Annotated in this window: 46 protein-coding genes and 7 pseudogenes; 19 read left to right on the forward strand and 34 right to left on the reverse strand. The window is 68.9% G+C overall.

The window, feature by feature from the left end:
• Window positions 1-106 precede the first annotated feature (106 nt).
• From AQJ54_RS41115 to AQJ54_RS41140, 6 genes are all read right to left on the reverse strand, one after another.
• A complete protein-coding gene (locus AQJ54_RS41115; RefSeq protein ID WP_159055651.1) occupies window positions 107-874 on the reverse strand; it encodes a fumarylacetoacetate hydrolase family protein in 768 nt (255 codons plus the stop codon).
• A 65-nt stretch (window positions 875-939) separates the two neighbouring features.
• Entirely contained in the window at window positions 940-2589 is a 1650-nt protein-coding gene (locus tag AQJ54_RS41120; protein WP_079070281.1) for a sensor histidine kinase, read from the reverse strand.
• Complete coding sequence (locus AQJ54_RS41125) at window positions 2589-3335, reverse strand: response regulator transcription factor (RefSeq protein WP_062246567.1); 747 nt, start codon at window positions 3333-3335, stop codon at window positions 2589-2591. The genes AQJ54_RS41120 and AQJ54_RS41125 overlap by 1 nt, the downstream gene beginning before the upstream one ends.
• 93 nt (window positions 3336-3428) lie before the next feature.
• Window positions 3429-5249 carry a CotH kinase family protein gene (locus AQJ54_RS41130; RefSeq protein ID WP_062246568.1) on the reverse strand — a complete coding sequence of 607 codons (1821 nt, stop codon included), beginning with the start codon at window positions 5247-5249 and terminating at the stop codon, window positions 3429-3431.
• A complete protein-coding gene (locus tag AQJ54_RS41135) occupies window positions 5249-5926 on the reverse strand; it encodes a DUF4956 domain-containing protein (RefSeq protein WP_062246569.1) in 678 nt (225 codons plus the stop codon). Before AQJ54_RS41135 ends, AQJ54_RS41130 begins: the two co-directional genes overlap by 1 nt.
• Window positions 5923-6762, reverse strand: a complete 840-nt coding sequence (locus AQJ54_RS41140; protein WP_062246570.1) for a polyphosphate polymerase domain-containing protein — start codon at window positions 6760-6762, stop codon at window positions 5923-5925. The genes AQJ54_RS41135 and AQJ54_RS41140 overlap by 4 nt, the downstream gene beginning before the upstream one ends.
• A 708-nt stretch (window positions 6763-7470) precedes the next feature.
• Here AQJ54_RS41140 and AQJ54_RS41145 point away from each other — a divergent pair.
• Window positions 7471-7686: a hypothetical protein gene (locus AQJ54_RS41145; RefSeq protein ID WP_062019092.1), complete on the forward strand. Its 216-nt coding sequence runs from the start codon at window positions 7471-7473 to the stop codon at window positions 7684-7686.
• Between the two features lie 20 nt (window positions 7687-7706).
• Here the strand turns inward: AQJ54_RS41145 and AQJ54_RS41150 are convergent, their stop codons facing one another.
• From AQJ54_RS41150 to AQJ54_RS47225, 5 genes and pseudogenes are all read right to left on the reverse strand, one after another.
• The gene (locus AQJ54_RS41150) at window positions 7707-9242 is read right to left on the reverse strand and encodes a sensor histidine kinase (RefSeq protein WP_062246571.1); all 1536 of its coding nucleotides are present in this window, start codon (window positions 9240-9242) and stop codon (window positions 7707-7709) included.
• Window positions 9239-9982 (reverse strand): response regulator transcription factor, encoded by a 744-nt coding sequence (locus AQJ54_RS41155; RefSeq protein ID WP_062019094.1) that lies wholly within the window; start codon window positions 9980-9982, stop codon window positions 9239-9241. The genes AQJ54_RS41150 and AQJ54_RS41155 overlap by 4 nt, the downstream gene beginning before the upstream one ends.
• Window positions 9983-10033: 51 nt before the next feature.
• A complete protein-coding gene (locus AQJ54_RS41160; RefSeq protein WP_062246572.1) occupies window positions 10034-12277 on the reverse strand; it encodes an ArnT family glycosyltransferase in 2244 nt (747 codons plus the stop codon).
• 17 nt (window positions 12278-12294) lie between these two features.
• Window positions 12295-13584, reverse strand: coding sequence for a bifunctional glycosyltransferase family 2/GtrA family protein (locus AQJ54_RS41165; protein ID WP_079070283.1), 1290 nt, complete (start codon window positions 13582-13584; stop codon window positions 12295-12297).
• Between the two features lie 214 nt (window positions 13585-13798).
• Window positions 13799-14371 (reverse strand): annotated as a pseudogene (locus AQJ54_RS47225) (NF041680 family putative transposase); the annotation flags it as partial.
• On the opposite strand from AQJ54_RS47225, the gene AQJ54_RS41175 reads away from it, so the two are divergent.
• Together AQJ54_RS41175 and AQJ54_RS45935 are read left to right on the forward strand one after the other, a co-directional pair.
• A complete protein-coding gene (locus AQJ54_RS41175; protein WP_062246573.1) occupies window positions 14369-14632 on the forward strand; it encodes a hypothetical protein in 264 nt (87 codons plus the stop codon). The pseudogene AQJ54_RS47225 and the gene AQJ54_RS41175 overlap by 3 nt on opposite strands.
• A complete protein-coding gene (locus AQJ54_RS45935) occupies window positions 14629-14769 on the forward strand; it encodes a hypothetical protein (protein WP_159055652.1) in 141 nt (46 codons plus the stop codon). Before AQJ54_RS41175 ends, AQJ54_RS45935 begins: the two co-directional genes overlap by 4 nt.
• A 431-nt stretch (window positions 14770-15200) precedes the next feature.
• On the opposite strand, the gene AQJ54_RS41180 is transcribed toward AQJ54_RS45935, so the two are convergent.
• The 4 genes from AQJ54_RS41180 to AQJ54_RS41195 all read right to left on the reverse strand — a co-directional run bounded on the left by AQJ54_RS41180 (window position 15201) and on the right by AQJ54_RS41195 (window position 20360).
• Window positions 15201-16259: a hypothetical protein gene (locus AQJ54_RS41180; protein WP_062246574.1), complete on the reverse strand. Its 1059-nt coding sequence runs from the start codon at window positions 16257-16259 to the stop codon at window positions 15201-15203.
• Between the two features lie 543 nt (window positions 16260-16802).
• Window positions 16803-17285 (reverse strand): hypothetical protein, encoded by a 483-nt coding sequence (locus AQJ54_RS41185; protein WP_243659352.1) that lies wholly within the window; start codon window positions 17283-17285, stop codon window positions 16803-16805.
• Window positions 17286-17477: 192 nt separating this feature from the next.
• Window positions 17478-18509: an ArsR/SmtB family transcription factor gene (locus tag AQJ54_RS41190; RefSeq protein WP_248845577.1), complete on the reverse strand. Its 1032-nt coding sequence runs from the start codon at window positions 18507-18509 to the stop codon at window positions 17478-17480.
• 714 nt (window positions 18510-19223) lie between these two features.
• Entirely contained in the window at window positions 19224-20360 is a 1137-nt protein-coding gene (locus AQJ54_RS41195) for an amidohydrolase family protein (RefSeq protein WP_062246576.1), read from the reverse strand.
• A 753-nt stretch (window positions 20361-21113) separates the two neighbouring features.
• On the opposite strand from AQJ54_RS41195, the pseudogene AQJ54_RS47230 reads away from it, so the two are divergent.
• Together AQJ54_RS47230 and AQJ54_RS46520 are read left to right on the forward strand one after the other, a co-directional pair.
• Window positions 21114-21548, forward strand: a pseudogene (locus AQJ54_RS47230) (transposase); the annotation flags it as partial.
• 144 nt (window positions 21549-21692) lie between these two features.
• Window positions 21693-22616 (forward strand): annotated as a pseudogene (locus AQJ54_RS46520) (IS5 family transposase).
• A gap of 1 nt (window position 22617) precedes the next feature.
• Here the strand turns inward: AQJ54_RS46520 and AQJ54_RS44595 are convergent.
• Window positions 22618-23019: a DUF6193 family natural product biosynthesis protein gene (locus AQJ54_RS44595; protein WP_079070286.1), complete on the reverse strand. Its 402-nt coding sequence runs from the start codon at window positions 23017-23019 to the stop codon at window positions 22618-22620.
• A gap of 278 nt (window positions 23020-23297) precedes the next feature.
• Between AQJ54_RS44595 and AQJ54_RS47235 the strand changes: the two genes are divergently transcribed.
• The 6 genes from AQJ54_RS47235 to AQJ54_RS41225 all read left to right on the forward strand — a co-directional run bounded on the left by AQJ54_RS47235 (window position 23298) and on the right by AQJ54_RS41225 (window position 27507).
• The gene (locus AQJ54_RS47235) at window positions 23298-23429 is read left to right on the forward strand and encodes a hypothetical protein (protein ID WP_243659441.1); all 132 of its coding nucleotides are present in this window, start codon (window positions 23298-23300) and stop codon (window positions 23427-23429) included.
• Window positions 23378-23590, forward strand: a complete 213-nt coding sequence (locus AQJ54_RS45940; RefSeq protein WP_162951918.1) for a hypothetical protein — start codon at window positions 23378-23380, stop codon at window positions 23588-23590. The genes AQJ54_RS47235 and AQJ54_RS45940 overlap by 52 nt, the downstream gene beginning before the upstream one ends.
• A 189-nt stretch (window positions 23591-23779) precedes the next feature.
• Window positions 23780-26152: a sensor histidine kinase gene (locus tag AQJ54_RS41210; RefSeq protein ID WP_062246577.1), complete on the forward strand. Its 2373-nt coding sequence runs from the start codon at window positions 23780-23782 to the stop codon at window positions 26150-26152.
• Window positions 26149-26577 carry a roadblock/LC7 domain-containing protein gene (locus AQJ54_RS41215; RefSeq protein WP_062019102.1) on the forward strand — a complete coding sequence of 143 codons (429 nt, stop codon included), beginning with the start codon at window positions 26149-26151 and terminating at the stop codon, window positions 26575-26577. The genes AQJ54_RS41210 and AQJ54_RS41215 overlap by 4 nt, the downstream gene beginning before the upstream one ends.
• A complete protein-coding gene (locus tag AQJ54_RS41220) occupies window positions 26574-26927 on the forward strand; it encodes a DUF742 domain-containing protein (protein WP_062246578.1) in 354 nt (117 codons plus the stop codon). The genes AQJ54_RS41215 and AQJ54_RS41220 overlap by 4 nt, the downstream gene beginning before the upstream one ends.
• The gene (locus AQJ54_RS41225; RefSeq protein ID WP_062246579.1) at window positions 26911-27507 is read left to right on the forward strand and encodes a GTP-binding protein; all 597 of its coding nucleotides are present in this window, start codon (window positions 26911-26913) and stop codon (window positions 27505-27507) included. The genes AQJ54_RS41220 and AQJ54_RS41225 overlap by 17 nt, the downstream gene beginning before the upstream one ends.
• A gap of 160 nt (window positions 27508-27667) precedes the next feature.
• On the opposite strand, the gene AQJ54_RS41230 is transcribed toward AQJ54_RS41225, so the two are convergent.
• The 3 genes and pseudogenes from AQJ54_RS41230 to AQJ54_RS47920 form a co-directional block, all read right to left on the reverse strand.
• Window positions 27668-27871 (reverse strand): hypothetical protein, encoded by a 204-nt coding sequence (locus AQJ54_RS41230; protein WP_062019105.1) that lies wholly within the window; start codon window positions 27869-27871, stop codon window positions 27668-27670.
• 188 nt (window positions 27872-28059) lie between these two features.
• Window positions 28060-28578 carry a hypothetical protein gene (locus AQJ54_RS41235; RefSeq protein WP_159055655.1) on the reverse strand — a complete coding sequence of 173 codons (519 nt, stop codon included), beginning with the start codon at window positions 28576-28578 and terminating at the stop codon, window positions 28060-28062.
• A gap of 28 nt (window positions 28579-28606) precedes the next feature.
• Window positions 28607-28853, reverse strand: a pseudogene (locus AQJ54_RS47920) (transposase); the annotation flags it as partial.
• Between the two features lie 669 nt (window positions 28854-29522).
• Between AQJ54_RS47920 and AQJ54_RS47240 the strand changes: the two are divergent.
• The gene (locus tag AQJ54_RS47240) at window positions 29523-30152 is read left to right on the forward strand and encodes an ArsR/SmtB family transcription factor (protein WP_248845578.1); all 630 of its coding nucleotides are present in this window, start codon (window positions 29523-29525) and stop codon (window positions 30150-30152) included.
• Window positions 30153-30504: 352 nt separating this feature from the next.
• Complete coding sequence (locus tag AQJ54_RS47245; protein ID WP_248845579.1) at window positions 30505-30744, forward strand: hypothetical protein; 240 nt, start codon at window positions 30505-30507, stop codon at window positions 30742-30744.
• A gap of 119 nt (window positions 30745-30863) precedes the next feature.
• Here the strand turns inward: AQJ54_RS47245 and AQJ54_RS41255 are convergent, their stop codons facing one another.
• The 7 genes and pseudogenes from AQJ54_RS41255 to AQJ54_RS41280 all read right to left on the reverse strand — a co-directional run bounded on the left by AQJ54_RS41255 (window position 30864) and on the right by AQJ54_RS41280 (window position 36895).
• The gene (locus tag AQJ54_RS41255; RefSeq protein WP_062246585.1) at window positions 30864-31748 is read right to left on the reverse strand and encodes a hypothetical protein; all 885 of its coding nucleotides are present in this window, start codon (window positions 31746-31748) and stop codon (window positions 30864-30866) included.
• Complete coding sequence (locus AQJ54_RS41260; protein WP_062246588.1) at window positions 31745-32383, reverse strand: hypothetical protein; 639 nt, start codon at window positions 32381-32383, stop codon at window positions 31745-31747. Before AQJ54_RS41260 ends, AQJ54_RS41255 begins: the two co-directional genes overlap by 4 nt.
• Window positions 32380-33543, reverse strand: coding sequence for a tryptophan dimethylallyltransferase family protein (locus tag AQJ54_RS41265; protein ID WP_062246590.1), 1164 nt, complete (start codon window positions 33541-33543; stop codon window positions 32380-32382). Before AQJ54_RS41265 ends, AQJ54_RS41260 begins: the two co-directional genes overlap by 4 nt.
• 785 nt (window positions 33544-34328) lie before the next feature.
• Window positions 34329-35057 (reverse strand): hypothetical protein, encoded by a 729-nt coding sequence (locus AQJ54_RS45945; protein ID WP_062246592.1) that lies wholly within the window; start codon window positions 35055-35057, stop codon window positions 34329-34331.
• Between the two features lie 164 nt (window positions 35058-35221).
• Window positions 35222-35368: pseudogene (locus tag AQJ54_RS47250) on the reverse strand (NF041680 family putative transposase); the annotation flags it as partial.
• Window positions 35369-35449: 81 nt separating this feature from the next.
• Complete coding sequence (locus AQJ54_RS47255; protein ID WP_248845580.1) at window positions 35450-35683, reverse strand: hypothetical protein; 234 nt, start codon at window positions 35681-35683, stop codon at window positions 35450-35452.
• A gap of 276 nt (window positions 35684-35959) precedes the next feature.
• The gene (locus AQJ54_RS41280) at window positions 35960-36895 is read right to left on the reverse strand and encodes a class I SAM-dependent methyltransferase (RefSeq protein ID WP_062246593.1); all 936 of its coding nucleotides are present in this window, start codon (window positions 36893-36895) and stop codon (window positions 35960-35962) included.
• A gap of 87 nt (window positions 36896-36982) precedes the next feature.
• Here AQJ54_RS41280 and AQJ54_RS47925 point away from each other — a divergent pair.
• Window positions 36983-37839, forward strand: a pseudogene (locus AQJ54_RS47925) (IS701 family transposase); the annotation flags it as partial.
• A gap of 142 nt (window positions 37840-37981) precedes the next feature.
• On the opposite strand, the gene AQJ54_RS41290 reads toward AQJ54_RS47925, so the two are convergent.
• Complete coding sequence (locus AQJ54_RS41290; RefSeq protein ID WP_079070288.1) at window positions 37982-39433, reverse strand: amino acid permease; 1452 nt, start codon at window positions 39431-39433, stop codon at window positions 37982-37984.
• 203 nt (window positions 39434-39636) lie between these two features.
• On the opposite strand from AQJ54_RS41290, the gene AQJ54_RS41295 reads away from it, so the two are divergent.
• Together AQJ54_RS41295 and AQJ54_RS41300 are read left to right on the forward strand one after the other, a co-directional pair.
• Window positions 39637-40347, forward strand: a complete 711-nt coding sequence (locus AQJ54_RS41295; RefSeq protein WP_062246598.1) for a FadR/GntR family transcriptional regulator — start codon at window positions 39637-39639, stop codon at window positions 40345-40347.
• 79 nt (window positions 40348-40426) lie between these two features.
• Window positions 40427-41899: an APC family permease gene (locus AQJ54_RS41300; protein WP_062246600.1), complete on the forward strand. Its 1473-nt coding sequence runs from the start codon at window positions 40427-40429 to the stop codon at window positions 41897-41899.
• Window positions 41900-42161: 262 nt separating this feature from the next.
• Here the strand turns inward: AQJ54_RS41300 and AQJ54_RS41305 are convergent, their stop codons facing one another.
• Both AQJ54_RS41305 and AQJ54_RS41310 read right to left on the reverse strand, forming a co-directional pair.
• Window positions 42162-43139, reverse strand: a complete 978-nt coding sequence (locus AQJ54_RS41305) for a CU044_5270 family protein (protein WP_062246601.1) — start codon at window positions 43137-43139, stop codon at window positions 42162-42164.
• On the reverse strand, window positions 43136-43732 hold the full coding sequence (locus AQJ54_RS41310; RefSeq protein WP_062246603.1) for an RNA polymerase sigma factor: 597 nt from the start codon (window positions 43730-43732) through the stop codon (window positions 43136-43138). The genes AQJ54_RS41305 and AQJ54_RS41310 overlap by 4 nt, the downstream gene beginning before the upstream one ends.
• Window positions 43733-44421: 689 nt before the next feature.
• Here AQJ54_RS41310 and AQJ54_RS41315 point away from each other — a divergent pair.
• Both AQJ54_RS41315 and AQJ54_RS41320 read left to right on the forward strand, forming a co-directional pair.
• Window positions 44422-45747, forward strand: a complete 1326-nt coding sequence (locus AQJ54_RS41315) for a M1 family metallopeptidase (protein ID WP_062246605.1) — start codon at window positions 44422-44424, stop codon at window positions 45745-45747.
• 422 nt (window positions 45748-46169) lie between these two features.
• A complete protein-coding gene (locus AQJ54_RS41320; RefSeq protein WP_248845582.1) occupies window positions 46170-46838 on the forward strand; it encodes a hypothetical protein in 669 nt (222 codons plus the stop codon).
• 367 nt (window positions 46839-47205) lie between these two features.
• Here the strand turns inward: AQJ54_RS41320 and AQJ54_RS41325 are convergent, their stop codons facing one another.
• Both AQJ54_RS41325 and mscL read right to left on the reverse strand, forming a co-directional pair.
• Window positions 47206-47922 carry a hypothetical protein gene (locus AQJ54_RS41325; RefSeq protein WP_062246609.1) on the reverse strand — a complete coding sequence of 239 codons (717 nt, stop codon included), beginning with the start codon at window positions 47920-47922 and terminating at the stop codon, window positions 47206-47208.
• Window positions 47923-48389: 467 nt separating this feature from the next.
• Window positions 48390-48833: a large conductance mechanosensitive channel protein MscL gene (gene mscL / locus AQJ54_RS41330; protein WP_062019122.1), complete on the reverse strand. Its 444-nt coding sequence runs from the start codon at window positions 48831-48833 to the stop codon at window positions 48390-48392.
• Between the two features lie 702 nt (window positions 48834-49535).
• Here mscL and AQJ54_RS41335 point away from each other — a divergent pair.
• Window positions 49536-51698 (forward strand): ATP-binding SpoIIE family protein phosphatase, encoded by a 2163-nt coding sequence (locus AQJ54_RS41335; protein WP_062246611.1) that lies wholly within the window; start codon window positions 49536-49538, stop codon window positions 51696-51698.
• A 164-nt stretch (window positions 51699-51862) separates the two neighbouring features.
• On the opposite strand, the gene AQJ54_RS41340 is transcribed toward AQJ54_RS41335, so the two are convergent.
• From AQJ54_RS41340 to AQJ54_RS41350, 3 genes and pseudogenes are all read right to left on the reverse strand, one after another.
• Complete coding sequence (locus AQJ54_RS41340; protein ID WP_062246614.1) at window positions 51863-53047, reverse strand: beta-ketoacyl-[acyl-carrier-protein] synthase family protein; 1185 nt, start codon at window positions 53045-53047, stop codon at window positions 51863-51865.
• Between the two features lie 67 nt (window positions 53048-53114).
• Window positions 53115-54118 (reverse strand): annotated as a pseudogene (locus AQJ54_RS45950) (MmyB family transcriptional regulator).
• Between the two features lie 277 nt (window positions 54119-54395).
• Window positions 54396-57272 carry an ATP-binding protein gene (locus tag AQJ54_RS41350; RefSeq protein WP_062246618.1) on the reverse strand — a complete coding sequence of 959 codons (2877 nt, stop codon included), beginning with the start codon at window positions 57270-57272 and terminating at the stop codon, window positions 54396-54398.
• Window positions 57273-57671: the final 399 nt, after the last annotated feature.

A 57671-nucleotide genomic window follows, 5' to 3' on the forward strand; every position in this document is an offset into this window, starting at 1 on the left:
CGACCGGACCGTGTTATGCGCGCAACGAGAGGACGAACTGGTGGGCATTTTAGCGCGAGACAGAACACTGGCCGCGATGCGCTGTTGGCCTCGTTGGGCAGCGGGTTCACAGGCACGGGGCCGAGCCCGACCGAATCACAGAGTTGCGGAGTTCGCCGACGCCTCTGATCTCACTGATCACCTGTATGGTCGGCCGCGGGGGCACCTCGCGTTCATGGCCGGTGCCCGTTTCGTTCGGCGTTCCGGTCGTGATCAGGTCCCCGGGCAGAAGGGTGACGACTCTACTGACGTGCGCGATGACGGTGGCGACGTCGAAATGCAGTTCCGAGGTGCTCGCCTTCTGCCGGACGCGCCCGTCGACGAAGCAGTTCATCGTCAGACCGCGGCCGCCGATCGGCACATCGTCGGTCGTGACCAGGGCAGGCCCCACCGCGGTGGCGACGGCAGTCGGCGCGGTGCCCTGCGGGCCGTTCCGCACGACGACGTCATTGACCACGGTGTAGCCCGCGACATGGCCCAGGGCTGTCCGGGCCGTCACCTCCCGGGCCCTTCGCCCGATCACCACACCGAGTTCCACACCCCAGGTCACGTCCTGCCCCTCGGTCGGCACACGGACGTCATCGTCGGCACCTACGACAACATGGCCGCCGCTCCGCACGGAGAACTCCGGTACGGCCGGGACGGGGCATCCCAACTCTCTTATTCGAAGCGGATAGTTGGGGTCAACGGCAATCACCTTGCCGGGGCGGACGATCAGCGGTGCGTGGGAGATGTCGTCCAGCCTGAGGCGCTCACCGGTGTCCGCGCCGGCTCGTTCCCACCAGTCGTCGCCGGACGAGATCAGCGCCCCGACATCCGGGTACGGCAGCAGCACACAGTGCTTCTTCTGCAGCCGCGCGGCGGCCGTACGGTGCTGTCCCAGGCGCACGGTGCTGAGCTTCACCGGTGGAACTCCTTCGGTAGTGCTGCGAACCTGTCGGGAAAAGGTCCTCCGCCGATGACGCCAGCGGGGACGGACAGCGGCGCAGGAGCCCGTTCTTCGAGGTGCTCCGCGGACCCCGTGGCGGGTCGGTACGGCAGGAGCAGGCGGAAAGTGCAGCCGTTCCCCGGCCGGATGTCCAGTTCCAGACGGCCGCCATTGGCCTCCGCGGCGCCGGCAGCGATCGCCAGTCCCAATCCCGATCCCGTCGCGGCCTGTTGGGCGGAAGGGGCGCGATAGAAACGCTCGAACACGCGCCGAGCGTCCGACGCGGCGAGGCCAGTACCGTCGTCGGCGACCTCGACGACACAGACACGCGTCCCGGGGATGAAGGGAGGGTTGCCACTGGCGCGGCCCTCCCCGTCCGTCCCCTGACCGCCCGGACGTACCCGGAAGGTGCCCACACGCACCCGGACATGCGTCCCGGGCGGGGTGTGGACGCAGGCGTTGGTGAGCAGGTTGAACAGGATCTGCGTCAGCTGAAGCGGGTCGCCGAGGGCGTCGACGACATCGAGCTCGGCTTCATGAGGATCGCCCTGCATGTCGGAGAGGGCGCCCAGGCCGATGCTGTGGTCGGGGTACTGCACAGCGACGGCGGCGATACTGTCCGCGGCCAGGGACAGCAGGTCGACCGGCTGCCACCGTGTCACGGGTACATCACCCACCTTGGCCAGCTGGGACAGACTCTCGACGAGGCGACTCATCCGCTCCGCGTTCCGCACGATCAGCTGCTGTGCCTCATGACGTCGTTCCGGGCTCATGTCCGTTTCCTGTACGAGGAGTTCGGCGAAGCCCTGCAAGGAGGTCAGAGGTGTGCGCAGTTCGTGACCGGCGTCCGCCAGGAAGTGGCGCAGTCGCTGTTCGGACGCCTCCGCGCGGTGCAGCGCGGTGCGCAACCGGTCGAGCATGGTGTTCAGAGCCCGGCTGAGGTGGCCGACCTCGGTGACCCCGTGCCGGTCCGGGACACACAGCTCCAACTCGCCGTCGGCGATGCGCCGGGCCGTGCGCTCGACCCCGGCCAGCGGCCGCAGCCCCATGCGCACGACGAGGCTGCCGAAGAGTATGACACCCACGGCGACGGCGACCCCCACGGCGAGGCTGAACCACAACATCCTGACCGTGGCCGCATCCACCTCTTCGAGAGGCAGCGCCACCACCACCCTGGTGCCGTCGGGCCACGACCGGGCAATCACCCGCCAGTCACTGCCACCGTCGACGGCGGCGAACGTGGCGGGCCGGCCGTCGCGCAGACCGAGTGCCGACTCCGACGAGGGCAGCCGCGGCCCGGCACCGCCGTCGCCACCGCCCAGCGATCCGGCCATCCGGTGTCCAGCGCTGTCGTAGAAGTACACCCGGTAGTCCGAGGGCAGGGCGTCGTGGTCCGTGCCGGCCGTCCCCTGCGCCGTCCGGCCGTCGGCGACGTCCCGGTCCAGCTCGGCCACCGGCTGGAAACGGCTGAGCCGTCCGTCGACCTGGTCCGTGAGCCAGGTGTGCAGCACGACGAGCCCCGTCGCCTGGCAGAGCAGCACCGCCGAGGTGGCCAGCAAAGTGGCGCCGAGGACCAACCGGGCCCGCAAGGAGCGCGGTTGCAGTCTCCTGAGCCGAAACATCACCGCACCGCCGCCCCCGGTCCGGGACGGGCGACGCGCAGACAGTAGCCGACACCGCGAATCGTGTGGATGAGCGGCGGTTCGAACCGGTCGATCTTGCGCCGCAGGTTGCGTACGTAGGTGTCGACGATGCGGGCGTCCCCGGCGAAGTCGTAGTGCCAGACCTCGGACAGGATCTCCCTCTTGCCCACCACCCGTTCCGGCTGCGCCAGCAGACAGACCAGCAGCCGGAACTCGGTGGGCGACAACTGGATCGGCAGGCCCGCCCGCGACACCTCGTGGCTCTGCTCGTCCACCACCAGATCGGCGTACCGCAGGGGCGGGCGTCTGTCCCCGCTCCCGGGCGGCATGTCGCTGCGCCGCAGGATGGCTCGGATGCGCAGCAGTACTTCCTGCACGTGGAAGGGCTTGGTGACGTAGTCGTCCCCGCCGGAGCTGAGGCCGATGATGCGGTCCTCGACATCCGTACGGGCCGTCAGGAACAGCACGGGGATGTACACACCCTCCGCGCGCAGGTGCCGGGTGACCGCGAAACCGTCGATGTCCGGGAGACCCACGTCCAGCAGGATGAGATCCGGACGGCTCCGGCCCGCCTCGAACATGGCCGTCTGTCCCGTGTCGGCGGTGTGCACCGCGTATCCCGCTGCGTGCAGGGCGGAGGTGAGCAGGGTCCGGATGCTGGGGTCGTCCTCGACCACGAGCACGTGGTGTCTGGGCGGCGCGAAAGCCGACGGCACGACGGACATGGAACTTCCTTCGCTGGTGCGGGGGTCGAAGGGCAGCGGACGCCCCGGACGGCGTCCCACAGGGGAAGGAACTGCCGTCCGGGGCGACGGAGATCAGCCGGTGACCTCCTTGTTCTTGCTCAGCGCCTTGATGCGCTGGGTGACCGTCGTGCGCAGCTTCTCGACAGCGGAGTCCAGCTCCTTCCCGTCGGCTCCGGCCTTCTCCGCCTGTTCGGCGATGTCGTTCAGCGCCTTCACAGCGGTCCCGGAGCCGTAGAACTTCTCGTACAGCTCCTTGTAGGCCTTCTTGTAGACGGGATCGAAGGCGTCCGAGTCCAGGAAGCGTTCCTTCACGGGGTGGCCCATCATGGCGCCGAACCCGCCACCGTCACCTTGGCCGTCCTGACCGCCTTGGCCGCCTTGACCGCCTTGGCCGCCTTGGCCGTTCTGGCCGCCTTGGCCGTTCTGGCCGCCTGGCATGCCTGACGGAATCCCCTCCGGCATCCCCGACGGCATCCCCGACGGCATCCCGGTGGGCATTCCCGACGGCAGCGCCTCCGGCATCCCGAACGGCGCGCCAGAGGGCGCATTCTGCGTCCCCTGGCCGGCTGCGCCTTGGCCGCCTTGGTCGCCCTGACCCGCTGCGCCCCCGCCTCCGAAGGCTCCGCCCATGCCCGTGTCGTCGTCCGGGCCCGACGTCGCGTCGCCGCTGAAGGTGAGGTTGTAGTCCCACCCGAGGACCGAGAACTTCTTGGTGTCCAGGTCGTACCAGAGCAGGTAGTTCTTGCCCGGTCCGGCCATGTCGTCGAAGTTCATCAACAGGTTCTGCGCCGCGAGGTACGTGGCCAGGGACTCGACGTCCACGTGCTGGTCGAGTTCTTTCTCGAACTCCTCGTCCGATGCCTTGTTCGCCCACTTGATGAGCTTCATGACGGGCTCCAGGTCCTGGCTGCCGACCTTGTTGAGCTGTTCGAACGAGTCCTCGTAGTCGGTCGGATCGTCACCCTTGTACTCGAAGCTGCCACCCGCCCGCGCCTTGTACAGGACTCCGTTGCCGTCGCCGATGGATTCGGCGTACTCGGTGTCCGGGCTCTCGACCATCAACCGGGTGGCGGCCGGACGGTTGTTGACCTTCACCGACGTGAAGGCGTACCGCTCGCTCTTCTGGCCGGTGGTCTCCGTCAGGTTCAGCGAGAGCGCCTCGTTCACCGGTACCTGGCCGTTGCTGCCGGGGCGCAGCGAGATCTCGCGCTCCCCCTGGTAGGCACGGCCCTCGACGAACTCGTCGATCTTGATGAGCCAGGGCAGCTCTTCCGGCTTCGTCTCGGAGAGGTTGTACTGCATGATCCCGCCCATGCCACCGGCCATGCCACCGCCGGCGCCACCACCTCCGGCTGCTCCGCCGGGACCGCCGCCGTTGTCCTGGCCGCGGTCCCGGCCCCCGGCCCCGTCGTCCTGCGACGGGGCCGGGGCGCCCTGTGCGGCTCCGCCGGGCCTGGTCCGGCCGCCACCGGGCCCGCCCTGGCTGTTTCCGCGCAGGGACATCAGGGTGGAATTCCCCTTCAGGCGGATCCCGACGTCCTCGAGATACACGCCGTCAATGGTGAGGTCGGCCTCGATGTACTCCTTGGTGCCGTCCTCCCGGAACTCCTTCATCATCTTGGTGAACTCTGTCTGGTCGTACTCGAGTTGGACGGAGTGGGCCACGGATGTGTCGTAGAGATCGACCGCGCCCCGCACGTCGTCCGTGATCGCGTCGGCCTCCACCACGGAGGACGAGGTGACATACGGCGATATGCGGGCGTCGCCGAAGACGTAGACCATCACCGCCAGCCCCGCGCACAGGGCCGCGGCCGGCTTCCAGTGGTGCCGCAACCGTACGGGGACACGGTCCCGCAGCCGCCGTGGCCTGCGTACCGGCGCGCTGCTGCTCATCACAGGTCGGTCGTGTCGTAACCGGTCAGGACCGTCACCCGCTGGCCCGAAGTGCGTTCCTGGAGCGCGGTCACCAGGTCGCTGGGTTCGGTGCCCTTCTTCATGCGCACCGTGTAGAACACTTCGGTCAGCGCCCCGCCACGGATGGTCTCCGTGCTCACCAGCTCGAACTCGGTGGTGTAGCGGATGAGGACGTCGCGTATGTCCGCCGAGTAGTCATCGCCGGCCGGAACCTGGACCTTCACGACCTGGCGCTGCACGTTCAGCGCGAACCAGTCGAACTTGTACATCACGACGATGACGACGCTGATCACGACCGCGGCGACCGCGGCGAGGGTGTAGAAGCGGGCGCCGGCGGCCATACCCACGGCCATCGCCAGGAAGATGAAGCCGACGTCTCGGGTTTCCTTGACCGCGTTCCGGAACCGAACCACGGACAGTGCGCCTACGAGCGAGAAGGCGCGGGCCAGGTTGGATCCCACGACCAGCATGATCAGCGCGACGATCATGCCGACGATGACGAGCGTCTGGACGTAGGACTGGCTGTAGGAGACGTTGCGGTGCGTGTACCGGTAGACGTAACCGATCATCGTGCTGAGGATGAACGACAGCGCCATGGCCGCGACCACGTCGGTGACGCTGAACGTACCGCTGAGTTCCTGCAGATCGAAGTTCACTGTGCTCCTGCTTTCAGGGGCGCCTCGGGCGCCGGCCGCTGCTGGGGCAGCGACTGCTCGGTGGGGGCGGGCGGCGGACAGTCCGCCTCGTTGACGTGGAAGACGGACCGGGGGGCCAGCCCGAACGCCTCGACGGACTGCACGTACTTGGAGACCCGGATCAGGTTGAGGTTCCGGCGTGCGGCGAGGTCCGTGATCCAGTGCGGGGTGCGCTCGTTGACCTTGATCTCCATCACCGACATATGGGGCGGGATGGTGAACCGGTTCTCGGGTGTGGCGATGCCGAAGTCGAAGTCCCGGTCGCGGCCGCGGATACGGCGGTCGAAGGTCACCCGCAGTCCGGTGTCCGCGTTCCGGCCGACCAGCGCCTCGCGCTGATAGCCGGTGATCGCGGTGGGCTGCAGGTTGAGCCGTATGACCAGGTCGAGGACCTCGTGGATGAAGGCCCGCTCCGCAGGCGAGTGCTCCACCAGCTCCCGCCCGTCGCACAGCTGCCGGGCGACACCGTAGGGAAGGGTGATCCGGCGCTTCTGCGTGACCCGGTTGACGCGTTGCTTGATCTCCACACAGACCGGCGACTCGTCCGTGACGCCGTCCAGGTCCCCGTAGTGGCGGACACGCAGCTTGCGCCGGAACTTCAGGCCCTCGATCTTCTCCCAGTAGAACCGCAGGTGCGGGGTGTCGTAGTACAGGCTCCAGACGCCGTAGCCGCCGACCGGGCTGTTCAGATCGCGGTCCATCCGCTCACTCAGTTCGTCGCGGATCTCGGCTGCCTGCTCGACCGGTACGAGGTACTTCAGCTCGAACCGGTTGAACGCGTGCAGCCTGCTGGCCACATGCAACGGCTGGTCCTGCGCCGGGTCCTGATCCTCCTCCCGGCCTTTCGACCTCCGCCATGTGGTCACCGGTAGTGCCACCATGCGCCTCCTTCGTCGTACGGCCCTGTCGGGCGACGAAGCAAACGAAACCGGGGTGATGTGAGAAGCCGCTGAGAATCGTGAGGTAATTCCAGGAGTACTTGAGATGGCCGGAAGGTGAACGGCACGCGTCAGGAGACGGCATATACAACGCGGGTCAGCGGGTCAGCGGGTCAGCGGGTCAGCGGGTCAGCGGGTCAGCGGGTCAGCGCACCCTGCCCCGCGGCTTCGACAGCGGCGGCAGCAGCTCCGGAGCAGGCAGCGGAGCACCGTCACACGCCTTCGCAGCACAAAACCGCACCCAACGCGTCTGCTCGATCTCCTCCTGGCGCCACCCCATCCAGTTTCAGAACATGGCGGACCCTGCCCACATCAGTGCCCCCATCCGTACGAGGTCCGGTACATCGGCGCCGTGACCATGACCAAGGTGATGCGGAACGGGCGGCCAGGCCGAAGCCAAGGCCGTAGTCTTCACCGGCAGGAGTGGGCAATGGGCGCTGTTGCGCTCCCTGGAGCTCCTTGATGCGGTGATCGCCGCCGAATCTACCTGGCCCCTACCTGGTTGGCCGGAACCTCGGACAGACGCTGGAGCTGGTCGCGCTGGTCGGCGTCGGCCGCACTCCAGTCGTGGCGCAGACCAGGGCTGAGCAGACCGGCGGTTACGACGCCTCCCTGTTCTTCCTGCTCGGCAGGGGCATGCTGGGTCTCCTGCCGATCCTCGTGCTGCCGCGCGGCCCGCGCGTCGATCAGGCCACCCAGGACAAGAGCCCCGGTCACAGGAGCACAACCCAGCGGCGGACCATCGGCACCCGTACCGGCGCGAGCACCGCGCATCACCTCTGATCCGCGTAGGCACCGACTCATCAACGGCCCTGCCCGAAGTCGGCTGCGGGGAGCACCAGGCGGAAGGTGCAGCCCTCGCCCAGGACGGTGTCGAGTTCGAGACGGCCGCCGTGGCCCTGGGCGATGGCCGCGGCGATGGCGAGGCCGAGACCGCTCCCGCCGTGGTTGCGGGAACGGGCGGGGTCGGCCCGGTAGAAGCGCTCGAAGACGTGCTCGGCGTCGACGGGGGCGAGGCCCGGTCCTTCGTCCGCCACCTCGATCACGCTGACCGGGAGGCGCTCCGGGAGCGGCGGCGAGGCCGAGGCGCGACCCGGCCGGTCGGTGCCGACGGTTCCAGGTCCGGTCTGTGTCGTGCCGACCCGTACGTGGACACGGGTGCCCGGCGGGGTGTGGATGCGGGCGTTGGACAGCAGGTTCTCCAGGATCTGGCCCAGGCGGTGCGGGTCACCGATCGTCTCGGCCATGTCGAGTTCGTCGGTGCCGCCCGGATCTGCCGGAGTGGGCAGCGGGCCGAGATCGACGGGATGGGACTGGCTGTGGACGGCGGCCGCACTCACCGCGTCCGCCCCGAGCGAGAGCAGGTCGACCCGTTCTTTGCGGTACGAGGGTTCACGGTCCAGGGTGGCAAGCAGTTGGAGGTCGTCGACGAGCAGGCTCATGCGCTCCGCGTTCTGCGCGATGAACCGGTTGGCCTCCCGCAGCTCACGCTCCGGGCGCCGCTCCGGACGCAGCGCGAGCTGGGCGTACCCCTGAATGGCCGTGAGCGGAGTGCGCAGTTCGTGCCCGGCGTCCGCGACGAACCGGCGCAGCCGCGCCTCGGAGGCCTCTCGGGCCAGCAGGGCGGACTGCAGCCGGTCGAGCATGGAGTTCAACACCCGGCCGAGCCGTCCGATTTCGGTGCGCGGGTCGGTGTCCGGCAGTCGCAGGTCGAGCCGGCCCGCGGTGATGTCCTGGGCAGTGCGCTCCGTCCTGGTCAGTGGCAGCAGTCCCAGCCTGACCACCCATCGGCCCAGGGCGAGCAGGCCGGCGATCGTGACGGCGAGCAGCACGGCGTTCAGCCACAGCAGCTTCGAGGTGGCGCCGTCGACGGTGTCGAGCGGCAGGGCGACCACCGCGCTCATGCCGTCCGGGCCAGGGTTGAGCAGTACCCGCCAGCGGCCGTCACCGCTGATGGCGGACACGGTTTCGGGGTGCCCGTCCCGCAAGCCGAGGTCCTGCGCCTGATCGGCCAGCCGAGGCCCCGGCTTTGCCTCCGTGCCGAGGGAGTTGTTCAGGCGATGCCCGGAGGAGTCGTAGAAGTAGACGTGGAAATCCGACGGCAGTACGTCCAGTCGCTCGGTCGGCGCGGGGAAAGCGCCACGGACGGCGTCGTAGAAGGCCGGGGTCGGGGGGTGGAACTCCACCAGCTGCTGGTCCACGCGATCGAGCAGCCAGGAGCGGAGCACCACGTAGCCGATGGCCTGGGAGGTCAGTACCGCCGCCGTGGCGAGGAGGGTGACGCCGAGGATCAGTCGTTGTCGGAGTGAGCCGGGCGGCCGGGGCAGGCGCGGGATCACGTCTCCGGCGTCCCCTCGTGGTCGCGGGGCAGCCGCAGGCAGTAGCCGACGCCGCGCACGGTCTGGATGAGCGGCGGCTCGAAGCAGTCGATCTTCCTGCGCAGGTAGCGGACGTACGTCTCGATGATCCTGGCGTCACCGGCGAAGTCGTAGCTCCAGACGTGGTCGAGGATCTGGACCTTGCTCACCACCTGGCCGGCGTTGGACAGGAGGTAGGCCAGGAGCTTGAACTCGGTCGGGGACAGGGCGATGTACTGTCCCGCGCGGTGCACCTCGTGAGCGCCCTCGTCGAGTTCGAGGTCGGCGTAGCGCAGGACGCTCGGTGGTGGCAGTGCCACGTCCACCGGTGCCGTGCGGCGCAGGATGGCCTCGATGCGAAGCAGCACCTCCTCGATGCTGAACGGTTTGGAGACGTAGTCGTCCCCGCCGACGCTCAGGCCCTGGATGCGGTCGTCGGTGCCGGTGCGGGCGGTCAGGAACAGGATCGGACACTCGTCCCCCGCCGCCCGCAGCCTGCGGGTCACCTCGAAGCCGTCCAGGTCGGGCAGCATCACGTCGAGCAGCACCAGGTGCGGTCGCAGGCGTTCGACCTCGACTAGGGCGGACCGTCCGGTGTCGGTGCTGCTCACCTCGTATCCGGTCAGGCGGAGCGTCGCCTCCAGCAGGGTGCGGATGCTGGGCTCGTCCTCGACCACGAGAAGCCGATGTCGCGGACGAGTCGTTGCGGACTGCTCGGTCATGACGTGATGCGGTTCCGTTCTCCCGGGTGGACCCCGTTGCTCCGGCGTCACCTACTTGGCGGCGCAGTCGTAGAGCACGTCGGCTCGTGCTCCGAAGCCCATCGCGCTGCCGCTGCTCGTGTTCGACGACGTGCCACCGTACGCCGATGCCGGAACCTTGGTGCAGTTGTCGGCGATCCAGTCGGAACGCTGCTTGCTGTAGTCAGCCGACCCGGTCATGCCCGGCCTGCCGCCGCTGTTCGTGTCGGATCCCAGGACGTAGCGTAGTTCCCCGCTCTTCGTCCACTCCTTCAACTGGTCCACCGACGGCGCGTTGTCGCTGCTGGTGAAACCGCCCATGCCGATGACGGTCTCGTCGGAGCCCAGGATGAAGGAGCTGGCGGCCATGGCACCGCCTTCGACGGCGAGCTTGATGCGGGCGTGGGGTGCGTGCTCCACGGCGTAGTCGAGGATCTTGCGCTGCTCGCTGGTGAGTTCGCCGCCGCCGAAGCCGCCGCGTCCGCTCGGGGCGTTCCGGGAACCGCTGCCGGGGAACGACGGCATGTTGCTGCCTCCCGAGGTCGAGCCTCCGGACATGCCGGGCATGCCGTTCGCTCCCCCTGTGGGCATAACGGACGGCATACCGGAGGGCATCCCCGAAGGAACATCGCCGGAGGAGGGCTGACCGGCCTGTCCCGAAGGCGCGTCACCCCCCGGGAAGCCCGACGGCATTCCCGACGGAAGGTCGCCGTCGTTCCCGCTCTGCCGGGGCATGCGGCCGCCCCCGCCGAAGCCCAACGTCGTCGGACCGGCCGTCGGGTTGGAGCCGCCCATCGCGGATGTCGAGCCCGGTACGCTGACCGCCCACGCTCCCGGGGCCACCAGGACCGACGCGACGGCGGCACCCACGGCGACCGTCAGCAGCCGCCCACGCCGCCGCGCGAGGAGCAGGAGGACGACCGCGGCGCAGCCGAGCAGCAGGACAGGCCACACCAGCCAGCCGTTCCAGTCGGAGTCACGGCGGATCAGTGCCACGGCCCAGACCGCGCTGACCACGACCGCGGCCACGCCCACCAGGGGCGCCCAGCGCACGCCGGCACGGTGGGCACGGACCAGGGCGGCGGTCAGTCCACCGCACAGGGCGGCGATCGCCGGAGCGAGCTGAGTCGTGTAGTAGGGGTGGAAGATGCCCTTCTGTGTCGAGTACACGGCCGCGCAGACCACCAGCCAGGTCCCCCACAGCAGCCAGCCGGAGGCCGGCAGCAGGGCGTCGGCGGACAGCATGCCGCGTCGGCGCATCACCACGCCGGCCAGGGCGACGGCCAGGGCGAGTGCGCTGAGCGGCAGCAGCCAGCTGATCTGGCCGCCCACCTGCGCGTTGAACAACCGGCCCAGGCCGGACGCGCCACCGAACCCGCCGCCGAAGCCGCCCATGCTCTGGGACATCCCGTCGCTCGAGCCGAAGACCCGGCCCAGCCCGTTGTAGCCGACCACGAGATCCCAGGCCGAACCGTCCTTGCTGCCGCCGATGTACGGGCGGTCGCCCGGCCAGAGGGCGACCATGGCGATCCACCACAAGGAGGACGCCGCCAGGATGGCCCCCGCGCCCAGCAGACGCCGCACTCGCGGTATCCAGGGGCCGCTTCCTCCCACGAGCCAGGCGAGAGTGAACGCGGGAATGACCATCCAGGCGGCGAGCATTTTGGTGAGGAATCCGCACCCGATGAGGAAGCCGCTCGCACACAGCCACCAGGTCGCGGTCCTGCCCTCGGCCTGCAATGCGCGGGTGAGCGCGTACGCCGCGGACACCAGCAGCAGGACGAGCAGTGTGTCGGGGTTGTTGTCCCGGTTGATGGCCACGGTGATGGGCGTGAGCGTGAGCACCAGTGCGGCGACCAGCGCCGCCCCCTCCCCCGCCCAGCGCCGCACGGTGCGGTGCAGGACGAGGACCGCGGCCACGCCCTCGATCATCTGCGGCAGCACCAGCGCCCAGCCGTGCAGCCCGAAGATCTTGCTGCTGACCACCTGCGGCCACAGCGCGGCCGGCGGCTTGTCGACCGTGACCACCCCAGCCGGGTCGAAGGAGCCGAAGAGGAAGTTGGTCCAGCTCTTCCCCATCGACTTCACGGCCGCCGAGTAGTAGCTGTTGGCCCACCCCAGAGAGCCCAGTGCCCAGCCGTACAGGACGGCCGCGAGCACGAGGATCGCTCCGAGTGCGGCCGGTGCCGCCCAGGCTGGCAGCGAGCGGACGAACGCAGGCGAGTCGTCGGGGGCCGAGGCGGCCGGTACGGGCTTGAGGTGCGTGGGATTGCTCATGTCGGAAGTCGCTCTCGTCAACGGGTACGGCGGGGGGCGCTGGTGAAGACGGCCAGCCGCAGCACGGTGAAGCGCACGCAGGTGACCACCACGGATGCCGTGGCGAGGATCGCGGTCTCCGCGGCTGTCGAGGCCCCGGGGTAGATCGACTTGAACCACAACACCGCGCCGGAGGTGACCAGGTACCCCAGGACGAACAGGCCCCCGGCGCCCAGGTGCGCCCGGGCGGGCGGAGCGGTGGAGTACCGGAAGGTGAGGCGCCGGTTCGCCTCCGTGTTGAGGACGGTGAGGACGAACAGCGAGACCAGGTTGGCGACAGCCGGGCTCCACCAACCGCGCAGCAGCCAGTACAGCAACGCCTGCCCGACCGTGGAGACGACACCGATCGCCAGGAAACAGCCGACCTCCCACGACAACGCGCCACGTCGGGTGGCGGGTGCGAGGACCGCGTCCGGGTGCTCGGCGGCCGGCGCGGGGCGAGACGGTACGTCGACCCGGGCGCCGCCGGATGCCTTGAGCCGCCCCATCCGCCAGAGCCCTCGCAGGTCGTCCGTGGCGGTGCCCACAACGTCCACCCGGGTGTCGACGTCCTCGACCCAGTCGACGGGGACCTCGTGGACGCGCAGCCCGTTGTGCTCGGCGAGCAGCAGCAGCTCGGTGTCGAAGAACCACGCGTTGTCGCGGGTCACCTGCAGCAACGGCCGCAGCACCTCGGTGCGGGCCGCCTTGAATCCGCACTGGGCGTCGGTGAACCGGGCGCCGTGCGTGAGCCGGATGATGCCGTTGTAGCAGCGGGAGATGAACTCGCGGCGCGGGCCGCGCACCGTGCGCGACCCAGGTGCCAGCCGGGACCCGATGGCGAGGTCCGAGTGACCGCTGGCCAGGGGCGCGACCAGCGGGAGCAGCCCGTCGAGGCCGGTGGACAGGTCCACGTCCATGTACGCGACGATGTCAGCGTCGCTGGCGCCCCAGACGGTGCGCAGGGCGAGCCCGCGGCCCTTGCGGTCGAGGTGGACGACTCCGACGCCCGGCAGTTCGTCGGCGAGGCGACGAGCGGTGGCAAGGGTGTCGTCGGTGCTGGCGTTGTCGGCGACCGTGATCCGCCATGGAAAGGGGAAGTCCGCCGCCAGTCGGGCGTGGAGTGTGCGCAGGCAGCCGGGCAAGGCGCGTTCCTCGTTGTAGACCGGCACGACGATGTCGACCGTCGCGGTACCGGCCTGTGCGTGAAAGGACCGCTCGACCTGCTGGAACGGGGCCAAGCGCTCCGGACGGGCGGTGGTCTCGGTGAGGTGGGGGGTGGGAGTCATGGCTTCCTCAGGCGTGAGGGGACGGCAGACTGCGGCTCTGAGGCCCTGGTCCGGGCCGCGGCCTCACTGTTGCCGCCCTGCCTGTGGAGGCGGGGAAAGAATGCTGGGAACTGACGGGGAGTCAGATCTATGGCCGAAAGCGCTCCCCCGGGTCACCGCGGCAAAGCCCCCACCTGGGTGTTACCTAGCTTGATCTATAACCTGTGCGGCGAGGTCACGGAGTGGCCGACTTCCTGTTCCGGGACGTGGCGTTGTCCGTCTTGTGGGGTGTGTGGACGTCGTGGCGTGGGGTGCGTCGGGAGTTCTTCCGGCCGGGCGGTCGTCCAGGTCCGGGGCGGGTGGGTTTCGGTGCTCCGGCCGGGCAGACGGCCATGGGGCGGATGTGCCGAAAGTCGCGGCGGACTCGTGCCGGGGTCAGCCTCTGTGAGGAGACGGGCCTCTCCCATGGGTGGCGCCGGTCGCCTGCGAGTGGCCGGGCCGGTCGCAGTTGGGTGCAGGCCGCGAGGATCAGCCACGTCCAGCGGTCCGCCGCCTCGAGGGTGCGGATCTTCGGACAGCTCCAGCCGAGGGTCTGCTTGAACAGGCGGAAGGTGTGCTCGATGTCGACAGGACGCAGGTATGCCTGCCAGAGCCGGTCTGCGTCCGTTGCGGTGGCGTCCGTGCCCGACCACCACAGCCAGACTGGCTTCGGGGTGGCTTAGCTGGGCAGATGGTCGATGTCCAGGCGGATCACGGTTCCCTCGACGATCGGGAGGGAGCCGTCGGCCGCAGCCCAGGAGGAAGGGTGCACGTTCGGTTCAACCGAGGCGGCAACCGCACCGTCAACCACGCTCTGCACCTGATCGCCGTGACCCAGGTGCGAGGCGACGGCGAAGGCGCCGCCTACTTCGCCAGGCAACTCACCGCCGGCAAGACCAAGACGGAGGCCCTGCGCCTGCTGCGGCGTCGCATCTCCGACCGCGTCCACCGGGACTTGCTCGCCGACCAAGCCGACCTCGACCAACCCCTCAACCCGCTACCCCCAACGCCAATGAGCCTGGCTGCTTGACAAAGGAGCATCGCCGAGCTCGACCGGCCGTCGGAGCGCTCGTAGCGTTCATCGACGAGTTCAAGCAGGTGTTCGGCGTCGACCCGGTCTGCCGTGTGCTCTCCGACCACGGACTGAAGATCGCAACCAGCACCTGATCATTCCAGTGTTGCGACGAGCTTAGCGAAGAGGTCTGCGAGGGTTGCACGATCGAGTATCCGGGACGCTCCTGCTCGCTGAGGGCACGGGACGTGGCCAACTGTGACACTCGAAGCCGCCAACTGAAGCGCTCAGTCACAGACATCGGAGTACCGCCTATTCACGGGAAGCGCCACACTTCTTCACGGAACGCCCACGGCCCGGAGATCGCATTTCAGCAGGTCAGCGAATTCCGTCGGTCAGCCGCCTCTCACGTCCGACGCTCAGCTCTACTTGTGACCGTCCCTGGCCGGGGCTCGGCGGGTCGTTGAACCGGTCGGACATCCCAGAGCACACCGAGGCCCAGAGCCGCAGATGCCTGGGGCTCGTACTGCCCACAGGTTCAGGCCGTACGTTTCGCGAAGACGCCTCACAGCGGTCGAGGGTGTCGTCAACCGTTGCTGCGTACCCACTGTGCGGCCTGAACCGTTTCCTCCTGGATGTCCTGCCGGGGCAGTTGAAGGCCGAGCGCGGTTTCCAGGGCATGGAAGTACAACTCGAACTCGTCGGTCAGCTCGGGGTGGTCCAGTTCGGCGCGGCGTATGGCCCGGTTGAGGAAGTCCAGCTGGCCGCCGCGGTAGTAAGGGGCGCGGCCCCGCTCGTACCAAATCAGTTCCAGGACACCCCAGTCGTCGTCGATACGGCGGCCGTCGCGCGTGTAGTCGAAGGTGTAGATGGCCTTGGCGGCGGTGGCGCTCAGCCGCACGGTCTCGGTGACTCCGAGTCGGGAGAGAGCCGCGCTGTCGGCCCGGATGCCGGGTGGCGTCTCGTGGTACATCACGAATGCCCAGTCGCCCGCCTGCCCGAAGCAGCAGCTCTCCCAGGCGATGTCCCAGGAATCGCGGCCGGTGCCGTCCATGCTGCGCAGGTCTGACAGACGTGTCCCGGCGGCGACCTGTTCGGGGTTCGCCCCGTGGAGCAGAGCGATCTGTTCGGCGCTGATGTCCTCACCCCGGAAGAAAGCGAGGTTGGTGTAGGGGTCCTGCTCACGCCATGTGCCGGCGATCCAAGCAAAGCGCTCCAGCGGGTCGCGTCCGCACGGCTGTGCCGTCTGGGCACCATCCATGCCGCCGCTGCGAAATCTGCTTCCCCAGGCAGGGTTGATCCGGTCCAGCATCTGGGCCTGCCCGGTGATGAGGTTGGTGACCGGGCCGTGGCCCGGAGTGTGAGCCACGATGTGCTCGGCGAGATGACGAACCGCGTCCTCAGCTACGAAGTACAGCACCTGATCAAGGTCCCCGGTGGCGAAGATCTCCTGGTAGGGGCTGCGGTAGCCACGCACCGTGCCGTCTTCGTCCAGGACGAGAAAGAGTCCACCGGGATCGCCCACACGCTGTGTGTACTGGTCGCGTGAGGTACCGGTAGGCGGGAACATGGCGTCATCGAGCAGGTCAGAGCCTGCGGTTGTCCGGCACCAGGCCTGTCTGAGTGCGTTCTCCGTCATCTGCATGGCCGCCAGTATGCGGCGAGGCACTGACAACCCACCGCCGCTACTCCCCGCCCTCGACGGCCTCACCCGCCAGCACCTGACCACCCCAACCCCGCGCTCGCTGCACCGCCGACACGTAGCAACGCGCAAGAACAACCGGCCCGTCAGGCCCGCGTCCTCGAACGCGTCAGGCTGGCGGGAGCCGGGCTGCGGGCGCGTCGGTGCAGGGGCGGGTACAGCAGGTGGCAGCCTGGAAAATCAGGCCGAACAGTTCGCAGATTATGCGGGCATCGACGAGTTCCTCCCAGTGCTCGGCGGTCCAGGCTAGACGTCCAGGAGCACGCCGAGGCCTTGCCCGAGCGGGGGTGAGGCTGCAGCCAGGGGATTCTGCGTCGGCGTCGCGGGTGATGAATCCGTCGCGGTCGAGTGAGCGCAGTGCTCGGGTGAGCTCTTTCGGGCTCGTCCTCGGCAGCCCTTGCGCCTGGGTTCCGTTCGGGTCTTGCGGACCACACGTACGCCCCGGCCGTCGTACGCGGCCGGAACGTAAGCGTGTTCGTCCGTGGGTCAGCAGTTGCGGATGGACCAGACCGGCGTCCAGTCGTAGCTGTACACAGTGTTGTCGGGCGTGAACCGCTTGAGCACGTTGCCGCTCTGACCGTAGAAGTACGAGGTGACCCCGCCGGTCTGCGAGTCGACGTAATAGCCGCCGCCGTTCCAGTACGACAGCGAGTACCGGGCGCAGTTGTAGAGGAAGAAGACCTTCCAGTCACCCGTCGTGGGGTCCCACACGGCGGTGCAGAGGCTACCGCTGGTGCAGTTGACCGTGCTGCCGCTGGCCACGTGGACGACCCTGCTGGCAGCCGGCGAGGTGGTCGGCGAGTTCGCTGCGGCGGACCGGGGCGTGACCCCGGCCGGTGCCGCAGGCAGTACCAGCACGTGACCGCCCTTGGCCGCGCCCTGCTGCGGAGCGGCCTGGGCCGGGCCCGCCACGAACAGGGCCGCCAGTGCCACTGCCAGCACACCGAAGAACCCGATGATGGATCGCATGTTGCGCATTCTGTCTTCAACCCCCTGCGATAAAAGGCCACTTGGACGCCACCACACTGACCGCGTCCGCCGTCGCCCCACCACACGTTTAAGCCGTGGCTTCAGGGTCGGCTCTCGCTCATCCTGCCGGTGATCCGCCACGTGAAGGACACCTGCCCTGCCCGCCGGAGGCGAGGATTCCGGCGGCCCACGTCAGACGGACGGCCCGGGCCGGGCTTCGAGCAGAGCGATGCCGACCTGGGTGATGGTGTGCAGGACGTACCTGCTGCGCCGGACGCTGAGCAGCAGGCCGGCCCGGCGCAGCACGGCGGTGTGCTGACTGGCGGCGGCGCCGGAGATACCGAACCGCGCCGCGAGCTCCCCGGTGGTCCGGCCGGTGACCACGTCCTCCAGGATCGCGGCCCGGGTTCGCCCGAGCAGCGCGCCCAGCTCCGTACCCTGCCGGCTGCCGCTGCTCACCCAGTGCGGGGTGTGCTCGACCGGGTAGACCAGCACCGGCGTCCAGTCAGCCGCAGGAAAGGCCAGGGTGATGGGTGTGCGGGTGCAGAAGAAAGAGGGCTGCAGCACCACGCCTCGCCCATGAAGGCGGACCTCGCGGTCGACGGGATAGTCGGCCTCCAGCACCGGCCAACGCCAGCGCAGAACAGGAGCGAAGCTCGCCAGCAGCCCGTCGGCGCCGCCCGCCAGAACGGCACGCGCACGGGCGGCCCGGTCAGCATCAACCTGGGCACAAATCTGCGGCCAGAACGGCGCGATGGCCCGCCCGTGGTAGCCGTGCAGGGCACTGCCCAGCCGGCGCAGCGCCTCCGATTCGCCGTCGGCCAGCGACCGCGCCCGATCCGGCAACGGCCGCCGCCGGTGCGGAGAAGCGGCGAGCAGCGCGAGGTCGCGGCGCAGGACGGCGGTCGACGTGCCCAGCACGGTGTCGAGGCCGGCGGCCAGTTCACGGCCGCCGCTCGGGGCGGGTGTGAGGAAATCCGGGAAGTAACCGCGCCCGGGAAGCAGCCCCGCCAACAACCGGTCGCCCGGACCGCCGAGGCACGGCCGCACCAACTGCCGCCACAGCCCGAACGACACGGCATCACCGCCCTGGAACAGGCCCTGGAAACTGTTGACGATCTCCCACAGAGGATCCGGCCCGGCAGCAACCCGCACCCGCGCGACGTCATCAGGCGTGAAGTGCACGCGCAACATAAGGAGTTCACTCCGATGCTGGTCGGCCATCGGGGGTGGTGCGGGCTTTGGAGGAGCGGTGTGCCCCCACCATCACTTCCGCACAGCATGCTCTGACAGGCGAACGCCTGGCCAGGTCCTTGCTTCCTGCTCTAAAAACGCAGGTCGGCAAAGCGCGAAGGTCCGTTCACTGCACACCCGGAAGCCGATCGGGCAACCAGGCCCCCAACAACCGATGCCGCAGAACGGGCCCCAGGGCTTCATAACCGCCCTGAAGCGACTGGCCCTCGCCGGCGCGGCTCCGGAACCGACATCGGCTCAAACGCCAGGCAGTGAACAGGCACCCGCCGTGCCGAGGGCGGGATACGCACCCCCACCGCACCAGGCGTGGAGGCCGACCGAGCTCATCAACCGGACACATCATCGGCCCCCGTCACCTCACGCACCCAAGAGCCGCCTGATCGCCGATCCCGCCGCCCGGAGGGTGGACCCGCCTCCTGCACGCATCCAGACCCACCTGCTGACCGGCAGCGGCGAGCCTCTACCGACCGGTCACCAGAGTCTCCGCCTGGCACCAGAACTGGGCGCGCATCCCCAGAACCTCACAGCCACCGCACGCGACAGCTCGGGCGCGCAGCTGTAGGGCTTCGAGGAGGTGGAACGGCGGAAAGGCCCACCTCACGCGCACAGAGGCGCCCTCGGAATCGAACAGTGCCTCTCAGGAACTCGTGGTAGCGATCTTTCACTCCAGCCGACGCTGACGTATCACGTCACGGGCACCTTCATCCCGAACAGCTTCTCCGCATTTCGGAATGCAATCTTCTCCTTGTCTTCGCGCGGCAAATCGACTCCGCGGAACCAGTCGGTCTGCTCCTTTATGTCCGCGAACGGGTAGTCGGTTGCGAACATCACTCGATCCACGCTTATGTACTTCAGCAGGAGATTGAGCAGTTCGGTCTGGGGGAATGCGCTGGTTGTGACCCAGAAGTTGTCCTGGAAGTATTTCCCGATGGGTTTCTCGAGCGAGTCTTTGGTCGGCTCGCCCATGTCATTGACGATCCGCTCGTAGTAGAAGGGAAGACCTTCTCCCATGTGACCGATGATGACTTTCAGTTTGGGGAATCTGTCGAAAACCCCGTACGTGATCATCCGAATGCATTGGATCAACACCTCCTGGTGCCAGCCATATCCAGACCCACTGAAAATGTAGTCTTGGTATTCTTCCGTGTATTTAGACCGCGTGGTGCTGTAGTAGATCTTGAAGATATCGTCAGCTGGATAGCCGGGATGCAGGTAGATCGGCACATCGAGAGCGACGGCACGTGCCAGCACAGGTTCGAAATCGGGATGATCGAGATACTTCTTCGCGATGTGTCCGTTGGTCAGCGCACCCAAGAAGCCATCTTCCCGAACCGAGCGTTCGAGCTCGTCCGCCGCCGCCTCCGGGCTCTGCAAGGGCAAGGTGGCGAAAGCCTTGAAGCGGTCCGGATATTTGGTGATCGGCCCGTCTACAAGTTGCCGGTTAAGACGATAGGCAAGGTCGATACCCCTCTGCCCGGGGACATTCTGCACAGAGGGTGTATGAGCAGAGAGGATTTGAACGTTGAGTCCCCCCGCATCCATATCCCCGATGCGGCGCTGACCCAGATCCGAAAGTCCAATTTCCTCAAGGAACGCTATGTGATCCTGATTGATGGAGTTCAGCTTCAACAGCGCGGGAGTCGAAAAGGTCTCCTCCGTGCCGATGAAGGGCAGGTCCTGGTCCCGCCGTGAAATGTCCGAAGTCTTGTCCGCAGTTTCGTTCTCGCTTGCTTCCGAGAGAATGGCGTGCGTGGACAAGCCGGCACCAATGCCAAGTGCCGTGCTGGCGGCGAGAAAGCCGCGGCGTCCCATGCGCTTCATGTCAGTCCTTCTCTTCAGGAGTTTGTGTGGTGAGGTATCCGTACGGCATCCGTCTGCCAGATGCTTCAGGGGGTCTTCGCGTCCTGCTCGCGCACCGCGGCAGGGCTCAGGGCGGGGAATCACTCGCCGGTGCGCAGCGGCTGTGGTGGAGCTGACGACCCCCGCGAGCGCGCTGCGCGGGGCGGCCGCTGCGAGCGGCCCCCGCACAGTTGTAGGCATGTGACCCCGCATGCGGCGACAGCGAACGCCGTCGCCAGCGCCCTGGCGGTCACCCCGAACCACCGCAGTTGACCATCAAGTTCCGGCATAGCCCCAACGCTAGGCCCGATTCCGTTCTGTTTCGTCATACTGCGGTCGTCATCCCTCGGGATACAGGCGGGACGACGTTACTCCGACGGGAGTACTCTCCGGAGCGCCGTTCGACACCCGAACGCGAATAAAGGCCTGCCGCAACTGGGCCCCCCGTCCAGGAGCCGCCGGAAGAGTGCCCTGCACTTTCCCCGAAGATGCTGCGTCGACTGCCATCACTAGCCGTCTAGATACGGACGGCATCGCTTATCCGCATGCCTACCTTCTACCGAGCAAACCTGAGACGAACGTTAAAGATCTGCTCACGGCCCTGACAGGCCATCAGTTGCGGTTGCTTCTCAAGCTGCTGCTTTTACCGTGGCCCAATCAAGGCGCCCAGTCCGCAACCGTTACCGAATCGGCAGTGAATGCAGGGCATCTGTATGTGCCGCATATCGGGATCGGCTGGGCGACGACCGTCCGTGGGGCGTCAACCGCCGCAAGAAAGGTGCCGCGAACACTCTGGCCGCGCTGAAGTCGATCCGCGCTGCCCGGCCCGACGGCGCACCAGGCCACGTGATCCTGGACAATCCGTCCGCCCACAAGGGCGTCGATATCCGCCGCTGGGCGCGGAAGCACAAGGTCGAGTTGGGCTTGACCCCGACCTACACCTCGCAGGCAAGCCGATCGATGCGCACTTCAGGCAGCTGCGATAATTCACCATTGCCAACTCCAACCACTCCAACCACCCCGTACCCGGCCCTGCACGCCTATCTGCCGTGACGCAACGCCAACGCCCGCCACCGCGACGTCCTGGCCGCTAAATACAAGGAATGCGCCCGTATCCGAAGCGAGAAGGGCATTCGCTGGGGCGAACGCCCGCTCACGACTGCGGCCTGACCAATATACTCAGGGGATCAGAGCACCAGCGCCGCGTGCAGCGCACTGAATGTCTCACGAAGCTCCGACGTGGCGATCAGATCAATCTCCATCTGCAAATGGCACACGTCGTCGGCGCCGTTCGGAGTCAAGGCCGCGTTTGAGATCTGCCGTAGCCGTGGGCTTACGCGCTCGTTGAAGTCCGTGAGCGGTTCTGGGGGCGGATATCCGTCGGACCTGACGGACGAGCAGTGGACGCTGGTGGAGCCATCGCTGCCGCCGGCGCGGGTGGGATCGAGGGGCGGGCGGCGGGCGGCGGGCGGCGGGAGCAACATCCGCGGCGTCGGATCGTGGACGCGATCTTCTACGTGGTTTTCGTACCGGGTGCGCCTGGGGGCAGCTGCCGAAGGACTTCCCACCATGGCCGACGGTGTACTGGTACTTCACCTGGTGGCACGACGACGGCACCGTCGAGCGCGTCCACGAGCACCGCGGGACAGGGTGCGCAAGGCTGACGGCCGCAACGCCGAACCGAGCGCGGGCCTGATCGACTCGCGGTCCATCCGCACCGCTGACACCGTCCCCGCCGCAACCAGGGGCTTCGACGCCGGAAAGAAGGTCAAGGGTCGCAAGCGCTTCCTGGTCACCGGCACCCTCGGCCTGCTCATTGCGGTCCACGTGGTCGCCGCGAGCGTCCAGGACCGCGACGGGGCCCGCCGACCGCTCTTGTGGGCCCGGCTCGACCACCCGCAGGTCCAGAAGTTCTGCGCGGATCAGGGCTTCTCAGGCCGCCTGGTCGATTGGACCGCCCGCATCCTCGGCCTCAAGCTGGACATCGTCCGCAAAGGCCCTGGCCAGCACGGCTTCCAGGCCCAACCCAAGCGGTGGGCGATCGAGCGCACCTTCTCTTGGCTCACCGCCCACCGCCGCCTCGCCCGGGACTACGAGACCATTCCGGCCCGGTCCGAGACCGTGATCCACTGGGCGTTGATCGGCATCATGGTCCGCAGGCTCACCCGCGGCCGACCGGCGACGCGGTCGGGCCCGCACCCGCTCGTACCCACCGCAACAGCCGGACAGGCCAGTTGACTCAGCTGAGCGATTCGAGGTCGTCGGGCGTGCCGTCAACGGCAGGTCCACACCCTGCGGGGAGGTGCGAGGCTACGAGTTCCACGGCCTCATCTGCAGCAACAGGGCCACCGATGTGCTCCCGCCCCGAACCGTTCGGCTCATACAGCCGCCGAACACGGAAGTGCCGTTCGCCGTGAGGGAAGATCGAGGGCAGGTCGTGCGACCATGGGAAACGGGTGCACCGGCTGAACTGCAGCGATCCATGGCTGACCAGCGGAAACAGAGCCCGGAGGGCAGGGTTTGCGTATGCCGCCTCCACTAGGGCTGTGTCTATGAGGTTCGCGTCCATGTCCCGCACGACCTGCCACTTAGCTGCCACAGGGTCGTCTGGTGCCGTTCCGAGTATGTCCATGTCTGCCATGCTCCGACGTTAGCTGACTCCGCAACGGCCGGTTCGTAGACCGCCGTTCGGTTTCCTCGCTGATGAGGCACTGCCTCACCGGAACCGCATCTGTCGCTTCTGTCAGGTGGCTCCCCTCAACAGCACTGGCCACTCCGGCGACACTTCAGCTGCAAGACAGAGCAGATCTCGGGTCTGCCGCACGATCGGGTGACATCTGAACTGGCTTGCCCTGTGGGGCGGGTGGGAGGGATGTCGCTGTGCCCAAGCCTTATCCGGACGAGTTCCGCCAGGACGTCGTGCGAGTCGCGAAGAACCGAGGTCCGGGTGTGACGGTCGAGCAGGTGGCCACCGACTTCGGAGTCCATCCGATGACGTTGTGGAAGTGGAGCGCCGCGCGGACATCGACGACGGAACCATGCCCGGGGTGACCGGCCAGGAGAGCGCCGAGCTTCGGAGGTCGCGTCGTCGGATCAAGCTGCTGGAGCAGGAGAACGAGGTCCTGCGGCGGGTCGCGGTCTATCTGTCGCAGGCCCATTTGCCGGGAACCGGACGGGAGTCGTTGGCTCTCCTACGTCCGGCCTCGGGCTGAACCGGCTACCGAGAGTGGCGTATACAAGGTACGCCGGATGCGACGGCCATCTGGCGTTTCCCGGAGATCCTGTTTCCTGGACGTAAAACAAAAACATGATCCGGTGACCGGCGCCCCGTGAGGCTCGTTGGCCGGGAGCAGAACAGTTCCTTTCTCTGCCCCGACCAACCCCTCCCATAAGGCAATCCTGTGGACGTCACATCACGCGTCGCATCCAAGACCCGTGTCACATCCAAGACCGACACCAGTATCCGCACCAGGCTTCTCAGAATCCTGACCCTGGCCCTCGCGGTCCTGCTGGCGCTGCTCGGGCTCGCCGCTGCCGAGCAGGTCTCCGCCTATCGCAACGCATCCGCCACCGAGGGCGACGCACGGCTGGAGATCACCCTCCAGGGCCTCGTCCACGAGCTGCAGAAGGAACGCGGTCTGACCACCGGATACGTCGGCGGCGTCCGGCAGTTCAAGGCCAAGCTGCCCGCCCAGCGCAAGGCCACCGATGCCGCGCGTGCCGAGCTCGACAGGGCTCTGAAGAGGTACCGCGACAGCGCCGCGGGTTCCGTGCGCGAGTCACTGGGACGACTCGATCAACTGGCCGGCATCCGCGGCCACGCGGACGACCACACCGGCGTCGTGAAGGACACCTTCGACTACTTCACCACCACCATCACCGCCCTCGACCGGCTCGACCTCGGCCTCGACGAGGTCCGCGACGCCACCCTGCGCGACGCCTACCAGTCGCTCCAGACCCTGGGCAACGCCAAGGAGTTCACCGGCGAGGAGCGGGCCATCGTGCTCGGCTCGGTGCGCGGCGGGAAGTTCCGCGGCGAGGACTACAGCCGCTTCATGGAGATCCGCGCCGGCCGGCTCGCCGCGCTCGCCGCCTTCCCGCGCTCGGCCACCGCCGCCCAGGAACGCCGACTCGACGCGGCCCTGACCACGCCGGACGCCGAACGCATGCTCGCGTACGAGAGCACCGCCGTACACGGCAGCGGACGGCTGACCTCCCGCGCCGTGCCGCCCATGGCGTGGTGGGACGCGGCGACCTCCACCATCAACGGACTGCGCCGGGTGCAGGTCTCGCTCGGCACCGACGTCGAGAACCGCGCCGTTGAGCTGGAGAGCGCCGCCCAGCGCGACCTGCTGCTGTTCGCTCTGCTCGCCCTCGGTACCGTCGCCGCACTCGGCGCCCTCGCCTTGGACTGCGTACGGTCCGTCTCCACCCCGCTCGCCGAACTCGCCCAGCAGGCCCGCGAGATGGCCGGCGAACGGCTGCCGAGCGCCGTGGCCGCCGTACAGAACGCCGACTCCGGCGAGACGCCGCGGCCCCCCGCGCCGCTCACCCTGCCCGGCCGCACGGGCTCCGAAGTGCGGGAGGTGGCCGAGGCGTTCGACCGGGTCCAGCGTGCCGCCTTCGACCTCGCCACCGAGCAGGCCGTGCTGCGCCGCAACGCCACCGACTCGCTGGTCAGCCTCGGCCGCCGCAACCAGAACCTGGTACGCCGCCAGATCAGCTTCATCAACAAGCTCGAGCACGAGGACGCCGACCCGGCCACCCTGGCCAACCTCTTCGAACTCGACCACCTCGCCACCCGGATGCGCCGCAACGCGGAGAGCCTGCTGGTGCTCGCCGGCGAGTCCAGCCCCCGCCCCTGGGGCACCCCGCTGGCCCTCACCGATGTGCTGCGCGCCGCGCTCTCGGAGGTCGAGGAGTACCGCCGCGTCACACTGCGGCGGATCGAGCCCGCGTACATCACCGGTTCCGTGGTCGCCGAAGTCGCGCACCTGCTCGCCGAGTTGGTCGAGAACGCGCTCAGCTTCTCGCCGCCGGACTCCGATGTGGAGGTCGAGGGGCGGCGCACCAGCGCCGGATACCTGGTCGCGATCGTCGACCACGGGTTCGGCATGGACACCCAGGCGCTCGCCGAGGCCAACGTACGGCTGTCCGGCACCGCCAGCTTCATGGCCGAACCGACCCGGTTCCTGGGCCACTTCGTGGTTGGCGCGCTCGCCCGTAAGTGCGGCATCGAGGTACGGCTCGGAGAGGCGCCGGCGGCCGGCGTGGTCGCCCGGGTACTGATCCCCACCTCGCTGCTGACGGAGGCCCCGCAGAAGAAGGCGCAGGACGGGCCGGTGCTGCCCGCGCCGCGAAAGGAGACGGAGGTGACGGCCGCCGAGCTGGTCACCGTGGCGGCGGAGGCGAAGCCGAGCGTGGACGAGAACAACAACGCGAACAGCGACGCGAACAGGACCGAGGACAGGAGCGCTGTGACGCGGAGCGTCACCTCCGCCGCCCGCACCCGTAACGGGCTCGTGAAGCGGCCCCAGCGCAGCGCCATCGCGGACGCCGTCAGCGAGACGGACCGTCCGAAGCGGCCGGTGCCCGCCGAGCCGGCGTCCGATCGCAGCCCCGAGGAGATCTCCGGGATGCTCTCCACGCTGCGCAGCGCCCATATGCGGGGCGGCATCAGTGTGGAGAAGGCGAAGCGAGAGAAGCAGGAACAGGAAAATCGGCAACAGGACGAGCAGCTGTCCGCCGAGCAGGGAAAGGGTGACGTCAAGTGACCACGGTGGACGCTCACAAAGACTCGCAGACCTTCAACTGGCTGGTCGCCAACTTCGTCAGGGGCACCGACGGGGTACGGGACGCGGTCGCCGTCTCCTCCGACGGGCTGCTGATCGCCGTGTCCGACGGGCTCGGGCGCACCGAGGCCGACCATCTCGCGGCGATCGTGTCGGGGCTGAGCAGTCTCGCGCGCAGCGCGTCCAAGCGGTACGGCTTCGACGGGGTCAAGCTCATCATGATCGAGATGGGGCGGGGCTTCCTGCTGGTCTCCGCGATCAGGGACGGCAGCTGTCTCGGGGTGCTCGCCGACAGCAGCGGTGAACTGGGCCTGGTCGGCTACGAGATGGCGGTGCTCGCGGAGCGGGCGGGTGATCTGCTCACGCCCACGCTCATCGCCGATCTGCGGCAGGCGTTGCCGCGGTGAACGGTGAACTGCCCAAGGAAGAAACGGTTGAGGACGCGACGTTCGTCCGGCCGTTCATCATCACCGGAGGCCGGGCCGAGCCGCTGCAGGCGGACCTTCGGCTGGAGACGCTGGTCGTGGCCGTCGGCGTACCCGACGAGACGCTGACGTTCGAACGACGGCACATCGTCGCGGTCTGCGAGCGGCCGACGACGGTCGCGGAAGTGGCGTCGCGGGTCGGTGTGCCGCTCGGTGTCGCCAAGGTGCTCGTGTCCGACCTCGTCGTGGCGGGTCAGCTGACCTGCCGGCAACCCGCGGAGCTGCCGCTCCAGACGCTCGAAAGGATCAGGGACCATGTCCGGGCGCTCTGACAGGATCGTGCCGCTCGCTGTGAAGATCGTGGTGAGCGGGGGACTCGGTGTCGGCAAGACCACGTTCATCGGGGCGATCTCGGAGATCGAGCCGCTGGACACGGAGGCCGCGATCACGCAGGTCTCCGTGGGCGTCGATTCGCTGGACGGCGTCGAGTCGAAGACGACGACCACGGTGGCCCTGGACTTCGGGCGGATCACGCTCGATCCGACGATCGCGCTGTACCTGTTCGGGACGCCCGGGCAGGACCGCTTCTCCTTCCTGTGGGACGACTTGGTGGAGGGCGCCCTGGGGACGGTCGTCCTCGCGGACACCCGGCGAATCGAGGAGTGCTTTCCCGCGGTGGACTACTTCGAGACGCAGGGGGCGCCGTTCGTGCTGGCGGTGAACCACTTCGACGGGGCCGAGCGGTTCGAGCTGGAGGAGGTGCGGGAAGCGCTGGGGCTGGGACGTGACGTGCCTGTCCTGGAGTGCGACGCGCGGGAGCGGGCGTCGGTGCGGGATGTTCTGGGCGCTCTCATGGACAGGGTGATCGGAGTTCGGGCAGCCCCCGACCGGCGGGCAGCGATGGTGCGTTAGCGGCCGCCTGTCCATCGTCAGCGCGTAGCTGAAGGAGGGGATGGCGACCTGCCGGGGGCAGGCGAATAGACCAAGGCAGGTGACGCCCTGCCCCAGGAGTCGGGGCAGGGCGTCATGGGTGGGGCCGCATGGGAGGAAGCATTCATGGCGTCGTGCTCGGTCAGGACATGTCGAGCCCGAACTTGCAGGTCAGGGTCTGGTGATAGGTCTGACCGGCCTGGGTGTAGTCCGCGTCGCAACCCGAGAGGGGTGCTTTCACCTGTGCGGTGACCTTGAGCCGTACCACCGCGTACTTGTCGCTGAGCGCGCCCGGCTTGATCGTGTTCGGGTGTCCGGCACAGTTCGGGTGCTTGTCGAGGTCCACGTCGCCGGCGGTGGGTTGGGTGGTCTCCTGGCAACCCAGCCGGTAGCCGGGTGTGTCCTTCGCCGAGTAGACCGCGTACCCAAGGACTTTGACACCGCCGGGACGTTGAGGAGTTTGACTCCCGTGACGGAGACGGCTTGTGCCGAGCCCTCCGTGGTCGCGGAACCGGTGGCCACGCCCGCGTCCACTTAGTCGCTACCGGTCAGCAGAGTGCCGTCCGGAGCCTGGCCGTAGAAGGACGCTTCCAGGGAGAGCACGCCTCCGTCGTTGTCCGCGTAGGTCTGCAGGTTGCTCGGGAGGGTCGAGGGCAGCGTGAATGACCAACTGCCGTCCCCCGGCAGCACCTCGTCCACCGGGGTCAGGGTGATCGTGGCGCCGGCCAGCGGTGAGCCGTTGCCCAGGGTGAAGACGCCCTTGACCGTGGCGGCGCCGGGCACAGGGGTCAGGGTGCCAGGGCTGGGGGCCGCGGTGATCGTCGGTCCGCTGGAGGACGGCGCGGCGCCGTCCGTAGGTTTGACGTCGGTGTCCGACGGCGAGGGCGAAGTGCCGGGGGCCGGGCTGCTGGTGCTGCCGCAGCCCGGTGAGTCGGTGCTCTGTGTGCAGACGGCATTGGCCGGTGACGACAGTCCCAGGCCGATCACCCCCGCTGCGGCGACGACGCTCAACGCAGTGGCCAGAGACAGACGTCTGCCAGATATTTCGCTCATGAAGGAAATCCCCGATTGCCCTATTTCACCGGCGCGAAGCATCAACCACGCAGCGGGACCAGTCCGGCTTGCCGTTCCGCGTTCAGCTCGGCGAGCGGGACCTCGTGCAGCCGCTGCCAGACCCCGGTCTCCTTCCCATCCCGCAGCCGCCGCCAGCACGTCGTGCTCGAACCGAACCCGAGCTCCTTGGGCAGCTCCTGCCGCGGGATGTCCGTATGCAGCACGTACAGAATCCCGCACAGCACCTGCCGGTCCGGCAACCGCTTCTCGCAGGGCCTGAGCGGCGGCGCCGGTGGCGGCGTCTGATCCGTCCGGGTGGCCAGGGGGACTGGCCGCGGGCATCCACGTTGATTCGGCCGGCCCTGCCCTTCTCCCTACTGGCAGCCCGCGGTGTGAACCTGCTCGCCACGCCGTGTCCGGTTCGCGCCAGAACCTCCACGCTTCACCCACAACATCGCACCCAACCGTCGGCAGCTGTCAGTTGTCATCCTTGATGAGAGTCACAGCTGTTCACGCTCGGCCCACCCCCCACTGACCGGGAACGAGGTCGCATGCTTCGTATCCATTTCACCTCCCACGACTTACACAACATCCGCATCTCACGGCGACCCGATCCGCTGTGGGAACTCATCTGTGCGGCCTGTCGGCTGGCCACCCACCAAGGCCCACTCGAATTCGGTGCCTGGCGACGCTCCGTCAGGGAAAGGCTCGCCACGGACCCAATGGCCGGCCATGCCGTGCACACCCTTCAAACACTCGTCCCACCCGTCGGCTACATCCCCGACTTCCTCACCCCGTCCGTGACGGAAGGCGGTCTGCCCGCAGCCCTGGAGGCGATACACGCCACTTCTCGCAGCCGTTTGCGGCACGAGTTGGGCAGGCTCGCTGCCGCACGTCCTCTGCCCGTCTGGACCACCGGGCTGGGCCGACCGGGTGACCGAGGCATGCGCTCCTTGGTGACGGCGCTGGACATCTCCTCCAGGGCGTTGCTCGAACCCCGCTGGGCCCACGTCCGCCGAGCCGTTCGTGACGACGTCGACCTGCGGTCTCACATCCTCCTCGACGGCGGCGTCGTGCCCCTGCTGGAGAGCCTGCGCCCACTCGCGCGATGGAAAGCGCCCGTACTGGAGGTGGAGTACCCCGCCGATCGCGACCTTCATCTGGAGGGACGTGGGCTGCGCCTCGTACCGTCGTACTTCTGCTGGCGCAGGCCCACCGCGCTGGCCGATCCCGCCCTCGGCCCGGTCCTGGTCTACCCGGTCACCTCGCGACCGCTCGACTCCTTCACCCTCAACGGCAATGCGCTTGATCGCCTATTGGGCCGCACCAGGGCCTCGGTCCTCACCGAGGTGGCCCGCAGTGGATCGCGGACCACCTCGGAGGTGGCGACAGCTGTCGGCATCGCCATGCCCAGCGCGAGCTACCAACTGGCCATCCTCCGAGACGGAGGGCTGGTGGCGAGTCGGCGCGACGGGCAGTACGTGCTGCATACGGCGACTCTCATGGGCCACCAACTCCTGGGGGGAGATGATGGAGAGTTGCGACCCACGCTCACCGTCGGCTGCATCTCCTAGCGGGATTGCGGGCGTGCACAGGCTGCCCACGTTTCGAGCACATTCGAAATGCTTCACTCCCACCCGGCACAAGGGCCAACGTCCTCGGCAAGGCAAGGCGCACCATCACACCTGACGGGGGAAGAATGAACATGATCCGCAATCAGCGCGCCCGTCGCGTCACCACAGCAGCCGTCACCGTTCTGACGGCAGCCGTCCTCGGGAGTGTCGGAGCCGGCGCTTCCAGCGCCACACCGCAGCAGCCCGGACTGCGGCACCCCAGACGCAGCAGATCGCCTCGTCCGTCCTCGGCAGCGACTACAAGATCACCCTCACCGCGCTGCGGTCGACGGAGGACCAGTACGCCGCTTCGGTGCAGCTGAAGGTGTATACGCACGGCAGCGGAACCTGGAAGGAGTCCGACCGGGTCACGGTCGGCGCGGTCGACGGATGGTTCTGGTACCCGCTGACCGGCAGCCACGCCGTCTGCGAGTTCTCCACCTCGAGCTCGGAGCCCGCGCCACTCGCGGTCAGCTTGATGATCACCCCTTCCATCGGCTGCTCCGACCCGGTGCACTACGTCGTGAAGCAGGGCAAGGTGTACGCCGAGTGAACCGGCCACCGGTCGGGTTCGAGAAGCACGTGCGGTGAGGGCGGCGGCCGTCGAACGTCTCGCCGGCCGCCGCCCGCTCACGCGCCCCGGCTTCATGGACGTTCCGGTGACCGGGGGTCTTACCTGGCCTGATCGGACAGGTCGTCCTGTGCGGGGCGGTGCGCGGGGTGGGTGCCGTTCCGGTCCAGGAGCCGTGTCCGCCAGAGTGCGAGGCCTTGGGACAAGTCGGCGTCTGCGTGCGTCAGTCGGAGAAGGCTCCTGTCGATGTAGTGGACATAGAGGGGGACAAGATCGGCATGGAGGAGTTCGGTGAGGCGCTCCGCCGCATCCGGCTGTCCGTGGCGTGCGCGCGTGGCGGCGCGTACGAGTTCGCCGGCCACCGGTGAGGGACCCGCGAGGTGGTGGTGGATGGCGTCGTCGGTGGATCCGGGATCCGCGGTGTCGGCGGTGTAGAGGAAGCGTAGAGGGAGCAGAACCGCCTTGGTGAACCGTCTGAGGTCGCCCGCCAGGCGGGCGGGGTCGTGGAAGTCGGCCAGCACGGGCTCCGAAGCGAGCACCTGCAACGCGAAGCGGACGCTGTCCGTCACCAGCGCGGCGGCATCGGCTTCCCCCACGTCCTGGCGTACGTCCTCGCCCAGGAGCAGCATGCCGCTCTTCTTGAGGTCGAGCCGGTCGACGGCCGGGAACCTGCCGTCGTCCTGGTTCGTCCGCAGGGCCGGCAACGAGCTCCAGAACACGGACAGCCGTGCGTGGGCGCTGTCCCGCGCCTGGAGTTCGCGGGTGACCTGGTCGATGATCCGTTGGTCGTCGTGACGGCGGTCGGTCAGAACGAGTGCCAGGTCGATGTCGCTGACGGCGGGTGCGAACCCTCCGTGGGCGAGGCTCCCCAGGGCGTAGGCCGCGGTGAGGCGGTCGGCGAGGGTTCGCCTGAACTCCCTCGCGCATGCCTCGGCGATCGCGGTGGCAGAGCCGGGGTCGAGAGCCTCCGGGGAGAGCGTGCTCATGCGGGGGCGCTGGTGTCGCGGCGCGCCAGTTCGGCGATCCGGTCGGAGACCATGATGATGATCTGCCAGGCCCGGTCGAGGAGTTCGGTGACCTCGTCGAGCTGCCACTCCTGGCGCTCGGCGAGCAGCCGGTAACCCATCTCGATGTGCTCCTGGTCCGCTTCGTCGTGCAGGGCGAAGTAGGGGTTGCCGGGGAACGCGAGGGAGCCCGCGTTGCTGAAGGTGAGGCTGCCGGCCTCCAGGACGAGGTGGGCCAGGACCACGCGGTGCAGTCCGGGCAGGGTGCGGAACTGCTCGACGAACCAGGCGGCCCCGGCCTCGACGACGGGGTCCCAGTCGGCGGTCCGGCCGGTGGGGTGGCTGTCGGCCAGGATGTCGTTGTGGCCGAGCTCCTCCTGCCGGTGTTGGAGGGCGAGTTCCTTGAGTTCGGGGTCGGTCTCGAACGCGGCCCGGACACTGATCATGCGCTGGAACGCCTCGGACCACGGTGCCAGGTGTGTCAGTACGGCGTCCTTCGTGGCTGCCGGTGTCGCGGGGTTCTCCAGCAGGAGGATCAGATCGCTGCAGCGGTAGGCGCGGACGTGCTGTTGGTTCCTGTGGGCGACTTCCCGTAGGGGCGCGGGCATGGTGGTCATCGGTGGGCGTCCTCCTGGAGGGCGGTTCGCAGTGGCCGTGGCGGTGGGCAGGGCTGTGGGGACGGCTGGGGGTAGATCGGAAACCGGAAGTAGACGCATACGTCGCCCTCGTGACCCAGCGAGCGGTAGCTGACCAGTTCCTGCAGTCCTCTGCTCCGGCTCAGAGGCCGCGGTGCCACGGCGTCGAGGAGGGCATGGTGGCGTTGCGGGTCGATGCCTTCGTGGGCCATCAACGCCCCGATCCTGACGGCGGCTTCCGCGTCGGACGTGGTGAAACTGGACACCCGGAAGTAGGTGGTCGACTCGTCGGCGCGGGGGGCGCCCGGCCGGAAGGCCAAGCAGGTCAGCGGGGTTTCGCCGGCGGCATCGGGGGCCGTGCCGAGCAGAGCCCGGAAGGCCGAGCGGGCCCGGTGCGGCTCATGGGCCCGGGCGAGCGAGGCCATCTGCTCCAGGACCGCGACGCTGCTGGTGTGGTTGCGGTAGTAGACCTTGGCCCGGGATCGCGCGCTGGAGTCCAGGTCGAGTGCGAAGAACTCCAGTTCCCGCTCGACTCCGTCTGCCTGTGCCGCTTGGGCCACCCGCGCTCGGACGTCTGCCCACGCGGAGCCCATCGCGAGGCGTTCCATCGCCTCTCCCACCAGGGCGTGACGTTCATGCAGCGGCACGGCATACAGGCCGAAATAGATCTTGAAGGCCGGAGGGCGCCCTGGTCGCCAGGCCAGGGAGTGCCAGACGGGCACAGGTACCGCGGCCTGGCCCGTGTCCGGCATGAACACGTCGGCCACCTTCCCGTATCGGTCCAGACCGACCGTCGGCTCCGCGGCCAGACGATCCGTCAGGGCCACGGCGGCGGTCTGGTTGGAGACCGCGGTGATGGGCCTGGAGGCGCCCAGTGTCTCGAACAGAATGCGCAGTTCAGGTCTCCCCCGGGACCACTTCACGGACATCTCTGCGGGGAATCCGTCGTCTGCGACGTACGAGGGGAACGGGCTCTCCTGCCCGACGGGCAGGTCGGCCCATGGCCGCAGAAGGTCCCGGACCTGGTCCGTCACCGGCTCGCTCACGGACCGCGGCAGGCCCAGCCCGTCGCACATGTCGATCCAGCGTTCACGAAGAAACCCGCCGATGGAACGGCCTTCACCCAAGAAGATGCTGTCCACTCCCCTGTCCATTCTCCGAGCGTGCTGTCCCTTCCCTGCCGACATGAGCCGCCCGTCGCAGGCAGCACAAAAGGCTTCATCAGCAAGGAGATCCACAGGAAACGCGCGGAACGACCGCTGATACTGACGAACCGTGCCGCGCCTGAGGCATGACCACTCTCCAAGCGCTTGAGCGCGGGGTCCAACTATTCGAAGAGCATCGAAACGGTGGTCTTCAGCGGGGAACGACAGCAGTCACGAGCACGGGGTCAGGACCGGCAGGGTGGCGGTCGCAGGGCTTGGTGCTGGATTCCTCATTCGCGAGGGATCCAGCACCCACCGGCGAACCCGATCCCTCACCAACCTGGGAACTAACCGACTCCTGCGGATCAGCGGTCACACGAGCCTGAGTCGTCCCAGCAGCCCCCGCGCAGTCACTCTCGGGGCGGGCCTCGGGAGCAACGTCGTGCGCGATGTACCGGTGCCGCCCCCGCTCCGCCGCACGCCGCTGCACCGTCACCCAGCAAGCCGCCTCCACCTCGTCAACGACCGCCGACGCCGCCGTCACCGACATGCCTGACCGGCCTGCTTACCTGAATGGTGCCGCAAGCCGGCCGCCAGCTCAGCCTCCGTCAGCCCGATCCCCCGCGCCTGAGCGAAGGCGATCAACGCGAACGCACGCAGCTGCCGGGGCGTAAGGTCCTCCGCGGCCGCGACCGGCAGGCCACACGAACGCCTCTGGACGCGTCATTTCCGGCACCATTCACAGCGCCGACGTACCCGTCCGGCACGGCAGCGCCGCGGTTTCAGCACTCTGTGCAATACGGGCCGGCGGGCGCCTTCGGAAAATCCGAGTGTCCGTCCAGCCACCCGCCGAGCCGTTCGGCCAATGTGTGGTCTTCGGGGAACAGAGCGTGCCCGTGATGAGGGCATCGGGCGTTGGGATCCCACGCCCACATGCGGCCTTCTGGAGTGCTGTAGTCGACGAGGGACCAGATCGCACAGCCCCACGTCAATAGCGGTACAACAGACGGCGGGTGGTTGGGGGTTCCTCGCCAGCCCAAGTACTCCTCCAGCAGCCGACTGCTGTCACTGAAGCTGTAGGTCATGTCAGTAAGGGACAAAGCCTCCCCCCAGCGGCCGAACCCACCGTCGGCGACTTCGAGATAGATCCGCTTCAGGAGCCGCGGCATCGGATGCCCCACTGCTGTCTCAAGCTCGGCCACAGCCTCGGGCGGCGCAGGTGGCGGCAGCTCGTCAGCCGCGTCATGCTCTCGAATCCTCTGGATCAGCTCATCGTCGGTCATACCGACATTCGTAGCAGCTGCCACCGACACCTTGCCCAGGCTGACAAGGCAACTGATTACGGCTACCGCTGATTTCATCGTGAGTGTGTGGACTGACGAGGAGACGATGGCCGCAGCCACAGCGTCGATCCCGTCCGCTGGGAGGAAGCCACCGACTCTTCGGGCCGTCGGGTCACCCTGGCCGTGCTCGTCCATGCCTTCCTCGCCGTCGACCGCGCCGACGAGCACGCCCGCCACATCCGGGGACGGGCTGATCCCGCTCTGCCCAGTGACAGTTCACGACGCTCGTCGTCCCGCCGGTGCGCGAGGCGACGCACCGGCTTCGCTGGTCCGGCCGGCGACGCCGCTGAAGCCGTTCGTCGACGTCACGGTGGCGACTTTGGGTGCTTGCTCCGGGCGATCCGGAGCTGGGCATAGGCCGCGATCACGAGCCATCTCCACCGGTCGGCCGCCTCCGAGCTGCGGAGCCTGGGCCGGGTCCAACCGAGTGTCTGCTTGAACAAACGGAACGTGTGCTCGGGATCGAAGCGGCGCAGGAAGACCAACAGCGGTCCACGTCGTTCGCAGTGACGGCGGGCCCGGCTACCACAGCAAGTTCGAGTCGCGTTCGACGCTGGATCTCAAAGCGCGTGGTGGTACCAGCGCCGGTGCACCACAGGTTCGACACACAGCACGGCGGCGCCTGCGATCGCGCCGACCAGCATGGCGGAACCACCGCCGCCGTTGATGACCGCGCCGAGGCATGCGGCGGCAACAGCGAGCGGACGCATCAGGGTCAGCGGGCCGAGGCCAATGACCATCGCGAGAGTGCTGGCACGAAATGGCAGGACGAAGTAAGCGGCGAGCGAGAGCAATACGGCTGTGGCGTAGACGGTGAGAGGGAGCAGGTATCCGATGCCGCCATCCGTCAGGGTGTCGTATGTCCGGGCCCTAGCTGGTGCGGTCAGCAGCAGGAGGGCAGCGGTCAGCGCGGGCGCGAGCAGCAGGACGGCCCCGACCGTCAGCCCACGCAGGACGGCCCTGGTGACGGCCCGGTGTTTACGAATGCGGGCATCGCGGCCGGCATAGGCGCGGAAGCCGCTGAATGCCGCATCGACCCAGACCGAGCACTGCGAGGGGAACGGCGGGGGTCATCGGGCGGCCTCGACGAGATACTCCGGGCCGACCAGTCGGCGTGCGGCCCGCCCCAAGGCCCGGCGAAGCGGCTCCTCCAGTGGCGGGCGCACTCCGATGACAGGGCGCAACGTGGTGCAGAACGGGTTCACCGTGCCGCGCGGCTCGTACAGCAGCGGCCGGATGCCGGGCACGTCGGCGGCCCGCAACAGCGTCTCGTCACTGTGCGCGCGCCGCGCGGAGACCACGCCGTCGTGACGGCCGAGCGGGTGGCGCATCCGGGCGCGGTGGTAGATCCAGGCACCGATGGGTGCAAGGCGGGTTGCGGCGATGTCGAAGTGGCAGAACGCCTGCGCCGGTGAGGTGGCCTGGGCCTTGAAGAACTCGGTCAGGGCGGCACCACGGAAATGGTGCAGCACACCGGTGGAGACGTAGACGGTCGCCGCCTTCGGCATGTCGAAGGCATTGCCGTGGATGAAGCGGCAGTTGAGCCCTTCTGCGTGAGCAAGGCGTTCCGCTTCGCCGACCAGCGAGGCATCGAGGTCGACCCCGATCAGCTCCACGTCCGCGCCGAGGGCGTTGGTAGCCGCCAGCCAGCGCACCAGGCAGCCCAGGCCGCAACCGACGTCGACCAGGCAGTACGGCCCAGACTGCCGGGTAGTTGCGCGGACGGCGGCCAAGAGCGGGCCGAGCACATGGACCAGGCGTTCGCCGATCCGGAGTTCCTCGCTCAGGCGCTGGAGTTCGGTGTGCACGCTGATCAGCAGACGGTCCACGGCGTCTGGGTCGAGTACGCCGTCCTGATCAGCGGGCAACCCAGCGACGATCCCGGCCGCACGACCGTCACCGCTCGCCTGGAGCTGCTCGATCACCTCGGCGCGCCGGACCGGGAGCCGAAGGCCGCTACGGGGATCCACCGCCGTGATCAGGTCGGAAATCTCAAGCTGGTGCACGAGGCAGAACCCTACGGTCTCCCCTTGCCAAGCACAGCATGCTGGGTGCCGCCATCGACACGCCTCGTGCCCTTGGAGTGGTAGTCGTATCTGCCGCCGGTGTGGACCGACGAGCCCGACCGCTGCCGCAGGGCAGGCGTCCCTCAGGAGGTGGTGCACCGGAAGAACTGGCGTCTGGCGCTCGGCCTGCTGGACACACGCAACGGCCACTGGAGGCGCCGGTCGTGGTCGCCGACGCCGGCTACAGCGTCAGCACGCCGTCAGGCTCGGTCTCCAGGAGCGAGGGCGATGTCCTGGCCCTGCAAGGTAAGGAAGTCGCTCATCCGGAAGAAGCCGAGCCGCGCCAGCCCGCTTATGGCGGGCTCGGGCCGCCCGCTCTTCCCCGCTACCGCCTCCCGCCATGAGCCTTCTCCACCCTGGCCGCGGAAACCGGCGCGGAGCAATTCCCCGGAGTGACCTGGCGGCAGGGCAGCAAGGGCGCGATGACCTCATGGTTCGCGGTGCTGACGGTGCGGCCCGCGGGCAAACAGCCCCTGGCCGCCGCCCAGGAATCGGGCGGGGGCCGCAGACGGCGGGACGGCATCCTGCCCACCCGGGCCCTCCTGGTCGAATGGGCGCAAGGCAGGGACGCGCCGACGGACTACTGGATGTCGAACCTGCCCGCCACCACACCCGTCGCTGACCTGGTGGGGTGGGCGAAGATGCGCCGGCGGATCGAACATGACTACCGCGAGCTCAAACACGGCCTGGGACTCGACCACTTCGAAGGCCGCACCTGGCCCGACCGGCACCACCACGTCACCCTCGTCACCGCCGCCCAGGCATTCCTCACCCTCCGCAGGCTCGACCAAAAAGCCGAGGCACCGGCCCGAGCCTCTACCAGGCCCTCTCCCCCAAGACCTGCTGAGGTTCTGGAGGGGTCTCGGGCAGGACCAACTCGCTGATCGTCACGTGGTGCGCAGGAAGCAAAGGGGTCCCGGGGGTGGTTCTGCGTCAGCGGTCCGGGCCGTATGGGGCGGCGGCGGTGCGAGAGGAGCGCACCGCCGCCGGTCGAGGGCAGGGCTGTCGCCCGACAGAGCCCGGTCCCTAGGACGGGGTGACTTCTTGCATCCTCCTTCGGGCCACCCGCTCGCGGACCAGCGCAAAGACGACCACCCCGAGCGCCACCAGGGTGGACAGGACAACCTGGTCGCGTCCGCCGCCGTCGGCCGTGTCGGTGAGCATGTAGCCCAGGACGAAGGTGATCAGGGCGATGGTGGCCCAGGTCAGGTAGGGGTAGAGCCACATCCGGACGACGAGCTTCTCCGGCGTCTCCCGTTCGATGATCCGCCGCATCCGCAGCTGGGAGAAGCAGATCACCAGCCATACGAACAGGGCGATCGCGCCGGAGGAGTTGAGCAGGAACTGGAAGACCGTGTCCGGCCACAGGTAGTTGAAGGCGACCGCGACGAAGCCGAAGACCACCGAGGCCAGGATGGCCGCCTGTGGCACACCGCGCTGCGTGGTGCGGCCGAAGGAGGCGGGCGCGTCACTGCGCCTGGCCAGTGAGAACGCCATGCGCGAGGCCGTGTACAGGCCCGAGTTGAGACAGGACAGCACGGACGTCAGCACGATGGCGTTCATGATCTGCGAGGCGTGCGGGATGCCGATGGAGCTCAGCGCGGCCACGTAGGAGCCGTCCTTGAGGATGGCCGGGTCGTCCCAGCGCAGCAGAGAGACCACGATCAGGATCGAGCCCAGGTAGAACACCGCGATACGCCAGATCACGCTGTTGGTGGCCTTGGTGACGGCGCCCCGCGGGTCGGCGGTCTCGCCGGCGGCGAGCGTGACGATCTCGCTGCCCATGAAGGAGAAGACGACCATCAGCACGCCGGTGAGGATCGCTCCGGGCCCGTGTGGCAGGAACCCGCCGTGTGCGGTCAGGTTGGAGAAGCCGGAGGCCGGGTGGTCGGAGCCGGGCAGCAGGCCGAAGATCGCGAGAGCGCCCACCACGATGAACGCGGCGATGGCGACCACCTTGATGCCGGCGAACCAGAACTCGAACTCGCCGTAGGAGCTGACCGAGGCCAGGTTGGAGGCGGTCAGCACGACCATGACGATCAGCGCCCAGCCCCACTGCGGGACCGCAGGTATCCAGCCCGCCAGGATCTTCGCGCCGGCGGTCGCCTCAACCGCAAGCACTACGACCCAGAAGAACCAGTACAGCCAGCCGATGGTGAAGCCGGCCCAGCGGCCCAGCGCCCGGTCGGCGTAGGCGGAGAACGAACCCGAGGTGGGGTTGGCCGCGGCCATCTCGCCCAGCATCCGCATGACGAGGACGACGAGGATGCCCACGAGGGCGTACGAGACGAGGATGCCGGGGCCTGCGGCGGCGATGCCGGAGCCGGAGCCGACGAACAGGCCGGCGCCGATGACACCGCCGATGGCGATCATCGACAGATGGCGGTTCTTCAGGCCGGCCTGAAGGCCGGAGCCTGTGGAGGCGGCCCCGGTGGTGGTCACCGGGTCCGGAGCGGAAACAGGGGGACGTGTGGTCATCTCGACATCCATTGGGGAGAGCGGACGAGGGCTGCAGGTGCCGAGACCGGAAATTAGTTCACTGCGATCTAAAAAAACAAGGCATGGCCGCCTTGTTTAAGTGTTCAGCATGCTCTATTTTTTGGCGCATCGCGGAACCGGCCTCCTGGGAGCCCCTATGCGCAACACCGTGACCCCGCTCAGCAGACCGTTACAGTGGCGCCGTGGTGAATGCAGCGGGCAAGTTCGGACCGTACGGCGGCGGGGACACACGTCTCCTGCCCGGCCGGGGTCCGACGGGTTCGGAACTCGTCCGATCGCGGATCGCCCTGCGGGTGCGCCTGGGGTCTGTCTCACCCCGGGACCGGCTTCCGGACGCCGGCGTCCTCGCCGAGGAGCTGGGGATCAGTGAGATCACCGTGCGCCGTGCGCTGGAGGGCATGTGCCAGGACGGCCTGCTCGATCGTCGGCGGGGCCGCGCCGGCGGGACCTTCGTGGCGGAGGGGTGGGACGCCGTCGTAGCCCTGATGCACGACGCCGAGGAGTCGGCTTCCTTGGACGCCTTCCACCTGCTGCTCGAGTGCGGTCTCGTGGCGCACAGCGCCGGCGAGGTACCGGCCGGACCGCTTGAGGAACTACAGGCGCTGGTCGACGAGATGGACCTGACCGACGACCCGGCACGACTGCTCGAACTGGAGACGCTCTTCCACCTCGACCTCGCCGAGGCTCTCGGCGGTCCCGGGGTCCGTGAGTTCGCCGCAGACCTGCTGGGCCGGCTCAGCCTCCTGGCGCCCGCACCGACGCCCGAGGTGATACGGGCGCGAAACCGCTGCCACGCCGAACTGCTGGCAGAACTCGGCCGGGGAGCGATGGATCCGGCCGTGCAGGCGGTCAAGGCACACCAACAGAGCCACCAGGAGACCCACCCCCGCTGACAGCCCGTTGTCGCGACCCGACCGCAGACACCCCCGCGCCCCCACTGCGCACCGCCACACCGCACAAGGAGACGCCGCCATGCCCAAGCCCCGAGCCGTCGGTCCGCCGCCGACGTCGGGACCCGCCTCTGGCGCACCCCAGCGCCTGCGGGGCGGAGTTCTCGGCATGGCGGACATCGCCGCCGCCACGATGGCCAACGTCGGCCCGGCCATGAGCTTCTTCTTCAGCTTCACCTTCCTGGCCACCACTGCGGGCGAGGGCTCTCCGCTGACCATCGTCGCCGCGGGCGTCGCGGTCGCGCTGCTCGGCAACACGCTCGCCGAGTTCTCCCGGGCACACCCCTCGGCGGGCAGCTTCATCACCTTCGTCGGCAAGACGTTCGGGCCGGTCAGCGCAGTGACCACGGCCCTGCTGGCGACACTGGGCTACATCGTCGCGATGGCCGGTGTCATCTCCATCTCCGGCGGGTTCGTGCAGATCACCCTGCACCACTACACCGGGGTCGACCTCCCCTGGATCATCTGGACGCTGCTGCTCACCGGTCTGGCCGTGGTGCTGATGCTGCGCGGCGTCGTGGTCTCCACCAAGTGGGCCGGCTACTTCTTCGGCGTGGAGATGCTGATGCTGGTCGTCGTGTCGGTCGCGGCGATCGTCGAACACCGCGGCGATCTCTCGGCCGCCCCCTTCCTGCCCAGCCACATCAGCCACGGCTTCAAGGGCCTGGCAGCGGGCTTCCCCCTGGCGGTGTACATGTTCATCGGCTGGGAGAACTCCGCGGCACTCGCCGAGGAAACGGAGAACCCCCGGCGCAACGTCGGCCGCGCCGTGTTCTCCTCCGTCGCCATCATGACCGTCAGCTACATCCTCTTCGCCTACTCCACCTTGACCGGCTTCGGCTACGACGTGGCCCGGCTCGGCGACTCCCCCACGCCCTTCATCGACGTCGCCCACCACACCCTTGGCGCGCTGGCGTTCGTCGCCTACCTCGGAGGCCTGACCTCGACCCTCGGCGTTCTGGTCGCGGGCATCAACTCCCAGGCCCGCCTGGTCTTCAACGCCGGACGCGAAGGGCTGCTCCCGTCCTTCCTCGGCTACGTCCACCCCACTCGCCGCACACCGAACAAGGCGATCGTCACCTTCACCGCCACCTCGCTGCTGATCATCGGAGGCTGGGCCCTGGGCCACCTGCTCGGACCCGGCGGCAGCTCGATGAACCCGGTGGTCTTCTTCACCGAGTCCTCGACGCTGGGCGCCATCCTGATCCTGCTGGTCTACCTCGCGTCCAACATCGCCCTGCCGCTGTACTACCGCCGATACCGCCCCCAGGAGTTCCGCAAGGTACGGCATTTGATACTGCCCGCGCTCGGCACGGTGGCCATCCTGGTCCCGCTCTACTACCTCGCCAAGCCCGGCCAGCCCGCACCGTACAACTGGTTCCCCTACGCCGCCCTGGCCGCCCTCCTCGCCGCCGTCGGCTACGCAGCCCTCCTGGTCCGCCGCGACCCGAGCCTGGCGGAACGCGTCGGATCCATCGTCGCCGACGCCGACTGACTTGCGTGTCGGCGGATCCCCATTGTGGCTGCGAATCACCTGGTCAATGTGCCTGCGGGACGGCCTTTGACGAGAGTTCAACTGCGACTGGCTGAGCTGCACAAATCCGAGGTGGGATAGGCACCGTGTCGTGCACTGAACCAAGCAGGGGCGCTCTCAAGCCGGACTACAAGGAGGACTCCACACGCGACAGCCCGCCCATGCAGTAGTCGGTTTCACGACGAGAGGCGCCTGGTGTCGCACCGTGCGCCCGTCGTGGTGCTCAGGGGCGGGCGCCGGGCTTGTTGACGACACCCCAGGCCGCGCGGGCGCCGACCGACTCCCCGTCGTTACGGGTCTCCCCGAGGTAGGCGTAGCTCTCGGAATCGAAGAAGATCTCCTGTTTGCCCTGCCAGCCCGCGGCCGTCCTCTCGGCGTAGTTCACGCTCACGCCGATCGCCGGGCGGCCGAGCGGGTCCTTGACGCCGGTCGTCACCCGGGCGCCGGGGATCTTCGCCAGAGCCCGGAACAGGCCTGCCTGGACTTTCGGCGGGATCAGCACCGACCGGTACAGGACGTCGATCTCCCGCCAGTCGCGCTGTGCGGGCGTCTCCCCCTTGATGGAGCCGATGGCGTGCTCTTCACGGATGCGTTTCATCATGCGGTCGGGGTCGCTCGGCAGGGTGGCGAGGAAGCGGTAGAACTGCCGCTGGGAGCGGTCGTCGTACCCCTGCTGCTTCCACTTCTCCTCCTGGTTGGGGCCGTACCAGACCTGGAGCTTGTCGGGGTCGAAGTCCGAGATGTCACCAGCCGGGGGGATGCCGGGCAGATTGGCCTGTCCAGTGCCGTCCCAGCGGGTCCACTCCTCACTGCTTTGCGGCTTGCCCTGGACGAAGACGGTGCTCTTCTCGTACACCCACTGCTTCGGACCGGGTTCGGTGCCGTTGTGCTTCTCGACGGTCGCGGCGGCCAGTTCGAGAGCGTCGGCGGAGGCGCCCGCCGACAGCACCTGGGGGTGCTTCCCGGCGGGGGCGCGGGGGCTGTCGGCGGGAAGCGTCGCGACGATCCCGGCGGTCACGGCAAGGGCGCCTGCGGTGGTGGCGCCGACCAGGATCATCCGGCGCCTGGGAAGGGCTGCCCGCCCGCGGTGGGTCTCCTGCCGGAGCGCCGCAGTGAGCCGGGCCCGCGGCGCGGCGAGCTGGTCGGCGTCGGGAAGGGGGGCATCGGCGCGCAGGCTGCGGGTTTCGGAGAGCTCGTTCATGCGGGGTCACCTTCGTGTATGCGAGCTTCGGTGAGGGGGCCACCGGCCGCGCCGGTTGCGGTGCGCAGCTTGCGGCGGGCGCGGTTGAGGCGGGAGCGGACGGTGCCGACAGGTATGCCGAGGGCTTCGGCGATCTCCTGGTAGCTGAAGTCGGCCCAGGCGAAGAGCAGCAGGACGTGTCGGTCTCCCGCGGAGAGATGTGCCAGCGCCCCGGCCAGGGGGCGGGCGGCGGCCTCGGCAGCCAGGCGGTCGTCGGCGGAGTCGGTCCAGCTGTCGGCGACCGGGTCGTGGCCGGTGCGGGCGAGCAGCTTCAGCGCCCTGACCTCCTCCCGGCGCTGCCGGCCGATCTGTTTGGCGGCGATGCCGAACAGCCAGGGCCGCACGCCGGCGCGGGCAGGGTCGAACCGGGCCCGTATCCGAAAGGCCGTCAAAAACGTTTCGGCGGTGACGTCGTCGGCTGCGTCCCGCCCCAGCCGTCGGGCGACGTACTGGTGGATCGCCGGGGCGTGACGCTCGAAGAGCGCCGCGAAACGATCGGGTTCGTCGAGTGAGGCCGCGATGAGCTCGGCGTCGCCGCCGGCCGAGTCGGTCATGGACTGTCCGTCCGTTGGTGGGATCGGTGGGTGTCAGGATGGCGGGTGTTCACACCCTGTACTTGCCGATCCGCGGCGAACAGGTTCACGCCTCTCCGAAGCATCGCGCCCCGGGTCCTCCGGTATCACCGATTCGGTTTCGGAGGGCGGTAGCCAGAGGCGGTGGACGTGCAGGTCAGCATCGGGCCCAGCGGCAAGAGGGTGTCCGCGGTCATGCCCTTGCCGTAGTGACCAACAGGAAAGCGGCCCGCCACTGCGAGGGATGACGGGCGTGACGGTTGCGAGACAGATCTTGGCCGTCAGGCGGCGGCCGGCAGCGTTCGTGGAGGGCTTGGAGCTCCGCCTCGATGGCGCGGTGTGAGTCTGTTCCCCATTCTCCGCCGCGCCGACTTGTGCGGGCGCTCAAGCGCGGAGGCCCCCGCCGACGCGCACAAGCGGAGAGGCTGGCACCCTGTCCTCCGAGGCGCACCTACCCGTCCCGGCTTTTCGGCCGCCCAAGCGGAGCCGACCTCCCCTCTTCGCGCGGGCCCGTGTCGGGCGTGGGGAACCCTGTGCCAAGATCCGCTGGCATGTCATCTGTCATGTCGTCTGCCACGCCTTCGTTGCCTTCGTCGCCCGCGGGCCCCTCAAGAACCGTTCGCCGTCTGCTGGTTGCCCTGCTCGCGCTGCTCGCGACTGCAGGCTCCACCGTGGCCGAGGCCGGCACGCCGTCCGGCCCGGCGCCCGGCGCCGCGGTGAGAGCGGCCGAACCCGCGACGCCCGACCGCCCCAGCTACGACGTGAAGCTGCGCGCCGACGCCGACGGCTCCCACTGGGCGGGCCGGCAGACGGTGTCCTTCCGCAACGCCTCCAGCCGACCCCTGCGTGAGGTGTACATACGCCTGTGGGGCAACGGCGAGGACGGCTGCGGGACATCCGGAAGACCGTCCCCCGTCCGCGTCTCCCACGTGCGCGGCGGCACTCCGGGCCGCCCCGGCGTGAAGTGCACGGCGCTGCGCATCACTCTGCCGAGGCCGCTCGCACGCGGTGAGCGGACGGCCGTCTCCTTCGACGTGGCCCTCACCGTGCCCACACGCAACAACCGCTTCGGCCACGAAGGCGCGTTCCGCTTCCTGGGCAACGCGCTGCCGGTCCTCGCCGTGCACGACGCGAGGGGGTGGCACCTCGATCCGTATGTGTCGTCCGGCGAGAGCTTCTACACCGTGGCGAGCGACTTCCGGGTGCGCCTCGACCACCCGTCCGCCCTCAAGGTCCCGGCGACCGGCAGCACATGGACCCGCCCCGGCGGTTCCGGTCGTACGGTCACCCACAGCGTTGCCAAGCGGGTGCGGGACTTCGCATGGGCGGCGGGCCCGTTCCGCACCGCGACCCAGTCCTCGCCCGGCGGCGTGCGCGTGAAGTCGTACTGGTCGCCGAACACGCCCGCCGCCGGTGTCCGCCTCAACCGCAAGGACGCCGTCGCCGCCATCGACCGGTTCGGCAAGGAGTTCGGCCGCTATCCGTACGGCGAGATAGACCTCGTGATGACCCCCGGGTTCGCCGGCGGCATGGAGTACCCCGGCCTGGTCATCCTCGGCACCCAGGAGGAGGGCGGCGCCACCGTCCACGAGATCGCCCACCAGTGGTGGTACGGCATCGTGGGCAACGACGAGTACAACTCACCCTGGCTGGACGAGAGTTTCGCCCAGTACGCCAACGCGCGCTACTACCGTTGGGACGGGTTCGAGTGCTCGCCGGACGACTCCTGGCCGAGCGCCACGGCCGCGCTCACCAACTCGATGGCCTACTGGTCTGCACACCGTGGCGAGTACTTCCAGGTCGTGTACGGGATCGGCCCCTGCGTCCTGGCCGACCTGGAGCACGTCCTCGGGGCCGGCACCATGGCGCGCCTCGTCAAGAAGTACGCCCACGACCACTGGTACGGCGTCTCCACCACCACCGACTTCAAGAAGGCCGCACAGTCGATGACGCACGAGGACCTCGGCCCCTTCTGGCGGAAACACCGCATCCGCTGACGTCGCACTCCGCTCGCGGGAGACGGGCGTACCCCGTCGGCGCCACGATGACGGTGACCGACGGGGTACGCGGGAAGGGCAGTGTCGTTCCAACGGTGCGTCCGGGTTCATGGGCTTGCTTCAGGAGCGGGGGCAGGACCGCGGGGTGGTCGGCGGGGGTCGACGGCCGCGCACGGGACTGATTGATCAGACATCAAAGCCACGGGTGCGCGGCGGACGACCGCGTCGTCACGCTAAGGTCAGCAGTCGAAAACCGGCCAAGACCAGACGCGAAGGCGGCATGCGGCATACGCCGATGTCTGTTGCACGAGCGGTGATGCGTGAAGAACCGACGCGGACGTGCAACTGACAGCGGCCGAAAGTCGTCCTTTGCGGCGAGCCGTCGAGGCACACCAAGAACTCGGACAACGGGGGGACGCAGCATGAACGTGACGTCGAAGAAGAACCGACGCAGACCGATGGTGGTCGGTGCAGCCGTACTGGGAGCCTGCGTGGCCGGTGCGTTGCTCCTCACCGGATGCAACGGCAAGGAAGAGGCGAAGGGTTCGGCCGCGGACGCCCCCTCGCCGAAGGCGGCTGCCACCGGCGGCAAGGAGACGGCCACCAGCGCGGCGAGCAAAACGCCGGTCGCCACAGCGTCTGCGGGATCGATCAGCGCCGCCAAGTCCCCCGGAGCGGTTCCGGCCGCTTCCAAGGCTCCTGTTGCCACCGCCTCCCCTGCGGGCGGCACCGACGACGACGGCTGTGACCACAAGATGCCGATCTCTCCCGACGAAGTCGCGGTCTACCGCTACACCCCCGAAGGGGGGTCCCTCAGCCTGATCGTCAAGTACGGCAACTGGGGCTGCGGGTCCCCCGACTCCGACGGCGCGCCGTTCGAGACGGTCGGCAAGGAGACGTTCATCCCGATGGACCAGGCCGCTTACATCACCGTGACCAACCCCATCGTGGAGAGCACCGAGAACCAGCACATCGGCGTTCAGGAGTTCCTCGACTGGCTGGAGGCGCACCCGAATTCGGGGCTCGTCTTCACCTACCACCTGGGGGCCGACGGCGCGATCGACCGCCTCGACGAGGTCTTCACCCCGTAGCGGCGTCTCGGCGCTTGGTCATCCCGTCCCGGGCGGGGGCCCGCCGCCTTACGCCCGTCCGATGGCAGACGGCTGGTCAGGGAGCCGCCGGATCGACCAGCGGTTCGGCGGCCGGCCGTCGTCCCGCCGTCCGCATTGCATTTGACCGGTGCCGGGTTCCTGTCACCCCGATCTCGGACAGTGGCCAGCGGCCAGCGTTCGGTGAGGGGCGGCGGGATCAGTGGTTGCGGAATGGCTCCCAGAGGTCGGGGAGGGAGCCAGTGATGTCCTCGCCTTCGGGGGGCAGGCCGATGTAGGCGCGTAGGGCGGGGCGGGTGCCGGGGAGGCGGTACTGGGTGAACCCTGGGGGCACTGGTGTTGCGCGCCGTCAGTGCAGGATGCTCACGGCTCGGGCGATCACGAGGAGCGAGGTCAGCAAGGCGGAGACGCTCTGGATGCTCATCAGGAGCTTTGCGCGGGTCGACAGCGGCATCGTGTCGGTCGGGCTGAACGCCGTGGAGTTCGTGACCGACACATAGAGGTAGTCAGGGAGAGTGGGGACCCAGTCCGAGTGGCCGCTGGCGCCGTCGGCCACTTCCTGGATGGCGTCGTCGTTCTCGTCCTGCGAGAAGCGGAAATCCGCCAGGGGCAGCGCCGAGCGGGGCACCTGGGTGCGGCTGACCGGGCCGCCACGGTCCAGCTCCCAGTAGGCCAGGCCGAAGACGATGATGTTGGTCAGCCACACCTGTAGCGCCGCGATCAGCAAGGATCGGCCGTCCTTCACTCCGGCGTACACCAGCTCGTGGATCAGGATGACCAACGCCGCGAGATTGCTGACCGCGATGACAGCCACGAGCGTGAGGGACAGCACCCGGAACGCCTTCGTCTGCCGGGTCAGACGCTTCGGGTTGATGGCGATCAGCGGAATGAGCAGCAGGCACTCCAGGGCGGGCAGGACGAAGCGCGGAGCGATCAGCAGCCGTTGCGGCAGGAACAAGTAGAGGGCGATCGCGGCGAGCGTCGCGACGACCGCAGGCAGCCGAACTTCGCCCCTGCGTTCGTGCCGTGGATGCTTGATGCTCGCCTCCGCACGCGAACGTGCCATACCGACTCATCCTTCCGGTCGCCGCCACCGACAACGCCACGAGGTCCTGCAACCTTCATCGGCGCAGGCCACCGGGCACCTCCAGCATCTACCCCGAATGCCCCTCTCCCCCGCCCCTGGCCCGGCAGGCCGCATCGCCCGGCACACCGGGTCGTCGTGGAGGCCGCCGGCATCGCCTTTGCGGACTCGACCTTCGGTCCCCGCTGGAAGCCACACTCCAGCCGACGGTTCAGCCGCCTGTCGGTACAACCCTGAGGACCTGGCCCGCCCAGATGTCGTCGCGTCTCGTGAACGTCGAAACAGATGGTCTTCAGAGTGTTGAACTCGCACTGTCGCGTCTGGTGAACAACGCAAGCGGGCGGATCCGGACCGGCAGACGGTTCATCGCCCGGTTCATCGCCCGTTTCAGAGCCGCTCGGTCGGGCCCGCGACGGCCCGGCACCGCGGCTGGGTGATGGAGGGTCGGGTCACCCGGCGCGCTGGGTTGTCTCCCCGGCCTGAACGGGTACGGCGGGCAGGGAGACGGTGCAGGCGGCGCAGCGCCGAGCCTGGGCGGGGACGGGGCTGAGGCATTCGGGGCAGTCCCGTTTGGGGGCCTGGACGTCCTGGTGCGGGGCCAGGCGTTCGTGGAGCTTGTTGATCGGGAGTACGACCAGGAAGTACAGGGCGCTGGCGAGGAGGAGGAAGCTGATCGCCGCGTTGACGAAGGAGCCGTAGGGGAACTCGATGGCGCCGACGGTGAAGGTCTTGCGGCTCATGTCGCCGGTGGCGCCGGTGGCCAGCCCGACCAGTGGTGTCAGGAAGGCTCTGACGAAGCCGTTCACCACGGCGGTGAACGCTGCGCCGATGACGATGCCGACGGCCAGGTCGACTACGTTGCCGCGCAGGATGAAACTGCGGAAGCCCTTCACCTTCTCACTCCTAAAAACTCTTCTGGATGTAGACGGGCGGCACGAAAGCGTCGTCGGGCCACTTCCTTCGCCTCGGTTGCCCGCCCACCCCTCACCCATGCAGGCTGCGCCGCGCGACGCCGTGATGCACGGCACGCACGCCAACGCGACCTGACGCTCAGCCTCGCCTTAAATCCTCGGCCACGACCTGGATGCCCCCGACGCCACCGACGAAGCCGGACTGGAACGAGGTCCTGCCCGCCGCTGCCGCGGGCAGGACCTGTTGGCCTGCCTCTGCGGAGCCCGAAACTCCTTGAACCTGGCCGACCCGGGTCGAGCCGGACGCCACGGACCGGCAGCAGACCGACGCATCAGGCGCACGGACCCGCCCCCTCGTCGCGGGGATAGAAGCCGGCAAGGGGCGCCTCCCCCGCCCTGCCGTGGGACCGCGTTGTCGTTCGAGGTCCGGCCGCACCGCGCCGAGGGCGCGCAGCCTCCGTGCGAAGCGAGCTCAGCGGCGTGCCGGAAAATGACTGCGCAGGAACACCGTCGTCGGCTCGCCGTCGGCTGCCACCATGTCACCGTGCGGCCCGCTGGTGTGGGCGAAGCGGCCCCAGATGTTATTGAATGAGTTTGCGGTCAGGAATGCCGGGACTCTGTCGCCCGGGTTCTGGTACGGCTCCGACGTGGTGCCGGGGTCGGCGAGCGAGCTGAGAGAGTCGCATGGACTCCACCCCACCCCCCTCGTCTGCGTCGCCGTTCGACATGGTCAGCAGCGCTTTGGGGCAGTACATGCCAGACCACGGACCGGCAGCGGCCGCCGGTTCAGCCGGCCCGCAGGGGGACGACGCCGCCCGTCGGGACGTATCCGCCGACCCGCCCCCCGCCGATCAGGAGCAGATCCTAGGCGCGGTCGATCTGGACCGGGATCTGAGAATCACGCGCTGGAACCTGGATGCCCCGGTCTTCGCGGGGGTGGAGGCCGTGGCCGGGAGCCCTTTCGTCGGTCTCCTGCCTCCCTCGGACGTACCGACGGTCACCCGGCGCCTGCGGCAGGTTCTCGAGACCGGTGAGCCGCACGTCGCCCGGGTCCAGCGCCTGCGCCGCGGCGACGGGTCGGAGCTGGTGGTCTCCATGAGCATCCTGGCCGCCGCGGCCCCCAAAGAAGGCCTGACCGTCTCCCTGATCGCCATGGCCAGGAGGCTGCACCTGTACGCCGCCGAGACCGCGATCGGCACCTCGCTCGACATCGGCGAGACCGCGCAGTCGCTGGCGGAGTCCCTGCTGGCCTGGGGTGACGTGACCGCCGTCGACCTCGACTTCGCCGTGTGGACGGGTGAGGCGGTCACCGAGCAGCCGCAGGGGCGCCTCCGGCTGCGGCGGGCGGCCCTGGTGCCGGACCGGGCCTGGCCCGACGGCTACGTGACGCCGGGCGACGATCTTCCCGGCGATGCGAGTCGACTGCTGTCGCAGGCCATACGGCGCGACGATGCCGCGCAGGCCATCGTCATACCCGACCGGGAGGCGATCGAGCGGGTGCTCGGCAGTCCTCGGCTGGTACGTGCCCTGGCGCCCGGCGACCAGGCGGCGGCCGTGGTGTGCATACCGCTGGTCCTGGACGGCAAGCCGCCCGTCGTCCTGGGGGTCGCGGAGGTCTGGCGGCGGGCGGACCGGCCGTTCGCGGACAGCGAGCTGTTCGACCTGCAGGAACTGGTGGCCAGGACCTCCCACCATGTGGACCTGGCGCGTCAGCACCAGCGCGAGCACACGCAGGTCCTGGCCTTGCAGCGCCGACTGCTGCCACGGTCCGGCGGTGACACCATCCAGACGGCCAGCGTCTACCAGCCCGCCACCCCCGACAGCGCGGGCGTCGGCGGTGACTGGGTCAACAGCTTTCCACTGCCGGACGGCCGTACGGCGCTCGTGGTCGGAGACGTCGTCGGGCACGGGCTGGGCGCCGCGGCGACCATGGGACAGCTGAGCATGGAGGCCCGCGCGCTGCTGTCAGCGGGGCTGGCACCCGACGAGGTGCTGGAGCACCTGGACGAGACCGTGTCGCTGCTGGACGACGTGGAGTCCGGGCTGGCGGCCGGTTACAGCGCCCTCGGGTCGACCTGCTGCATCGCCGTGTACGACCCGGTCAGCCACCACGTGGAAGTGGCCAGCGCCGGCCACCTCCCCCCGATCCTGGTACCCCCGGACGGACCCGCAGGCCCGGTCGGGATACGCCCCCACCCCGGGCTGGGCGCCGAGTTCGCGTTGCGAGAGCCGTACGACGTGCACGCGTTCTGTGCGCCCCCCGGCTCTCTGCTCGCCCTCTACACCGACGGCCTGGTGGAGGATCCCGCACTGTCGATCGACGAGGGCATCGACAGGCTGACGGACGCCGTGTCCTCGGTGCACCCCTGGGACGCACTGGAGCAGGCCGCGCAGCGCGTGGTCTCGGCGGTAGCGCCGACGCGGCGGCGCGACGACGTGACGCTTCTGATCGCCCGCATGATCGGTTACCGCAAGGAGGACACGACGACGTGGCGTCTGGCCGCCCGCGGCGACGCGGCCGCCCGGGCCCGCACCCTGGTCTCCCAGCTGCTGGAGCAGTGGGGCACCGGGGAGCACACCCAGGACAGCGTGCTGCTGGTGGTCGACGAACTGGTGGCCAACGCGGTCCGCTTCGCCGGCGGACCCATCACCGTACGGCTGATCAGGACCGGTCATGGGCTGTTGTGCGAGGTGGGCGACACCGGCAACGGCAGGCCGCGACTGGGCCCGGGCGGACTCCTCGACGATGCCGGCCGTGGCCTGCACGTAGTGCATGGGCTGACCACCCGGTGGGGGGTGCGGTGGACGGACACCGGGAAGGTGGTGTGGGCGTCGTTCGAGCGGTGAAGAGGTGTCGGCTGAGCGGTGATCAGGCGTCAGCGGAGCTGGTGGCGAGGTTCCGGCCGGCTGGTGGCGAGGCTCCGGCCAAGTGGTGACGGGGCGTTGGCCGGTGCGCGCGGGAGCTGTGCGTCAGGCGGTGGCACCGGCGTTGCGAGGGGCGCGAGTCCGCACTACAGCCACTGCCCTTCCAGGGCGGTGGCGGTGAGGCCCGGGGCAGCCGCGTACAGAACGGCGCGGCTGCCCGCCTTCTGCCCGGCGTCGTATGCCCTCCGCATGATGTCGAACACGGCGGCGCCTCCACGGTTGCCGCTGGTGTAGCTGTCCCGGCTGTGGCGCAGGAGCCCCGACGGCCATCCGTCGGGCATCGTCTCCTCCATGTACTCCAGCACACGTGTCCCACCAGGGTGGGCGAGCAGAACATCGGGGTGCCAGGAGCCGGGGTCGTCCTGGTATCGGAGGCGCAACCACTCCCACATCGCGGTGACCGTCTCCTGCACGGCGCGCGGCCCGCGCCGGTCCATCACGAAGTGGGTGCCGTCCTCCCGCGTCTCCAGGCGGTGCAGGTCCTGAGTGCCGGGCAGCGTGTGGTGCCAGGCGGCGTCCAGCCGCAGCACCGACTCGGGCCTCGGGCGGCCCGTGACCACCGCGGCGACCGCGGTGTCCGCGAACAGCAACCGGACGATCAGGGATTCCAGAGTGTCGTCCGCGGGCTGGTAGGTCGTGCTCAGTGCCTCCGCGATCACGACCAGGACCACCCGGTCGGGGTCCGCGGCCACGAGATCCGCAGCCAGGGCCAGGGAGCGGGTCCCGGCTATGCAGGCCCACTGGGTGGCCGGCAGCAGGAGCACGTCGCTCCGGAGCGGGAGTCTGTTGGCGAGGGAGACGTCCAGCCCCGGCAGCGCGGGCGTGGTGGAGTGACTGGTGATCAGACAGTCGACGTTCGCGGCGTCCAGCCCGGCGATCTGCAGGGCCCCGCGCGCCGCACGCTCACCGTAGGACTGCACTGCGGACCAGGCCGGAGCCGTGCGCTCCTGGACGGTCTGCGGCGCGGGTATCGCCTCAAGGGCGGTGATCACGCGATCCACGTCCTGCTCGGTGAACCCGTCACCGGCCAGTGCCTCTCGAGCCGGGCCGATGCCGGCGGCCGGCAGGCCGCTTCCGCTGCCGGGCGCGACGGCGGCCTCCAACGGCAGCATCCAGCCACGGGTTTCGATGCCCGTACTGGCCGCGATGCCGTCGATCCGTGGCGCCCACGCCGAGTTGGGGTGCCGACCGCGCACTTCGTCCACGATCTGGCTGGTTCGCACGGCGTGCTTGCCGTGTATCACGGCAGGCGGGCACAGGTAAGCGGCCATGGTTGGCGCCTTTCCATGGGGAATGAGATCAAATGCCAAGACCGCCGTGTCATAGGAAACTTGAGCATCATTCACCCAAGTACACGGCACTACGATCTGTTTCGAGGTTTAGTGTCCGTTTCGAGCATGGATCCCGCAGGGACGTTTGCGCTGTGATCTGGGCAACTTGGGAGGTAATGCGATCCGTGAAACGGCGCACACTGCCGCAGGGGCGGCGCGGTGTCGCGCCCGCATGACATGCCACCGGCGGACCTCGCCATCGCCGGCACCGCGACTCACCACGGCCTGACTCTCCTCCACGACGAGGAGCCGATGGTGTTGATCCGTAGCGCCCCACACGCGTAGGCGCGGGCCCCAGTCGGAGAACGCGGCGGCACGAGCGCGTCGAGCCCATGGCGTCCCTGGCGCGAGTGGGGGCGAGAAGTATGTCGGACTCGTGGGCCGGGCAAGGGGCTCGACCGCGGTCGCGGTCCCAACCGGGCCAGCGCGAGCCCCCGGCGACCTGCCGAGACAGGTTGTCGAGGTGATCGAGCCGCTGCACAGTGGCTCCTTCTGCGGGGCTGCTTTGGACAACACTGCCCGGGTTCCCCACCCCGGATCTGCGTGCCTGGAACTCAACCCACGCGTATGGAGGCGCACTTGCCTTCTGGTGACTACCGGCGGCGAGCTCGCTCCCGGTGGCCCGCAGCCTCTCGAACGCCGCGGCCGTCGCACTGGCCGGCTCCGCCTGGTGGACGACGAGTTGCTGGTGCGGGGCGCCGTTGACCGTGAGGGCGGGGAACCGGATGTGCAGGTCGCCCACCTCCGGGTGGCACAGGCGCTTGCCCTCCCGCGACTTGCTCTTGGCCTCGTGTACGCCCCACAGACCGGCGACCTCCCGGGTGTCGCGGGAGAGTTCCGCGACGACCTCGGCGATGCGGGGTCCTGCCCGTAGGCGGCCCTCAGTTCGGCCACACAGGAGTGGGCCGCACGCTCCCACTCCTGGCAGAAGGCGCGTCGGGCCGGGTCGGCGAACACCATGCGCGCGAGGTTGTCGAACCGTTTGAAACCGCGGTACAGCGCGCGGGCCACGGAGTTGGCGGCGTTGGCCCGCGGTGCCCGACTTGAGGTAGACGGGATTCGTCGGCGTGTCCCAGAAGCGATTCAGAAACCGAGGGACACGACTGCCGCTCGAACTTCCCTGTGTATCAGGCTCGTTCTGTAGATCGACAGCTCATGGCCGGGTGCTGCTCGGCTGTACGTCCGGCGTCTGTAGACATGCGATCGGCCCTGCCGATGTCAGCGGCGACCTCGCGGTCCGGCGTGCTCGGTGTCTCCACGGTCGTGTCGGTGGTGTTCGGCTCGTTTCTCAGGCAGGTTCGTGCGATCCGCGCCTGCCGGCGTGCGGCAGGCGGCTTTGGATGTCCTTCCGCTCGGTGCGCAGTTTCGCCAGGACGCGGGCCACGTGCTTCTCGACGGTGCGGGGGGACAGGAACAGGGTCTGGGCGATGTCCTGGTTGGTGGCGCCGCCGACGAGCAGCTGGGCGACTTCCAGTTCACGGGGTGACAGCTGGCTTCCGTAGCCGCGGCGTCCCGGTCGCCGAGCCGTCCGGACACCGAGTTCGCGTAGGCGGTGCTGGCAGCGTGCGGCGTCGCCGGTCGCGCCGAGCTCGGTGAAGCCGTGCGCGGCGTCGGCCAGGTGCGCCGCCGCGTCCTCGGGAGACGAGCAGGTCAAGGCTTCACCCCGGCGTTCGGCGGCCTTGGCGACCTCGTAGGGACGGCCGACGTCCTGCCACCTGTGCTGCGCCTCCGCGAAGTGCTCGACGGCCCGCGCCGGCTCGGTGGCGCGGAGCAACAGACCTCGGACCACCGCCAGTTCGGCCGAGGCGGCCGGCGCGTCGCGGTCGCACAGATCCGACTCGGCCTCCGCCGCGAGTCGTTCGACCAACGCGTGGTGCCCACAGGCCAGCGCGGCCTCGGCCGCGACCGGGAGGAGGTCCATGGTCCGAGCCCAGGACCTGAGTCCTCGCACCATCGACAGCGCCGGTTCGGCAATCGCCCAGGCCGCCTGCGGGTCGCCCTCGGCGAGCCGGAAAGCGGCGAGCGCGGCGGCGATCCTGATACTCACGTCCACCTCGCTCGTACCACGGGCGACCGCCGCCGCGGTGGCGAAGTGGTCGTGGGCCAGGGAGTGCCGCCCCTGGACGAAGGCGAGGTGTCCCTGGCACAGAGCCCGGTCCACTTTGATCTGCTTCACGTCGGGGTGGGCATGCGCCACGGCCGCGTAATCGTCCTCCAGCCGGGTCCAGCGCCCGGCCAGCAAGTCCAGGCGCAGCTCCACAACGCGGGGGATGCACTCGATGCGCCCGTGGGCCGCGTGATCGAGCAACGCCCCGACCTCGACCACCAGGGCGCGGGCCCGCCGGTCGTGGCCGAGCTGCACTGCCACCTCGGCGAGGGCGTACAGCGCGTAGGTGGCGTGGCCCAGCACCGCGCCGGCGGCATCTCGGCGCGGCAGCCGGTCCAGCAGCGGCCAGACGGCGGCATCGCCGTCCCGAGCCATCAGGATGAGCCGGTTGATCGGGGCCGCCCTCCGGCTCATCTCGTCGGCGCCGTCGCGGACGGTCCGCTCGGCTCGGTCTTGCCAGTCCCACGCGTGCGCGGCGGCGCCGTCCCGCTCGTAGAGGGCCAGGTTGACCATCGCCAGAGCCGCCTTGTGCGGCTGCGTGGCCAGCTCGTCGACGGCGTGGGCGAGCTCACGGAAACCGGCCGGGTCGGCGCCGACCTTGACCATGACCAGACCGAGCCCCAGGCGGATCTCACCCCGGACGGCATCCGGCAGCTGCGGATCGTCCAGCACCGATCCCAACTCGCGGACGGTCACGGCGTAGTCGACGCCGTAGTGCACGATCCGGGCGAGCGCGAGCGCGGCCTGGGACCGCCGCTCGGTGTCCACTCCAGGGTGGTCCAGGATCCGGTGCAGGAGAGTGGCCGCGGTGCCGGTGTCGCCCAGCGTGACGGCCTGGTCGACGGCCTGCTCGATCTGGTCGAGCCAGCCCCGCCGGTCGCCGGTGGCCAGTGTGTGGTGGGCGAGCTGCACCAGCGGGACCGGGTCGTGGGTCTGGAGCTCGTCGATGGCCCGCCGGTGCAGGCGGGCCCGGCGCGGCCCTGGGATGTACCGGTAGGCGACCTGCTGGGCCAGCACGTGACGGAAGGCGTAGCGGCCGGTATCGGTCTCGCGCAGCACCGCCATCCGCAGCGCGTCGATCAGCCCTTCTGCGGCCGCGTCGCCGTCCAGGCCGGCGATCTCGGCCAGCTGCGCTTCGGTGGCCGGTACGGCCAGCACCGCCGCCGCGTCCACGACCGCGGCGCCGATTGGCGACAGCGAGGTCAGCCGCTCGGTGACCGCTTCCTGCAGACCGGTGGGCACCTCGGCCCGCTCCAGCTCCCTGACGTCGCGACACGCCTGGTCCCGCAGCGTGATCAGGTCTTCCTCGGCGACCAGCGGCAGGCCCTCGCTGCGACAGTGGAGCACCGCGCACAGCTCTGGCGTGGCCTGGGCGCCGAGCGCCGCGCCGGCCAGGTCGGCCACGTCGTTCTCGGTCAGCGGTGACAGCCGGATCACCGTGCCGCCGGCACCAGGTGGCGGGCGGTAGGCGGCACCCAGGGCTGCGGCACCGGGCGGCAGGTCCTCGGCCCGGTAGGTGACCATCAACGCGAACTGGTCGGGCAGGTCGCGGGCGAGCAGCAGGAGCAGTTCGCGGGTGGCGTCGTCGGCCCAGTGCAGGTCCTCGACGACCAGGATCACCCGACCGACCGCGTCGAGCACGGAGCGCACGGCCTGAATCAACTGATGGCGCAGCGCACCTGGGTGGCCCGGTGTGGCGGGCGCCGCCGGGAGGCGGTCGGCCAGGTCCGGCAGCAGCGGGGCCAGTGCCCCGGCCGTCGGCGGCAGCCCGGTGGCCGGCAGCCACGGACCGACCTTGCCGAGCGCGTCCACCACCGGCCCGTACGGCAAGGGTTCGCGCAGTGGGTGGCAGAAGCCCGTCACCACCCGCCACCCCTCGGTCTTCAGGATCGCGGTGGCCTCGCGCACCAGCCGGGACTTGCCCATGCCGGCCTCGCCCTCGATCAGGACCACTGCGGGCGGCTGCCTGGTGACGGCGAGTAGCAGGTCGAGTTCCTGGCGGCGACCGACGAATGTGAAGCCCCTGCCAAGACCGGGGGAGCCTTGCTGTTCAGCCACCTGCGCACCGTCCCTTGAGGACACATCCTGGCTCGACTGGTGACGGAAGGGGACCGGCGGAGGCTGGTCGGTCCGCCGCCGTCGGCGCTACCCACTTTATTGCGGCCGCCTACCCATTCAATACGTTTGTGACGCGTACCTCATACTTTCGGTGCCCCGCGGATCTGCAGCGTCGGTGTCGATTTCAAGCACCGTTCGCGGACGCTTCCAGAGACCCGAACCCGCGGTTTCAGCCATCGACAGCAGGTGAGCGCTCTCTCACCATGAGGACCCGGGCGCGGGACGGCGCGACGACCGTTGCCGCCGTCGCCCCGCCGCCATCGCGTTGGCCGCGATCGCGCCGGCACTCACGGCGCTGATCGGTCCGCTCGTCAACGCGCCGAGCGCGCACGCCGAGGG

The sequence above is a fragment of the Streptomyces griseorubiginosus genome, from assembly GCF_001514195.1.
In the GTDB taxonomy this organism is placed as follows: Bacteria; Actinomycetota; Actinomycetes; order Streptomycetales; family Streptomycetaceae; genus Streptomyces; species Streptomyces griseorubiginosus.

Excerpts from the sequence above, each read along its gene's own strand:
- AQJ54_RS41155 (WP_062019094.1), bottom strand. The coding sequence starts at position 9,982 with ATGACCGAGCAGTCCGCAACGACTCGTCCGCGACATCGGCTTCTCGTG.
- AQJ54_RS41165 (WP_079070283.1), bottom strand. The coding sequence starts at position 13,584 with ATGACTCCCACCCCCCACCTCACCGAGACCACCGCCCGTCCGGAGCGC.
- AQJ54_RS41120 (WP_079070281.1), bottom strand. The coding sequence starts at position 2,589 with ATGTTTCGGCTCAGGAGACTGCAACCGCGCTCCTTGCGGGCCCGGTTG.
- AQJ54_RS41125 (WP_062246567.1), bottom strand. The coding sequence starts at position 3,335 with ATGTCCGTCGTGCCGTCGGCTTTCGCGCCGCCCAGACACCACGTGCTC.
- AQJ54_RS41260 (WP_062246588.1), bottom strand. The coding sequence starts at position 32,383 with ATGACCACCATGCCCGCGCCCCTACGGGAAGTCGCCCACAGGAACCAA.
- AQJ54_RS41310 (WP_062246603.1), bottom strand. The coding sequence starts at position 43,732 with ATGACCGACTCGGCCGGCGGCGACGCCGAGCTCATCGCGGCCTCACTC.
- AQJ54_RS41340 (WP_062246614.1), bottom strand. The coding sequence starts at position 53,047 with ATGGCCGCTTACCTGTGCCCGCCTGCCGTGATACACGGCAAGCACGCC.
- AQJ54_RS41325 (WP_062246609.1), bottom strand. The coding sequence starts at position 47,922 with ATGGCACGTTCGCGTGCGGAGGCGAGCATCAAGCATCCACGGCACGAA.
- AQJ54_RS41320 (WP_248845582.1), top strand. The coding sequence starts at position 46,170 with ATGAACGTGACGTCGAAGAAGAACCGACGCAGACCGATGGTGGTCGGT.
- AQJ54_RS41335 (WP_062246611.1), top strand. The coding sequence starts at position 49,536 with ATGGACTCCACCCCACCCCCCTCGTCTGCGTCGCCGTTCGACATGGTC.
- AQJ54_RS44595 (WP_079070286.1), bottom strand. The coding sequence starts at position 23,019 with ATGGCAGACATGGACATACTCGGAACGGCACCAGACGACCCTGTGGCA.
- AQJ54_RS41195 (WP_062246576.1), bottom strand. The coding sequence starts at position 20,360 with ATGAAGCGCATGGGACGCCGCGGCTTTCTCGCCGCCAGCACGGCACTT.
- AQJ54_RS41180 (WP_062246574.1), bottom strand. The coding sequence starts at position 16,259 with ATGCAGATGACGGAGAACGCACTCAGACAGGCCTGGTGCCGGACAACC.
- AQJ54_RS41185 (WP_243659352.1), bottom strand. The coding sequence starts at position 17,285 with ATGCGATCCATCATCGGGTTCTTCGGTGTGCTGGCAGTGGCACTGGCG.
- AQJ54_RS41255 (WP_062246585.1), bottom strand. The coding sequence starts at position 31,748 with ATGAGCACGCTCTCCCCGGAGGCTCTCGACCCCGGCTCTGCCACCGCG.
- AQJ54_RS41300 (WP_062246600.1), top strand. The coding sequence starts at position 40,427 with ATGCCCAAGCCCCGAGCCGTCGGTCCGCCGCCGACGTCGGGACCCGCC.
- AQJ54_RS41160 (WP_062246572.1), bottom strand. The coding sequence starts at position 12,277 with ATGAGCAATCCCACGCACCTCAAGCCCGTACCGGCCGCCTCGGCCCCC.
- AQJ54_RS41190 (WP_248845577.1), bottom strand. The coding sequence starts at position 18,509 with ATGGCCGACCAGCATCGGAGTGAACTCCTTATGTTGCGCGTGCACTTC.
- AQJ54_RS41290 (WP_079070288.1), bottom strand. The coding sequence starts at position 39,433 with ATGACCACACGTCCCCCTGTTTCCGCTCCGGACCCGGTGACCACCACC.
- AQJ54_RS41235 (WP_159055655.1), bottom strand. The coding sequence starts at position 28,578 with ATGAGCGAAATATCTGGCAGACGTCTGTCTCTGGCCACTGCGTTGAGC.
- AQJ54_RS41130 (WP_062246568.1), bottom strand. The coding sequence starts at position 5,249 with ATGAGCAGCAGCGCGCCGGTACGCAGGCCACGGCGGCTGCGGGACCGT.
- AQJ54_RS41305 (WP_062246601.1), bottom strand. The coding sequence starts at position 43,139 with ATGAACGAGCTCTCCGAAACCCGCAGCCTGCGCGCCGATGCCCCCCTT.
- AQJ54_RS47240 (WP_248845578.1), top strand. The coding sequence starts at position 29,523 with ATGCGCTCCTTGGTGACGGCGCTGGACATCTCCTCCAGGGCGTTGCTC.
- AQJ54_RS41225 (WP_062246579.1), top strand. The coding sequence starts at position 26,911 with ATGTCCGGGCGCTCTGACAGGATCGTGCCGCTCGCTGTGAAGATCGTG.